The organism is Streptomyces sp. NPDC023157, assembly GCF_055560575.1.
In genome coordinates, this window is the sequence record NZ_JBVHIL010000007.1 from 223,558 (window position 1) to 281,228 (window position 57,671).

Here is a 57,671-nt window from a genome sequence, read left to right on the forward strand (position 1 = left end):
CTCGTTGCGGATGCCGGTGAACCCGCCGTGGATCGTGGCGCCCTCGACGACCTGGATGTCCCGGCCCGCGCGGTACGTGCGGTTGCCCCCGCCCGTACGCGTCGTACGAGGCGGTGAGCCGTCCCCCCGCGACGGCCCACCGCCGGTCTGTGCGTCACCCCTCGGTCCCGTCGGCGGCTCCGGGCGCCTCGGCACGTGGAACCACGCGTCCTCGTCGGTCTCCTTGGCGACCACGGCGGCCCGCCGGTAGTGCGCGGGCTCCACGTAACGGCCGCCCTCGACGACCACGTTGCGGTAGAGCCAGTCGGAGACCACGATCAGCAGGTCGACGTCCGGCGCGTCCGCCATGATCTGCTTGGCGCGGGCGCTGTCGCAGAGCCGGCAGGCGAGGTCCACGGCCCGGCCGACGAGACCGCGCCCGTCGTCGAGGACCAGACCCGCGTTCATGCCGACCCGCATCCGCAACGGCGAACGGCGGCCAGTGTTCCGCTCGCGCAGGCTCTCGTAGAGGGTGTCGATCCAGCGGCCGACCACGAGGGTCGGCGGGACGTCCGGGCGCAGCGCGGCGAGGATGCCGTCGCCGCGGTCCTCCTGGTGGACGGTGCCGGGCTCGATGCCGACGGAGGCGTACGCCTCGCCGAACGCCTCGTACATGGCGGCTCTCGTCAGCCGCTTCTCGTCCATGCCGAGGCGCCCGGAGCCGACGACGTCCCCGAAGACGACGAGCCGGTGGATGGCTCCCGCGCTCGCTCCCGTACTGCTCACTCGGACTCCTCATGAGGTGGTTCCGCGGTGGTGAGTGGTGGTGACGTGTCCAGCCTGGCGGCCGGCGCGCGTGGGCGATGTAGCCGTTTACACAGCCGGGGGTGGTTTGTCGGACGATTCCGCGCGGGGGCGTGCGCGCCCTTGCGCGAGGAGGACGAGCACGGGCATGTCGACGACGACGACCGTGCGGTTCGCGGTGCGGACGACGCCCTGTTCGCGCAGCAGCCGCAGCGCCTTGGCGACGGCTTCCCGGGTGGCGCCGATGGCCGCCGCCAGGTCGTGCTGGGGCAGCGGGAGTTCGAGGACGGTGCCCGTGTCGGCCCGGCGGCCGGCCCGCTCGGCCAGTTCGACGAGGCGGGCGGCGAGCCGCTGGAGGACGGTCTCGGAGGCGAGCGAGCGGCGCTCGACGTCGGCGCTGCGCAGCCGGGTCGCGAGCTGCCGCATGATCAGCGAGGTGGCGTGCGGCCGGGCGGCGAGGAAGCGCCGGAAGCGGTCGCCGGAGATCGCGACGGCCTCGATCCTGCTCAGCGCGGTGACGGTGGCGGAGCGCGGCCCGCGGTCGACGGCGGCGAGGTCGCCGACGACCTCGCCCGCGCCGCGCAGCGCGAGGATGAGCCGGGCGCCGCGCTCGGTGCCGACGGAGACGACCGCCCAGCCGGAGAGCAGGGCGAGGACGTACGCGGAGGTGTCCCGCTCCCGGATCATGATCTCGCCCGGCTCGTAGCCGCGCGGCGCACCCTCGGCGAGCAGGTCACGGCGGTCGGACGCGGGGAGCGCGTGGAGGAAGGAGCGTTCCTGGCCGAAAAGACTCAACGCTCGCTCACACCCCCGCACGGCTTGTGCTCTCGCGTGCTTGTTCCCCACAACAAGAAACAACCAGAGTCACATTGCTGACACTGCGTCACGTCGTGGGGTGAAGAACGCTAGAGGGTGGCCAAGAATCGCGTCAACGCGGGCGGGGGCGATCACGAGGGGCGCAAGGGAGCGCCGTTTTCGGCACCCTTGCGCCCCCTGCCGCCACCGGCCCGCGCGCGAGCCGCGACGGGCCCGTCGTACGGCGGGCGCCGAGGTCACGGGCGTGTGTACGGCGGGGTCACCCCCGCGTGAACGGCCCGACCGGGGCTGGGTGAACGACGCGCTCTCACTCGTACGTGTGAGCGATGAGCGGTCGCGTGTACGGGTGCACTGTCGGCCACGCGTGCGAGGCCGCTCCCGGAGCGCGCGACACCTTGGCCGTACGGCAGAGCGCGGACCGACCCGGCCGCACGGCAGAGCGCGTCACCCCCGCCCCGCCGCACCGCCCCGCCCCGCAGCTCCGCCCCTCCCCGCCCCGTCACAGCCGCGGGTCGACCGGCTCCGATTCCAGGGCGAGGACCGCGAAGACGGCCTCGTGGACCCGCCACAGCGGTTCCCCGTCGGCCAGCCGGTCGAGGGCTTCCAGGCCCAGCGCGTACTCGCGCAGGGCGAGGGAGCGCTTGTGGCCGAGGAAGCGGTCGCGCAGGCGCGCCAGGTTCTCCGGGCGGGTGTACTCGGGGCCGTAGACGATCCGCAGGTACTCCCGGCCGCGCACCTTCACGCCCGGCTGGGCGAGCCGCCCGTCGGCGCCCCGGACCAGGGCCGCGAGCGGTTTGACGACCATGCCCTCGCCGCCGGCGCCGGTCAGCTCCAGCCACCAGTCGACTCCGGCCCGTACGGACGCCTCGTCGTCCGGGTCGACCACGAGCCGCCGGGTGACCTGGAGCAGCCCGGTGGGGTCGTGCTCCACCAGGCGGTCCAGCCAGGCCAGCTGCTCGTCGTGCGGGACCCCGGCCAGCGAGCGCCCGCGGGCCGCGAGCAGCTGGAACGGCGCGAACCGCACGCCCTCCAGGCCCGCGGTCGGCCAGCAGTAGCGCCGGTACGCCTCGGTGAAGGCCGCCGCGTCCGCCGCCCGCTCGCGCTGCTTGCCGAGCAGCCCGTCGAGCCCGGGCACCCCGCGCGCGACCGCCTGTTCGAGCGCCCCCACCGCTTCCGGGAAGACCGCCCGGGAGGCGGCGCCGACCGCCGCGTACTGGGCGCGCAGCAGCCCCGTCGACTTCAGCGACCACGGCATCAGCTCGCCGTCGAGGAGCAGCCAGTCGGTGTCGAGCTCCTCCCAGAGCCCGGCCGCGCCGATCGCCGCCCGCAGCCGCGCCAGGACCGTCTCGGTCGTCTCCTGGGCGTCGAAGAAGGGGCGTCCGGTACGGGTGTGCAGGGCGCCGGTCGGCCCGTCGACGCCGAACCGCTCCCGGGCCGCTTCCGCGTCGCGGCAGACCAGGGCGACGGCCCGCGAGCCCATGTGCTTCTCCTCGCACACGACCTTCCCGACCTTGTCGGCCGCGTACTGCGCGAACGCCTCGGCCGGGTGCTCCAAGTAGTCCCCGTCAGCGGCTCCGCCGCGGGCCTCCACCTTGGAGGTGGCGGTCGGCGCCATCGTCGGCGGCAGGTAGGCGAGCAGCCGCGGGTCGACCGCGAACCGGCTCATCACCTCCAGCGCGGCGGCCGCGTTCTCCTCGCGGACGGCGACGTTCCCCATCTGCCGGGTCTCGACGATCCGGCGCCCGTGGACGTCGGCCAGGTCGAGCGGGCGCCCCTGGTGCCCGCCGGGCGCCCCGGTGGCGAGCGGCTTGGCCGGCTCGTACCAGACCCGCTCGGCCGGTACGTCGACGAGCTCGCGCTCGGGCCAGCGCAGCGCGGTCATCCGCCCGCCGAAGACGGCCCCGGTGTCGAGGCAGATGGTGTTGTTGATCCACGAGGTGTTCGGCACGGGCGTGTGCCCGTAGACGACGGTCGCCCGGCCCCGGTACTCCTCGGCCCACGGGTAGCGCACCGGCAGCCCGAACTCGTCGGTCTCGCCGGTGGTGTCCCCGTACAGGGCGTGCGAGCGGACCCGGCCCGAGGTACGGCCGTGGTACTTCTCCGGCAGACCCGCGTGGCAGACCACGAGCCGGCCCTCGTCGAGGACGTAGTGGCTGACGAGCCCGTCGATGAAGGCCGACACCTGGGCGCGGAACTCCTCCGGCTCGCGCTCCAGCTGCTCGATCGTCTCGGCGAGACCGTGCGTCCGCTGCACCTTCCGGCCGCGCAGCCAGCGCCCCAGCTTGTTCTCGTGGTTGCCCGGCACGCAGAGCGCGTCCCCGGCGGCCACCATGCCCATGACCCGGCGCAGCACGCCCGGGCTGTCCGGGCCGCGGTCGACGAGGTCGCCGACGAAGACGGCGGTGCGGCCCTCGGGGTGGTGCCCGTCCACGTAGCCCAGCTTGCCGAGCAGGGTCTCCAGCTCGGAGCGGCAGCCGTGGACGTCGCCGATGACGTCGAAGGGCCCGGTGAGGTGCCGCAGGTCGTTGAACCGCTTCTCCAGGACGACCTCGGCCTCCTCCACCTCCTCCACTCCGCGCAGCACGTGCACCTTGCGGAAGCCCTCGCGCTCCAGGCCGCGCAGCGAACGGTGCAGCTCGCGGCGGTGCCGCTGGATGACGTGGCGGGGCATCCCGGCCCGGTCGGGGCGCGCCGCGTTCCGCTCGGCGCACACCGCCTCGGGCAGGTCGAGGACGATGGCGATGGGCAGCACGTCGTGCGCGCGGGCCAGCTCGACGAGCCGGCGCCGCGACTCGCGCTGCACGCTGGTGGCGTCGACGACGGTCAGCCGGCCGGCCGCGAGCCGCTTGCCCGCGATGTAGTGGAGGACGTCGAAGGCGTCCTTGCTGGCGCTCTGGTCGTTCTCGTCGTCGGCGACGAGCCCCCGGCAGAAGTCGGAGGAGACGATCTCGGTCGGCTTGAAGTGGCGCCGGGCGAACGTCGACTTGCCGGAACCGGTGGCACCGATCAGGACGACGAGGGACAGGTCGGTGACGGGAAGCGTACGGGTCATGCGCTGACCTCCTTCGAGGTCTCGTCGGTACGGGGGGACTCATCGGTCCGGGTGAACACGGCCATCTGGGTGGGCGGGCCGACCTCGGGGTCGTCGGGGCCGACGGGGGCGAAGGCGACCTCGTAGCCGTACGAGGCGGCGACGTCCGCCGCCCACGTCCGGAACTCCTCGCGGGTCCACTCGAAGCGGTGGTCGCCGTGCCGGACGTGCCCGGCGGGCAGCGTCTCCCACCGCACGTTGTACTCGACGTTCGGCGTCGTCACGAGCACCGTCCGGGGCCGCGCGGAGCCGAACACCGCGTACTCCAGGGCGGGCAGCCTCGGCAGGTCCAGGTGCTCGATGACCTCGCTGAGGACGGCCGCGTCGTAGCCGGTCAGCCGCTTGTCGGTGTACGTGAGCGAGCCCTGGAGCAGGGTCACCCGGCCGGCCTGCCGCTCGCCCATCCGCTCCAGGCGCAGCCTGCGGGCGGCGACGGAGAGCGCGCGGGCCGACACGTCCACACCGACGATGTCGGTGAACCGCACGTCCTTGAGCAGCGCCTGCACCAACTGGCCCTGCCCGCAGCCGAGATCGAGCACCCGGGCCGCGTCGGCGGCACGCAGCGCGCCGAGGATGGCCTCGCGGCGCTGCTCGGCGAGCGGCACGGGCCGCTCTTCGGTGTCGGTGGTCTCGTCGACGGCGTTGTCGACGTCCTCGACCTCGAGTCCGTCCGCCTCGGCGAGCCGCACCAGCTCCAGGCGCTCGGTCGCCTCCCGGGTCAGCCCCCAGCGGCGGGACAGGTAGCGGCTGGTGATGAGCTGCCGCTCCGGGTGTCCGGCGAGCCAGCCGTCACCGGCGCGCAGCAGCTTGTCGACCTCGTCCGGGGCGACCCAGTAGTGCTTGGCGTCGTCGAGCACCGGCAGCAGGACGTAGAGCTGGTTGAGCGCGTCGGCGAGCCGCAGCTCGCCCTCCAGGACGAGCCGCACGTAGCGCGAGTCGCCCCACTCGGGGAACTCGGGGTCCAGCACGACCGGCTCCGCCGTCACCGACGCCCAGCCCAGCGGGCCGAACAGGCGCGTCACGAGACCGCCACCGCCGCGCGCCGGGAGCGCCGGGAGCTCGATCCGCAGCGGCAGCGGGGCGGCGGCCCGTTCGGGCAGGGCCGCGCAGGCGCCGTGCAGGGCGCTCTTGAAGACCTTGGCGAGCGCGACGGCGAGCAGCGAGGAGGCGGCGTAGGGGCGGTCGTTCACGTACTGGGCGAGCGCCGAGTCGGGCGCGCCGCCCCGCCCCTTGCCCTTGCCCCGGCGCACGAGCGCCACGGGGTCGACCTCCAGCAGGAGCGCCGCCGTGCAGCGCTCCGCCGTCGCCTCGGGGTAGAGGACGTGCGCGGTGCCGTGCGCGGTCGAGAACGCCTGCGCCTTCTCGGGATGCTTGTGCAGCAGGAAGCCGAGATCGGTCGCGGGGCGGTCAGGGGTGCCGGTCGTACTGATCGTCAGGAACACCTGTCCGAGTATGACCACGCCCTCCAGCACCGACCAGGCATTTTCCGACGCCCGGCCCCCGCGCTCGGGTCGTCCCTCCTACTCCCCGAGGGTGGTGGCCAGCCCGGCGATCAGGTCGGGGCCGACCCGGCAGCAGCCGCCGATCAGGCGGGCGCCGTCCGCCCGCCAGCGGGACATGGCGTCCGGGGCGAAGGTGGCGCCGCCCCGCCAGTCGCGGGCCCCGGCGTCCCACTCCTCGCCGCTGTTGGGGTAGACGACGACGGGCTTGCCGGTCACCTCGGCGGCGATCGCCACGGCGGGCCCGGCGTCGCGCGGGTCGCAGCAGTTGACGCCGACCGCGACGACCTGGTCGACCCCGGCGAGGAGCCCGAACGCGTCCGCCAGCGGCTGCCCGGCCCGGGTACGGTCCCCGTCGACCGTGTACGTGAGCCAGACCGGCACCCCGCACCCCTCGACCGCCCGCAGCAGCCCCTCCGCCTCGTCCGTGTCCGGCACCGTCTCCAGGGCCAGCACGTCCGGCCCGGCCTCGGCGAGGGCCTCGACCCGCGGCCGGTGGAAGCGGGCGAGTTCGCCGACCGTGAGCCCGTACCGGCCCCGGTACTCGCTGCCGTCCGCGAGCATCGCGCCGTACGGGCCGACGGACGCCGCGACCCACACCTCCCGGTCCACGCCCTCGCCCGCGGCCCGGGCCAGCTCCACGCTCCGCGCGAGGAGCCGCGCCGCCCCGTCCCGGCCGGTCCCGCGCCGGGCGAAGCCCTCGAAGGTGGCCTGGTAGCTGGAGGTGATCAGCACCTGGGCGCCCGCGCGGACGTACGCGGCGTGGGCCGCCTCGATCTGCTCGGGCCCGTCGGCGAGCAGCCGGGCGGACCAGAGCGCGTCGGACAGGTCGCAGCCTTGCGCCTGGAGCTGGTTGGACAGTCCGCCGTCGAGCACGAGCACCTGCTCGGCGAGGGCGGCGGCGAGCGGACGGACGGGTTTCATCGGGTCACCCCAGCTGCGTCTGGACCTGTGCGGAGATCAGCTCCAGGTGGTCCAGATCGTCCAGGTCGAGGACCTGGAGGTAGATCCGGGTGGAGCCCAGTGCACCGTACCTGCCGATCTTGTCGACGACCTCGTCGGGTGAACCCGCCAGACCGTTGGCCTTCAGCTCGGCGACGTCCCGGCCGATGGCGGCGGCCCGCCGGGCGACCTCGGCGTCGTCCCTGCCGACGCAGACCACGAGCGCGTTGGAGTACACGAGCGCGTCCGCCGGCCGCCCGGCCTCCGCCACGGCGTCCCGCACCCGCCCGAACTGCCGCTCCGTCTCCTCCAGCGAGGCGAAGGGGATGTTGAACTCGTCGGCGAACCGCGCCGCGAGACGCGGGGTGCGCCGCGCCCCGTGCCCGCCGACGAGGACCGGGATCCGCGCCTGGGCCGGCTTGGGCAGCGCGGGCGAGTCGGCGAGCCGGTAGTGCTCCCCCTCGTACGAGAAGGTCTTGCCGGGCTCGGTGCCCCAGAGTCCGGTGACGATCTCCAGCTGCTCCTCCAGACGTCCGAACTTCTCCTTCGGGAAGGGGATGCCGTACGCCCGGTGCTCCTCCTCGAACCAGCCGGCGCCCAGGCCGAGTTCGATGCGTCCGCCGGACATCCGGTCGACCTGGGCGACCTGGATGGCGAGGACGCCGGGGAGCCGGAAGGTCGCGGCGGTCATCAGGGTGCCGAGGCGGATCCGGCTCGTCTCCCGGGCGAGCCCGGCGAGGGTGATCCACGCGTCCGTCGGTCCGGGCAGCCCGTCGCCCGAGCCCATGCGGACATAGTGGTCGGAGCGGAAGAACGCGTCGAAGCCGAGCTCCTCGGTGGCCCTGGCGACCTTGAGCAGGGTGTCGTAGTCGGCCCCTTGCTGGGGCTCCGTGAAGATTCGAAGATCCATGCCTCCATCCTGCACCGTGGGGGTGCGTCAACCTCTTCGTCAGCGGACGATCATCACCGGCTCGGTCGGGTGAATATCCGCCCCCTGGGCGGGCGGCGGCCGGCCGGGCCAGTGACCGGGGCCCGTGACCCGTCGTTGGCTCGGGCGGAGCCGGACCGCCCGGCCCGCGCGCCGGCGGCCGCTGCCGGTGCGTCGCACCCCCTTTCGTGGCCCTTCCCGCAGCGGAGGGGCCTGGGCCAGGAGGCCGCCATGCCCCAGGAAGCCGCGCCGGAGCAGCCCGTACCGCAGGCGTCTCCCCCGCCACCGGGGCAGCAGACCGCACCGACCGTGCCCGAGCAGGGCGGCGGCGCCCCGAGGGGCCTGCTCCAGCAGATGGAGGAGCTGATGGCGGCACTGACCGCCGACCTCTCGCAGCTGGACGCCGACATCCAGTCCTCCGCGGACCGCCAGGCGCACAGCGCCGGCCTTCCCGACGACGCGTACCGGCCCCACCGACCGTCCCCGGGCCGCGGCAGCCTCCTCGGCGACGCGGTCTGACCTCGCCGACGCGGTCTGACCTCGCCGACGCGGACCGGCCCCACCGGTCGTCCCCGGGCAGCAGCGACCTCCTCGGCGACGCCTACCGACCCGCCGTCCGTCGGCGACGCCGGCACCCCGCGGCACCCGGACCTCCCGCCGCCCCGGTCGCGGCCCGGACGCCCCTCAGCGCGGGCCCGGTCTCGGGCCGGCCCGCCCTCGTGCCGGGTCGGGCGGGCGGTCGCGCTCGCGCAAGGTGAGACGGCGCAGCAGGCCGCGTACCCGGTCACCCGCCTCGTCGGCCGCGTCGATCGCCTCGATGCACTGCCAGTACAAACCCTCCTCGTCCGTGGCGCACGCCACCCCGACCAGGGCGATGCCCACCTCGCCGAGGAGCGCGCCGAGCGCGGTCAACGCGCCCCGCTCGTCGGCCACTTCGGTGAGCTGCGCCGCTCTCGGAACCCCGCCGCGCAGCGAGGGGTGGTCCGTCGGACCGCGCCCGCAGCCGATCTCGCTCAGTCCCCGCGCCTCGCTCCGCAGCTCCAGCGGTCCGCAGAGCACGAGATGACTTCCTATCGCCTGGGCGAGGACCTGGGCCTGCCAGGCCTCCACCACGATGTCCAGCGCCGTGCGGCTCTCGGCCAGAGCATGCCGACCGGTCGCGATGAGTCGCTCCGCTTCCATCAACGCCGCCCCCGTTCTTATGACTTACTGCCCACTCATTCCATTACCCAGCGTGAGGCCGCCTGAGCCCCAACACCAGGGGAATTCGGAAATCTGTGGACAGGTGGCTCGATGGGGAAAACTCGATCACTCCGAAGAGTGACGATGAGTGTCGTTCTCGCCGGGGACCGGGAAGCGGAGCTCGTTCCGGTCGATCTTCGCCGCGAGCGCGGCGAGCGGATCGATCCCGAGCACGGTGCAGAACTGGAACAGATAGGCGAGGACGTCCGCGACCTCGTCACCGACCCGGTGCGCGGTCTCCGGGTCGTCCATCACCCCCTCGGCCTGCTCGGGCGTCAGCCACTGGAAGATCTCCAGGAGTTCGGAGGCCTCGACGCTCAGCGCCGCCGCGAGGTTCTTCGGGGTGTGGTACGGCTGCCACTTCCGGGCGGCCGCGAAGTCGGCGAGGCGGCGCTGCAGGCCCGCTACATCAGGATCGGTCACGCCCCAGGTCTACCACCGTCACCCCGGGCGCCCACCCGGCGCCCGGCTCGCCGAGCCGGTCCTCCCCCACCGTCCCGACCAGCCGCAGATGCCCGTTGGCGCAGATCGTGGCGGCCAGCGCGAGCAGTTCGCGCAGCTGCCGCGCGTCGAGCCCGCGGTCGAGGCCGTCGGCGAGGACGGTGAGCGTCCGCATCGCCTCGGGGACCTCCGCGAGGGGGTCCACCGCGAGCACGCCGGGGCCGGTGAGCAGGACGAGCGCGAGGGCGAGGTAGCGCAGTTCGCCGTCGCCGAGCCGCCCCAGCGGGGTCGCGAGCCGCGCGCCCCGCTCCAGTACGGCCTGCACCATGCCCTCCGCGGGTTCCCGCAGGCCGAGGGCCGTGACCGGGCCCGTGCAGCCGGCGCCCGCCATCGCGGCGAGCCGGGCGTGGCGGCGCGGGCACTCGTTGGCGGTGCGGTGAAGGACCTCGGCGAGGTTGCGGCAGTCGCGGCGCAGCCGCCCCTCGCCCACCGGGACGGGTGCCCGCATGCCCGCCGGCCGCGGGTCGCACGCGAAGACCGAGCGCAGTCCGACCACCACCTGTTCCGCGGCGGCCAGGACCTCCAGCTGCCCCTTGGTCTTGCCCGCGACGCGCAGCGGCAGAAGAGCGGTGCCGAGCAGGTCGTCGGGGAGCGGCGCCCGGGTGACGGGGGTACTCCCGGCGGTGTGCCACTCGGCCTGCACCGTGCCGCGGCCCGGGTCGCGCAGGGCGGTGGTCAGCAGGGTCCGGCCACCCGAGGTGAGCCGTTCGCCGACGATCCGCAGCCGGGGTTCGGCCTGGACGGCGACGTCCAGGTGGACGGGCCCCGCCGGGCCGTCGACCGTGCACCCGATCCGGAACCCGCGCCGTCCCTGCGCGTCGGGCCGCGCCCGCTCGGGCACCAGGTCGGCCGCGTCGGGCAGCACCTCACCGAGCCCGGCCCCCGCGCCGAGCCGCGCCAGCGCCTCGTACGCGCGCAGCACCGTCGACTTCCCGCTGCCGCTCGGCCCCCGCAGCAGCGTCACGGGTCCGAGCGGAAGGACGGCCGCACGATGCACCCCGAAGGCGGAGAGCCGCAGCTCGGTGACGACGGGGCGGTGGTACGCCGGCTGCGGCGAGCGCCCGCCGCCTCCGCCGGTGGCGGGGGCCGATACCAGGGCGGTGCGGCCCGGTGCGGGGGTGTTCAGGGCGAGGGCGTCCGAGACGAGGCCGTCCAGGGCGAGATCGCCCGGAACGACACCGTCCGGGAGGAAGCCGTCCGGGACAACGCCGTCCGTCATCCCGCCGCCCGAGGCGGCGGCCCGGCGCGCCGCTCCCGCGGCAGGGCGCGTGCGGGCACGCTCCTGGGCAGGGACCTGCCGGTCGGCGGCCCCGCCCTGGGGCGGGACGACACGGGAGGCGGCCGCCCCCCGCGCGGGGACGGGTCCGCTCCCGCCACGATCGGGCCGGCCCGCGTCGTCGACAGGCTGGCCCCCGTCGTGGACGAGGTCGTGCGGGCGGGCTGGCGTGCGGTCGGGGGCGGTGCCGCCGGTGGTGGTCATGATCGGACGGTACGCAGCCGGATGTGTGACGAACCGTTACGGCTGAATGACCTTCCTACGAACGAGGGACCGCGACCCCGCCGCCGTCGACGTCCTCCGCCGTCCCGTCCTCCGCGCCCTCGACCTCGGTGCCGGCCGGCGCGAGCAGGAAGACGTTGCGGTCGACGCGGTGCATGCCGCTGCCGAGGCCGAAGACGACGCCGCTGCTGAAGTCGAGGATGCGCTTGGCGACCTCGGTGTCGGCGCTCGTCAGGTCGAGGAGGACCGGGATCTGGGCGATGAGGTACTCGGCGACCTCGCGGGCGTCGGCGAAGACCTGGACCCGCAGCACGACCATGCGGCGCTGCTCGGCCGCTCCGTACTGCTCGGGCATCGTGCGATGGTCGACCCTGGACGGCCATTCGTCACGGCCGCGCAGGGGCAGGACCTGCGCCAGGCCCTCCCACTGCTCGTCGGTGACGTCGTACCTCTCGTACCTACTCATGCGCACATCCTCCCGTTACTCACCCGTTCGGCCCAACAGCGACACGAGCGGACTCGGCTCGCCTCACCCGGGCAGCCCCCACAAGATCACCCCTGGGCGCGTCGTGTCATCTCGGACGGGCCGGGCACCGGCTTCACGCCACGGTCGCACGTCTTCGCGCCGTTCTCGCAGTCGGCCGCGGCAGTACGTGTCGTTCCGTCACCATCTCGACAGGATCGATTGGTTGCCACGGCCGCGCGTCCCGGGGTATGAGAGCCCCACGAGAAAAAATTCTCCAGAGACTGTTATTTTCCGTGACCGAGCGAATCCGGAGGGGAACCGTGCCGAAGCAGGAGAGAGCGGTGAGGACGCAGGAGCGGTTCCTGGACGCGTCGGCGGAGGAATTCGCCCGGCACGGCTTCGCGGGGGCCAACCTGCAGCGCATATCCGCCCAGGCGGGGATGACCAAGGGCGCGCTGTACGGGCACTTCCCGTCGAAGGACGCCCTCGCCGCCGTCTTCACCGACGCGTTCGACGCCGGATGGCGTGAGCTGTTCCGGACGATCGGCGACGCCGATCCGCCGCTCGCGATCCTGCATCGCGTCACGGTCGGCTTCGTCCACCGGATGCACGCGGACCTGCGCTTCCGCGCCGGGCTGCGGCTCGTGTACGAGGAGGCCTCCGCGCGCGACACGGCGCCGCAGGCCGTCACCGACCTGACGGCCGAACTGACCCGGCTCGTCGCCGCCGCGCAGGAGCGGGCGGAACTGGCCGCGACGCACAGCCCCGAGGTCATCGCCTCGATGTTCCTCTCGCTGATGTTCGGCATGTACTACACGACGCCGACGGACACCTCCTCCGCCAACAGCACCCGTCAGGTCTGTCAGGTCTGGCAGTTGCTGGAGTCCGGGCACACCGCGGCGTAGGTCCGGCGCCGGCGTCGCGTCCGGGGCCCGGCATCGCGTCCGGGGCCGATTCCCGGCCACGGGTCCGTACGCCGGCGGACCGGCCCCTGCGCGGACGAGGCTCCCACGAGGTGGGGCGGCGGGTAGCCGGGGACGGTGCGGAGCTCGATACCCCCGACCACCCCACCGCGGCCCCTTCCCCCGATGTGGGAGCGGCCTCGAAGAACCCAACCCGGCGTGCGCGGCGCGCCCTTCGATTTTCGGCCACCCTCCCGTACGATTCCTTCCCGGCGGTACGAAACGGGGATCAGCGGCCGCGGAAATGGGACGGGCATGGCAGCCAACTCGGGCGACATCTTCAGCGTTTCGGCTCCCGCCGTCACCAAGGAGCTGAAGCAGGAGCGGGCGGTACGGACGCGGGAGCGGGTGCTCGCCTCGGCAGCCGCCGCGTTCGCCGCCAAGGGGTACCCCGCGGTCACCATCCTGGACGTGGCGCAGTCGGCCGGCATGACCAAGGGCGCGGTCTACTTCCACTACGAGAACAAGGACGCCCTCGCCGTCGCGGTGACGGAGCTCTTCAACCGGCGCATCGGCGAGATCGCCCGCGCCGTCGAGGAGCTGGGGCTCCCCCCGGTCAGCGCCGTCGCCGAGCTGCTCATCCGCACGGCCGTGGCGTTCCGCGACGAGACCGCCCTCCAGGCCGGGGCCCGGCTGCAGTTGGAGCACCAGCTCATCGGCGCCCAGATCCCGCTGCCCTACGAGGGCTACACCGACCTCATCACCTCCTGGCTCGCCAAGGAGGTCACGGAGGTCACCGAGAACGCGGAGGTCACCGACAGCGCGGAGATCGCCGAGATCACCGGGCACGCGGCGCCCACCACGCTCGCCACGGTCCTCGTCTCCGCCTTCTTCGGCGCGCAGCACATCTCGTGGGTCCTCAACAACCGCGCCGACCTCCCGGAGCGCACGATCGCGGTGGTACGGGCGATCATCCCGTGCGCCGAGGAGGACATCGAACTCTGCCCGTCGGCACCGCGCGGCTGACTCCGCGCGCACGTCAGGCGGGCGCCGCCCCTGGACCGGGCGGCCAGTCGAGTGCGTCGTGGACCTGCCGTACGGCGTCGTACGGGGTGAGCCGTGCGCCCTGCTCGAAGCCGGTCGTGTACGCCGTCTCGCCCAGGGCCGCGACGGCCGCGCCCGCGATGCGGTCCACGTCGCCGCGTTCGGCGGGCGGCAACGGGGCGCCCACGCCTCGGCGGGCCGCGTCCGCCGCGCCGAGGAGGAGTGCGGCGGATGCCGGGCCGGTCGTGGGGTCTCCCGTGAGGAGGGCCGCGCCCGCGAGGCCTTCCAGGGAGAGGGCCAGGGCGCGGGGTTCGTCGAGGGAGCGGGCCACGGCCCAGCCGCGCAGGTGGTGGGCGGCGGATCCGGTTGCGTCGCCGCGGAGTTCGGCGAGGAAGCCGAACTCGGCGAGGAGCAGGTGGTCGCCCGCCTCGGAGGACAGCTCGGCGTAGCCGTCCCGGAGGCGCAGCAGGTGCGCCTCGGCGGCGTCGAGGTCACCGGAGCGGCGGGCGCCGAGCGCGAGGCCCATCTCGGAGTGGATCTCCCCGTACTTGTAGCCCTGTTCGGCGGCGATGCGGCGGGCCTGTTCGTGCAGGTCCCGGCCGCGTTCCCAGTCGTGGGCCAGCAGGGCGAGCCGGCCGAGCCCGGACAGTCGCGCCGACACCTCGGCTTCGAGACCCAACTCGCGGGCGATGGCGAGGCCTTCGTGCTGGCGGCGGGCGGCTTCCGCGTAGTCGCCCTTGATCTCGGAGAGTGCGGCGAGCGGCGAGACCGTCTGCAACTCTCCCCAGCGGTCGCCCAGTTCCCGGAAGAGCGCGGCGCTGCGCAGACCGTCGCGGCCGAGTCCGGCCAGGTCCCCGCCGACCATGGCGAGTGTCGCGCGCAGACCGAGCGCGGCGGCGGTGCCCCACTCTTCGCCCGTCTCGCCGAAGAGCGTCAGGGCCCGGGTGTTCAGCGCCGCGCTCGCGACCGGGTCGCCCACGCTGAACAGTCCGTACGCGCAGAGCCACAGGGCACGGGCCCTGCGTACGGGGTCGGGCACGCCGTCGGCGGTGGCGACGGTGTCGTCGAGCGCGCACGCCTCCGCGTGATCGCCCGTGAGCAGCGCGAAGGCGCCGTGGAGGAGCGCGAGTTCGGTGGCGCCGCCGCCGGAGCCGGCGGTCGTGGCGAGCGCCGCGGACAGGCTCCGCCGCCCCTCCGCGAGCCGCCCGCGCAGCAGCCACCACCAGGCCAGCGCGCTCGCGAGCCGTACGGCCTCGTCGGCCGCTTCGGAGTGGGGGCCGGCGTCCGGCGAGGGCTGCGCCGCACGCCGTACCGCCTCGTCCAGGGCCGCCCGCAGGTTGCCCGCCTCCGCGTCGAGGCGGATGAGCCAGGTGCGCTGGCCCGCGCCCCGCAAGTGGGGTTCGGCGCGTTCGGCCAGGGCGAGGTAGTGACGCAGATGGCGGTCGCGTACGGCGGCGAGGTCCGCCATCTCGTGCAGCCGTTCGGTCGCGTACGCGGCCACCGATTCCAGGAGCCGGTAGCGCCGCCCCGCGGGCCCGTCGACGACCACCACGAGGGAGCGGTCCACCAGCCGCGTCACGAGGTCGAGGACCTCGTCGCGGGTCACCCCGTCCCCCGCGCACGTCGCCTCCGCCGCGTCCAGGTCGCAGCCGTCGCGGTGCACGGCGAGGCGGCGCAGCACGATGCGCTCGGGCGCGCTCAGCAGCTCCCAGCTCCAGTCGATGACGGCCCGCAGGGTCTGCTGCCGGGCGGGCGCGCCGCGCTGGCGGGAGTTCAGCACCCGGAAACGGTCACCGAGACGGGCCGCCAACTCCTTTACGCCCAGGGCCCGTACGCGGGTCGCGGCCAGTTCGAGGGCGAGCGGGATGCCGTCGAGACGGCGGCAGATCTCGGCGACGGCCGCACGGTCGGCGGGGTCGACCGCGCCCGGGTCGCGCGGGAAGGCGGGGTCGCGGTCGGAGGCCCGCTCGCTGAACAGGCGCACCGCGTCGTCCGTACCCAGCGGCTCCACCGGGAACACCGCCTCGCCCGCGAGGCCCAGCGGCTCCTGGCTGGTGGCGAGGACCCGCAGGCCGGGCGCCGTCCGCAGCAGCAGCTCGGCAAGCTCCACCGCCGCGTCGACCACGTGCTCGCAGTTGTCCAGGACCAGCAGGGTCCGGCGGTCCCGCAGGGCGCTCGCGAGCCGGTGCGCGGGCGAGGGCGCACCCGCCGCACCGGCGCCCGTGCCGGGCAGCGCCGTCGGGGCGTCGTCCCGGATGCCGAGGGTGGCGGCGACGACCTGCGCGAGGTCGGCCGCCGTGCCGTCGCGCACTCCCGCGAACTCCACGAGCCAGACCCCGTCCGGGAGTTCGGTCCGGTCCGAACGCCCCGCCTCCTCCGCCGCCGCTGCCACCGCCAGCCGCGTCTTGCCGACGCCCCCGGCCCCGGTGAGCGTCACCAGGCGGGTGCCGTTCAGGAGTCGGGTGACCTGGGTGACGGCCTCCGCGCGGCCGATGAGGTGGGTGAGGGGTATGGGGAGGTTGGACGGGGAGCCGGACGCGCGCCCGGATCCGGTACCGGCTTCGGCCCCGGCACCGACCCCGGCTCCGGCTCCGGCTCCGGTCCCAGCTCCGCTACCGATCCCGCTTCCGAACCCGTTTCCGGCTCCGGTCCCCGCTCCGGTCCCAGCTCCGATTCCGGCTCCGATTCCGGCTCCGTTTCCGGCCCCGGTCCCGGCTCCAGCTCCGGCTCCGCCCGCGTCCCCCGGTCCGGAAGAGCCGGTGTGTGCCGCCTCGGAGCCGGGCCGTACGGGGTACGAGGCCCCGTGGATGCTCTGTGCGGCGGCCGAGGCTTCGGGTGCGGGCCGCGCGCCCTCACCGAGCCGCGGGTCCTGGCGGAGTACCGCCTGGTGGAGGGCGGTCAGGGCCGGGCCCGGGTCGACGCCGAGTTCCTCGGACAGGCGGGCGCGGAGGTCCGCGTACGTGGCCAGGGCGTCGCTCTGGCGGCCGGCCAGGTAGAGGGCCCGCATCTGGACCGCGCGGAGGCGTTCCCGGAGCGGGTACCGGTCGACGAGGGCGGCGAGTTCACCGGCGAGCAGCACGTGGTCACCCGCCAGGAGACGGGCCTCGGCCTGTTCCTCCAGGACGGAGAGCCGCTGCTCGGCGAGGCGCTGGGCGGCCCCCCGTACGAACTCCTCGTCGGCGAAGTCCGCGTACGCGGGGCCCCGCCACAGGTCGAGGGCGTCGGTCAGGAGCGCGGCCCGCCCGCGCGGGTCCCGTACGGTGCGGGCCTCGGCCACCAGGGCGCGGAAGCGGTCGGCGTCGACCTCGTGGGCCGCCCGGTCGAGCCGGAGCCGGTAGCCGGGGGCCTGGTGGACGACGCGGTCGCGGCCGATGACCCGGCGGAGCTGGGAGACCTTGGCCTGGAGGGCGCCCGTGGGCTTGCCGGGCGGTTCGTCGCCCCACAGGTCCTGGACGAGACGGTCGACGGAGACGGGGTCCCCGTCGTGGGCGAGCAGGTCCGCGAGCAGGGCACGGACCTTGACCTCGGGGACCGTGACCGCCGCGCCCTCGTCGTCCCACACCACGAGCGGTCCCAGTACCCCAAAGCGCATGTCGATCACCGTACCCCTCCCTCCCGCGCCCCCGCGCGCCCGAGTCCGTCAGCCGACCGTCAGCGCATCCGAAGCGTCTCCGAAGCGGCCGGGCGCACAGTCGGGGAAACGACTCGCCAGGCGGCGGAAGGGAGCGGCGGTCATGACCAGGTACGCGGGCAGGAGGGCCGTCGTCGTCGGCCAGGACACCGGCATCGGCCTGGCCATCGCCAAGCGGCTGGTGGAGGGCGGCGCCCGCGTGCTGCTGACCGCCCGCACGGCGGCCGAGAGCGCCCACGCCCGCAGCGAACTGGGCTCCGCCGCCCGTGTCGTCGAGAGCCCCGACGGCTCCTTCGACGCGGCCCCGGCCGACCTGGACGGCCCGGACCTCCTCTTCGCGGACGCCGTCGCCACCGCCCGCCCCCTGCTGCGGCTGCTCAGGGACGGCGGCGCGGTGGTGCTCACCGCGCCCGCGCCGTCCCCGGACGCCGTACGGGCCCTCGCCGGCGAGCTGGCGCCGCGCGGCATCCGGGTCAACGCCGTGGCCCCGGGCTGTATCGAGGCGGCGCCGGCCGTCGCCTCGCCGCTGCCCCCGCTCGGCCGCCTCGGCTCCGCCGAGGAGGTCGCCCGCGCCGCGCTCTTCCTCGCCACGGAGGCGACCTTCACGACGGGCGCCCAGCTCCCCGTGGACGGAGGCCTCGGCCCCTCGTAGGCCGCACGGAATCCGTCAAGTCCCCGACCCCGAAACGGAACGCCGCAACGACGCGACCACGGAGCGCCGCGGGCCGAGGCGGCACACCAGCGCCACCGCCCCCTCCCGCCTCCGGCGTCCGGCGTCCGGCGCCCCCGACACCCGTCCCCTCATCCCCGAACCCTGATCCCCGATCCCCGAACCCACCCCCGCCCCCTCCCTTCACCGGAGCACACCAGATGAGCACCTCACCCGACACCACCGCCGCTCCCGCCTCGCCACCGACGGCGGGGGGCGAGGGCGGCGAGCCGCAGAAGCTGCCGCTGTTCGCCCTGCTCGCCCTGGCGACCGCCGTCTTCATCACCAGCCTCACCGAGACCCTGCCCGCCGGTCTGCTGCCCGCGATGAGCCGGGACCTGAACGTCAGCGAGTCGGCGACCGGCCAGACGGTCACCATCTACGCGCTCGGCACCGCCCTGACCGCGATCCCGCTCACCGCGGCCACCGCCCGCTGGCGGCGCAAGCGGCTGCTGCTCACCGCCATGGCGGGCTTCGCCGTGGCCAACACGGTCACGGCCGTGTCGTCCGTCTACGGCGTGACGATGGTCGCGCGCTTCGTCGCGGGTGTGGCCGCCGGTCTCGCCTGGGCGCTGCTCGCCGGTTACGCGCGGCGCATGTCGCCCGTCCACCTCCAGGGCAAGGCCATCGCCATCGCCATGGCGGGCATCCCGGTCGCGCTCTCGCTCGGTGTCCCCGCCGGCACCTTCATCGGCTCCCAACTCGGCTGGCGTATCGCCTTCTTCGCGATGACCGGCCTCACGGTCCTGCTGCTCCTGTGGATCTCCGCCGCCGTGCCGGACTACCCGGGCCAGGAGGCGGGCGAGCGCCCGAAGATGCTGCGGGCCCTGAAGGTGCCGGGGGTCAGCCCGGTGCTGTTCGTGACGCTGGTCTTCGTCCTCGCGCACACCATCCTGTACGCGTACATCGCCACGTTCCTCGACGACCTGGGTCTGGGCGGCAGTACCGATCTGGTGCTGCTGGTCTTCGGTGGCGCGTCGCTCGCCAGCATCTGGATCGTCGGCGCGCAGATCCACCGCCGGCTGCGCGCGCTGACGGTCGCGAGCACCCTGCTCGTCGCCGTGGCGGCGGCGCTGCTCGCGGTGCTCTCCGACAACACGGCCCTGGTCTATGTCGCGGCGGCCCTGTGGGGTCTGGGCTGGGGCGGCGTGCCGACCCTGCTGCAGACGGCGGTCGCGGACGCGGGCGGCGAACAGGCCGACTCCGCGCAGGCGATGCTCGTCACGCTGTGGAACGTGGCGATGGCGGGCGGCGGCATCATCGGTGGTGTCCTGCTCGACGCCGTCGGCAGCGACTCCTTCCCGTGGACGGTGCTGCTGCTCCTGGCGCCGGTGCTCGTGGTCGTCCTGGCCGCCCGCGCCCACGGCTTCCCCGGCAAGCGCCCCACCGACTGATCACCGTCCGGTCGTCGGCGCCCGCCCCACCGACGGGTCACCGTCACGTCGTCGACGCCCGCCCCGACCGGCTGAGCACGGCCGGCCACGGGGTGCCCCCGAGCAGCCGCCGAAGGCAACCGTCCCCCGGGCCTTCGGCGGCTTCGCCGACGTCCGTCGGCGGATTGTTCACGAGCTGTTGACACCTGTGGCCGAACACCTGTCCCACCCCTTCGACGCCCCTTCGACGCCGCTTCGTCCCCCCTCGCGGCGCCCCGCGCGGCGCTGCCGATGACCAGCGGATGCGGGCCCGGGGGGTGCGGTTCACGCCGATCGCCGGCGCCCGGCCGCGCACCGTCGCGCGGTGCCGGGAGAGGGTCTCCCATACCCCAGATCCGGGGATGTTTCCGCAGGTCAGAGGGCGAATGAGCAAAGTCGCCGACGCTCTCGTGAAATTTTCCTTCGAGACGGTATTTTTGGGCTTCGTACGGAACGCAGGGCACCGACTCGGGTGCGAGCGAAGCAAGTACGAGGGGGCGTAGCGTCACATGTCGTCAAGCATCTCGGGCACGGCACGCGCGACCACGGGGGACGAGGAAACGCGCATGCGGGCCTTCCTCGACGAGATCTTCAGACCCCTCCACAGGGCCGAGCAACGCCGCTGGGCCCGGGCGTACCTACGGGGCCTGATCCACGTCTCGGGCCGGAAGACGCCGAAGAGCATGGCCCGCACGGAACGGCTGCCGCCGGCGGCGGCGCACAGCCTGCACCAGTTCATCAACGCGAGCACGTGGGACTGGGAGCCGGTGCGCCGGAGACTCGCCCTGCGCGTGGCGGCGGGCGCGGCCCCGTACGCCTGGACCGCCACGGAACTCCTCATCCCCAAGCGCGGCGAGCACTCGGTGGGGGTGCATCGGCGGCTGGACGCGGAGACCGGGCGGACCGTCAACTGCCAGCGGGCGGTGGGGCTGTTCCTCGTGACGGACACGCACTGCTACCCGGTCGACTGGAGTCTGGTGCTCGACGGCCCGTGGGGCTGGGACCAGGAGCGCCGGGTGCGGGCGCGGATCCCGGACGAGGAGACCGCGCGCTCGTTCGGCGCCTGCGTGCTCGACTACGCGGCGGGGACCGCCGCGCATCCCCGGCTGCCCCGGCTGCCCTGGGTGCTCGACCTGTCCCTCAGCGAGGACGCGAGCGGGGTCCTGGCCGGGCTCGCCCGGCACCGCGCGGACATCCTGTGCGAGGTGAACCCGGGCCAGGTCGTCATCGGCGGGAGACGCGCCCCGACCGTGACCACCGTCGGCGGGCTGATGGACGAACGCAACGCGCGCCAGCCCTATGTGATGACGCGCCAGGTTCCCGATCCGCGTTTCCGGGGCGCGGGGCGGGCCCCGCTCTACACCTATGCCGGTACGGTACGGCTCCCGCTGCGCACGGTCGGCGCCGACGGTGCCGCGCGCGGCTACCGGCTGCTCGAACTGCCCGACCCCGACGGACTGCGGCCCGCCCGGTACTGGATCACCAGCCTCGCCGACCGGCGCGTGGAGCGGATCCTGGCGCTGATGCGCAGCCGGGCCACGGTCCGCTCGACCGTGACCGCGTTGCAGGAACGGTTCGGCGTACTGGATTTCGAAGGCCGTTCCTACCCCGGCTGGCACCACCACATGACGATGACCTCCGCCGCCTACGCGTACCAGCACCTGCGCCGGCGCGGCGGCGTCCCCGTCCCGCAGCCCCGCAGCCCCACCCCGGTGCTCGCCCGGGCCGCGGGCTGACGAGAAGGGCCCGATCCGATGAGAAACGTACTCGTGGTGGAGCGGGAAGCCTCCTCCGCCGCGTCGCTCGTGCGCGATCTGCGCCGCCAGGGCTTCGCCGCCCGCAGCGTGGACAGCGGGGCACACGCCCTGCGCACCTACCGCGAGGCCGACCTGGTGCTGCTCTCGCTCGAACTCCCCGATGTCGACGGCATCGAGGTCTGCCGGAACCTGCGCGCCGAGAGCGATGTCCCGCTCATCGCGTTCACCCGCCGCGACGACGAATTGGAGCGGGTGCTCGCGCTGAAAGCGGGTGCGGACGACTGTGTCGCGCAGACCTGGGGTTTCCGGGAGATCGCGGCCCGCGTCGAAGCCGTGCTGCGCCGGGCCCGCCGACCCCTTTCCGCACCGCCCGAGGTGATTTCCCTCGGTCCTCTGCACATCGATCCGCGAGCCCGCGAAGTGCGGCTGCGCGACCGTCTCGTCGACGTCACGTCGAAGGAATTCGAGCTGCTTCATGTACTCGCCTCGCATTCCGGGACGGTGATCTCCCGAAAGGAATTGATGGCGAAGGTCTGGGGCAGCGAATGGGCCACCACCAGCCGGACCATCGACACGCACGTGAGCACCCTGCGCGCCAAACTCGGCTGCAGCCGCTGGATCCTCACGGTCCGCGGGGTCGGCTACCGGATGGGGCACCACGCGCCCTCCGCGCGCGGCCCGGAGACGGCGGCGGAGGCCGAGGCGGAGGCGAGCTGAGGCCAGGGGCCGGCCGGTCCGGGCCGGTCCGTCCGGGTCGACCCGAGGCCTGGCCCCCCGCCCCTCGGTCAGCGCGCCGCGGACAGCTCCACCTGCGCGTCCAGCCGGCGCACCAGCGGGTGCGCCTCCCCGGCCGGCGTGCCCGCGGCCCGCAGCGCCCACCACGCGGACGCCAGGTTCGAGGAGAGCAGCGGCCGGCCGGCGGTGTCCGGCCGGGCGGCGAGCTCCGTCAGGGCGGCCAGCGTGCCCATGCCCGTACCGGTGAACAGGAGCGCGGAGCCTTCGGGGAGCGGGTGTTCCCGCAGGTGAGGCCGGATGCGCTCGCCTATCCGGTCGGCGGTGACCTCGTACGGGTCGAAGTGCTCGGCACCGTCGGGGGTCCGCCCCGCCGGGACCAGGACGACCTCGTCGACGGTGAGCCCGGCCCGCTCCCAGAAGGTGCGCGAGACCTCGGTGAGCCACGGCTGGTACGGGGAGACGAGGGTCAGCCGCCGCACGCCGAGCGCCTCGCACGCGACCAGGATCGCCTGCGTGGAGGAGCGTACGGGGAAGCCGGCGCCGCGCGAGAGCTCCTCGCACAGGGCGAGGTCCCCGTCCGGGTCGAGGAGGTAGTGCGAGGCGCTGCACGCCACGACGGCGGCCTCCAGGCGCATGGCGCCGAAGCCCGCGAGCGTGTCGGGCAGCACGCGGTTGTAGGTCTCCAGCATCTCCTTGAGCCCCACGCCGGGGGTCGTGGGGAACCGGGAGGTGTACACGTGCATTCCGGCGCCCAGCAACCGGTTGAACTCCGGTTCCGCCGTCGGGTTCTCCGGCGGTACGACGACGCCGAGTCGGGGCAGCGAGAAAAGGTCCATGCCCGCACAGTAGGGCGCGCCCGGCCCGCCCGGCAGCGTTAGGCGAAGGAAAAGACATGCCGCTCACAACGGCCTTGCACGCCCTTACGCGTCCTCACGTCACCTTGCGTTCCCTTGCACGTCCTTTCGTTCCTGACACTGCTTGACATTCCCCCACAGAGCCCTGACCCGAATCCCCTTGTTTCTTACATGTATTCGCAGGAGTGTGGTGATCACCCCCGACAAGGAGTGAGGAAATGGCAGCAGGAGAAAGGCCGGAGGCGCTCCCCCACCTCCCCCGCGTATCCGACGCGACGCTGCGGGACTCGGCGCACATGGCGGGCGTCGAGTTCGGCCCCGAGGACGCCGCGGCCATCGCCGACCTGCTCGTGAGGACGGGCGTCGAGCTGGTCGAGGTCGGCATGGTGTCCGGCCCCGGCTCGAAGGACGCCGACCTGGTGCTCGCCACCCACGAGGCCGTCACCCCCGAGCGGAGCATGACGCTCGTCGTGGTGCGGGACCGCCAGCAGGTCGCGCGGGCCCTCGACGAGGCCGAGCGGCTCGGCGTGCGCCACATCATGTACTCGATCCCGACCTCCGAGCAGCACGCCAAGCTGAAGCTGGGCTCGCCGAGCGCCAAGTTCCTCCAGACGTTGGCCCGTTCGGCGATCACGCAGGCCAAGGAGCGCGGCTTCCACGTCACCTTCAGCGGCGAGGACGGCGCCCGCACCCCGCGCGAGCGGCTCGTCCCGTACGTCACGGCCGGCTTCGAGGCCGGTGCCGACCGGTTCCGGCTGGCCGAGACCGTCGCGTACCTCTCGCCCTGGCAGATGGAGGAGGTGATCGGCGACCTCACGGAGATCGACGGGTCCGAGATCGAGATCCACTCCCACAACATGCTGGGCATGGCCGTCGCCAACTCCCTCGCCGCCGTCCGGGCGGGCGCCCAGTGGATCTCGGCGACCGTCGGCGGCATCGGCGAGCGCGGCGGCAACGCCCCGCTGGCCGAGCTGCTCACCTCCCTGCGGGTGATCCACGGCGACACCCGCTTCGACCTGACCCACCTCACCGAGCTGTCCCGCATCGCCCTCAAGGGCGCCGGGCTCGGCGAGGCCTTCCAGTCCGGGCCGACCACCTCGCACGCCTTCGCGTACGAACTCCCCGGCCAGCTCACCCATCCCGAGGCATACGAGACGCTGCCCGCCGAACTCGTCGGCAACTCGCGCGAGTTGCTGGTCCGCACCCGGCTCACCCCGGCGCTCGTGAAGTGGGCGCTGGACGGCTCGGGCGTCTTCGTCGACGTGGACGCCTTCACCCCCTGGCTCACCGAACGCCAGGAGGGCGCGGGAGCGCCGCTGCTCGACCGGGACGCGATCCGCAAGGCCGCGATCGACTTCCAGGCCGCCTGAGCGCCGGGGCCCCACACCTCACCCACCGCCTTCCCCGAGCCCCCCCACCCGTTCCACCCCCGCTTCACCTCTGTGCACCCCCGCCTCACCCACCGTTTCAACCCATCTATCCCGAAAGGGAGTTCTCCCATGCCCACCGCCACCCTCACCGGCGTCTGCCCCGAGTGCGAGACCGATCTGACCGTGCCTCCGATCGGCGAGGGCGAGACCCTCTCGTGCCCCGAGTGCATGCTCACCCTGCGCGTGGAGGCCGTCCAGGACGGCACGCTCACGCTGGAGATGGTCGAGGTGCAGCTGCGCGACTGGGGTCAGTGAGATGGCCCGGCGCATCGCGATCGTCGCCGACCGGATCAGCTGGGAGGAACGCAAGCTGATCCAGGCCGGCCCGGACTTCGGCCTGACCGTCGAATGGGTCAACGACGAGTCCCTCACCCTCGGCCACGAGGACGCCCCCTCCCTCAAGGGCTACGACGCCCTGCTGGTCCGCAGCCGCAGCTACACCCGCGGCGGCCTCGTCGCCACGCTCGCCGAGGCCGCCGGGGCGCGGGTGCTCAACTCCGCGCGGGCGATCCACGTCTGCGAGAACAAGGCGGTCCTGCGGGCCGAGCTGCGCAAGGCCGGGGTGCCCGTGCCCGAGTTCCGGCTCGCGCTCTCCCGCAAGGACTTCGAGCGGGCCGTCGCCGAGCTGACGCCGCCGCTGGTCCTCAAGCCGGTCTTCGGCGGCATGGGCAAGCGGGTCACGCTGATCAGGGACTCCGACCTCGCCCAGTCGGTGTACGACTACGTCGAGGACCTCGGCCACGCCTTCGAGCAGGCCTGCCTCGTCGAGCCGTACATCGGCGGCGGCACCTCCGTGCGCTGCCTCGTCGTCGGCCACGAGGTGGTCGGCGCCGCCGAGTTCGAGAGCGCCGGCACCGACTGGCGCAACAACGCGGCGCTCGGCAACAGCAGCCGCGCCGTGGCCCACGACCCGGACGTGCTGAAGATCGTCGACGGTGTGGTGGGCGAACTCGGCCCCGGCATCTACGGGGTCGACCTGTTCCGAACCCCCGACGGCTACGTCGTCAACGAGGTCAACCACGCCCCCGGATTCCGGGCCGTGGCCTCCGCGACCGGCGCGGACATCCCGGCCGCCGTCGGCGCCTACCTCCAGGAGCTGCTCGCATGACGCGCACCACCCGCCCGATCCGCGCGGGCGTCGTCGGCGCCTCCGGACTCGCCGGCGGCGAACTCATCCGGCTGATCACCCAGCACCCCGACCTGGAGCTGGCCTTCCTCGGCGGCTCCTCGAACATCGGCCGCCGCCCGTCCGAGCTCCACCCCGGGCTGCGGCTCGACTTCGGCGGGCTGACCGTCCGCCCCGTCGCCGAGGACACGGTCGACGAGCTCGCCGACTCGGTGGACGTGATCTTCCTCGCCACCCCGGCGCCGGTCTCCGCCGAGCTCTCGGCGCTCCTCGCCGACCGCGTCCCGGCCGTCGTCGACCTCAGCGGCGCCTTCCGGATCCGTACCCCCGCCCTGCACGACCGGTGGTACCCGAAGGTCAGCCGGCGCGCCGACCTCGCCGACCGCTTCGTCTACGGCGTGCCCGAGCTGATCAAGGACCAGCTGCCGGACGCGCCGCTGATCTCGCTGCCCGGCTGCTACGCCACCGCCATCACCCTCGGCCTCGCGCCGCTCACCCTGGGCCTCGGGCTCGACCTGCGGACCGTCGTGGTGGACGGCAAGAGCGGCTCCAGCGGCGGCGGACTCCAGCTGCGCACGGCGGACCTGCACCCCTTCCGCAGCGGCGCCATCGCCCCGTACGCCCCGACCGGGCACCGGCACGCGGGCGAGGTGCGGGACTTCCTGGACCGGAGCAAGCCGGGTTCGATCGGCTCGCTGAGCATGTCCGCGTACGGCGTCTCCCATGTCCGCGGACTGCTCACCAGCAGTTACGTGTTCACGGACACGGCCGTCGACCAGCGCGAGCTCCAGCGGGCGTACCTGCGCTTCTACAAGGAGCACCGCTTCGTGCGCGTCCGCCGGCACAACGAGACGCTGATCCCGGTGCCGGACCCGCAGGCGGTGCTCGGCTCCAACTTCTGCGACGTGACCGTCCTGTACGACGAGGACGACGGCCGGATCGTCGTGCTCTCGGCGCTGGACAACCTGGTCAAGGGGGCCGCGGGCCAGGCCGTGCAGGCGGCGAACCTGCGCTTCGGGCTGCCCGAGGAGACGGGGCTGACCATGCAGCCGGTGATGCCGGCATGAGCGCCTCCAGGACACCCACGGATCCGACCGTCGTCCCCGGCGTCACCCCCACCGTCGTCAAGCTGGGCGGCAGCTGCCTGGACGACCTGTCCGGCGCCTGGTGGGACGACCTCGCCGCGTACGGAGCCCGGCATCCGCTGGTCCTCGTGCACGGCTGGTCCAAGCCGCTCAAGCGGCTCAGCCCGCGCTACAGCGAGCCGTCCGCGGTGCTCCGCGACCGCTACGGCAACCAGAGCCGCTGGACCACCCCCGAAGTCATCGAGGACATCAAGACGGTCAGCGCCACGATGGCCGAGGAGGTCTTCGCCCGGCTCTCCGCGCGCGGCATCACCGGCGAGCGGCTGCTCGGCAGCGACGGCCTGGTCAGCGCGGCCGAGGGCGAGCGCTGGTGGTGGCGGGAGAAGCAGCTCGTCGAGCTGGAGAACCTGGTCGGGCCGATCTCCGGCGTGAACCCGGCCCTCCTCAAGGAGCTCCGCCCGGGCCACGCCCACCTGGTCACCCCGCTGGCCAGGAACGCCGCGGGCCAGGAGGTGAACACCGACGCCGACCGGGCCGCCGCCGCCCTCGCCGCGGCGACCGGCGCGACCGACCTGGTCCTCGTCACGGACGTCGCCCACCTGCTGATCGACGGCGAGCCGGTGTCCCGGATCGACGCGCGGAAGGCGGCCGCCTTCCGCGACAAGGGCGCCACCGGCGGCATGCGGAAGAAGCTGCGGGCCGCCGGCGAGGCCCTGGACGGCGGCGTGGCGCGGGTCGTCATCGGCGCGGCCGACGTCAGCGACCTGCTCGCCGGCCGTACCGGCACCGTCATCACGCGAAGCTGAGGAGCGAAGGCACCATGGCGCAACCCCGGGTACTCGTCGTCAACAACGGGACCCTGTCCCTGAAACAGCTGCGCGCCCGCTTCGAGGAGCTGGGCTCGGACACCGACGTCGTCGACGCGGCGTCCGTGCCCGCCCGGCTCGACGGCCGCCACCAGGCCATCGTGCTCAGCGGCACGAAGGTACGGGCCTACGACACGGACTACTACCGGCCGCTCATCGACCTCGTCATGGGCAGCGACGTCCCCGTCTACGGCATCTGCGGCGGCATGCAGATCATCGCCGTCGCCAACGGCGGCCGGCTCGCCGAGGGGCCGCAGCGGGTCGGCGGCCACCAGGCGGACGTCGACAAGCGGGAGCCGCTGTTCGCCCACGTCGGGGAGAGCGTGACGGTCTTCCACCGGCACACCCTCTACCTCCAGGAGGCCCCCGCGGGCTTCCGCTCCATCGGGCGCTCCGAGCACGCGCCCGTGGAGTTCCTCCGCTCGGACGACGGGCGGATCCTCGGCTCCCAGGCGCACGTGGAGTTCCGTCCCGACGGCCTGGAGATCCTGCGCGGCTTCGCCGGGCTCTACCAGTGACCCCCGCACCGGCGGTCACCTCAACTCATCCCCCTACACAAGGACGTGTCACATGAGCGCTGTGGAGAACCCGCAGGAGCCCGCGTTCACCGTTCACCTCAACGGCAGCCGCGGCGCGATCAAGGGCTGGGTGGTCGTCGACACGCTCGTCGACGGCCTCGCGATGGGCGGCACCCGGATGACGACCGGGGTCACCGAGGAGGAGGTGGCCGGCCTCGCCCGCGACATGACCGACAAGTTCACCCTCGCGGGCCTGCGCATCGGCGGCGCGAAGGCGGGCATCGTCGCCGACGCCGGCAACTCCGAGGGCGCCGACCGCGAGCGGACCTTCCGCACCTTCGGGCGCACCGTGAAGCCGCTGCTGCACGGCGGGATCCACCTCGGCATCGACATGGGCGTCACCCCCGCCGACCGGGCGGTCTTCTTCGACGAGGCCGGCTACGACCCGCGCTTCCGGCTCGGCGCGCCCGACATGCCGATCGACTGGCGCACGTACTACGAGCCGCTGATCGACTGCACCGGGCACGGCGTCGGCGTCGCCGCGCTCACCGCCCTGGAGACCGGCGGCCGCACCGAGGCCGCCCGGGTCGTCGTGCAGGGCTTCGGCGCCGTCGGCCGGGCCGTGGCGCGCTTCCTGGAGGAGCACGGGCACATCGTCGTGGGCGTCGCCGACGTCCAGGGCACGATCAGCGCCGACCGGCTCCCGGTCGACGAACTCGTCTCCATCACCGACGAGTTCGGGCGTATCGACCGCTCGCGCCTTCCGCAGGGCGTCACGGTGTCCACCACCCCGGACGCCTGGCTCGACGTGCCGGCGGACCTGCTGATCCTCGCCGCGCAGAAGTACGCGCTCACCGCCGAGAACGCCCACCGGCTGAAGGCCGGCCTGGTCGTCGAGGGCGCGAACCTCGCCTCCACCGCCGCGGCGAAGGAGAAGGTCGCCGCCTCGGGCGGCACGCTGGTGCCGGGCGTGATCGCCAACATCGGCGGTGCGGCCTCGGCGGCCCTCGCCGTCACCCGGGTCGTCCCCTTCGACCTGGCGGCGGACGCCCGCAAGGCGTGGGTGTTCGACTGGGTCGGCGACCGGGTGCGGCAGAACACCCGGGACCTGCTGGAGATCGCGGGCGGCCGCGCGGGCGACCCGCTGCCGGAGCTCCTGGCCGCGCGCCGCAAGGAGCTGCTGGGATGACGGCCGCCCCGACCGGAGCCCCTTCCCTCGTCGAGCAGGCCCTCGCCGATCAGGCCCTCACAGAGCGGGCCCCCGCCGAGCGGGACCCCGCCGTCGGCGCCGAGTACCGGCGCCGGGGCTGGTGGCGGGACGAGACCTTCCTCGACGACCTGTACCGGCAGGCGCGCGAGCGGCCCCACAAGCCGGCCATCGCCGGCCGCCGGATCGCCGAGTCCCGTACGGACACGCTCGACTTCGCCGAACTGGCCGCGCTGACCGACCGTTTCGCCCTGGCCCTAATCGAACTCGGCGTGCAGCGGGGCGACTTCGTCGCCGTCCAGCTCCCCAACCGCTGGGAGATGGTGCCGCTGATGTTCGCGAGCATGCGGGTCGGCGCCGTCATCTGCCCGATCTCGCCGATCTGTCCCGAGGAGGAGCTGCGCCACCGCTTCGGTCTCACCGGGGCCCGGGTGTGCGTCACGCTCCCCGAGTGGTCGGGCACGCCCCTGGCCGAGATCGCGACCCGACTCAAGGACGAACTCCCCACCCTGGAACACGTGCTGGTCGTGGACGGCCCGGTGCCCTCGGGGGCGCTCTCCTTCCACGAACGGTTCGTCGCCGTCGCCCGGGAGGAGACCCCCGAGGCCGCCGGGACCCTGGCCGGCCGGCCCGCGCTCACGCCCGACGAGCCGTTCGTGGTGCTGTTCACCTCCGGCACCACCGGCGAGTCCAAGGGCGTGCTGCACAGCCAGAACACCGTCCACTCGGCGGTCCGCGGCTACGTCGAGGCCTTCGGACTCGGCGACGACTGGGTGGCCGCCGTGTCGACCCCGCTCGTCCACTACTCCGGCTTCGCGCAGGGCGTCCTCGCCGGCGTCATGCTCGGCGGGACGGTCGCCTTCCAGGACGTACGGAAGAACGAGGCGCTGCTCGACCTGGTCGAGCGCTACCGCGCCACCCTCCTGTACGGGCCCCCGGCGACCCTCGCGGACGTGGTCGCCTCGCAGCGCGCGGAGAAGCGCGACACCAGCACGCTCCGGCACGTGGTCATCGGCTCGGCGCCGGTGCTCGCGGAGCTGGCCGACGAGGTCCACGCGGCCCTCGGGGCCCGTACGTACTCGCTGTGGGGCATGTCGGAGAACGGCCCCGTGACGATGACCCGGCCCACGGACCCCGAGGACTGGGCGGCGCACAGCAACGGGCGCGCCATCGACGCCATGGAGACCCGGGTCGACGCCGAGGGCGCCGACGGCGGCGTGGGCCGGCTGCGGGTGCGCGGGGCCTCGCTCGCGCTCGGCTACTACCGGCGCGAGGAGGCGTTCGCGGCGGAGTTCGGCGCGGACGGCTGGTTCGACACCGGGGACCTCGCGCGGGACGACGGCCGGGGCGGCATCCGCATCATCGGCCGGGCGCGCGACGCGATCGTCCGGGACGGGACGGTGGCGCCGATGACCGAACTGGAAGCGGTGATCGGCTCGCACCCGAAGGCGGTCGAGGCCGCGCTGGTGGGGCTGCCGGGCGACGCGACCGGGGACGGCGCCTCGGCCGGGAGCGGGAGCGCCGGGGGCACGGTGATCTGCGCCGTGGTGGTTCCGGATGCCGCTTCCGCCGACGGTGGCCCGACCCTCGAAGAGGTCCGCGCCCACCTCCTCGCCGCGGGGCAGGATCCGCGATTCCTTCCGGACCGGGTGGAACTCCTTGCCGCGCTGCCGAAGACGCTGACCGGCAAGGTCCGGAAGGTCGAGCTGCGGCAGCGGTACGGGCCACAGCCGGCCGCGACCGGCTGACGCGGGCGCGGCGCGCCCGCGCTCGCGCCGTGACGTGCCGCGCTACCGACTCCCGCCTCCTCCGGCTGCCGTCGGGCCGCCCTCCGGCTCGCCCGCCGACTCCCCTGCCGGCTCCCCCGCCGGCTTCCCTCCTCCCCTTCCCTGGAGCGTGACATGGCACCGCCCCCACCCCCGCCCGCCCCCGTCGCGATGTCCGCGACCCTGGCCGCCGACGAGGCGCTCGCCCGACGGCGGCAGGCCGGGGAGCGGGTCCTGTCGATGGCCAGCGGGGAGATCGGCCTGCCGGTGCTGCCCGCCCTGCGGGAGCGCCTCGCCGCGGCGGCCGACGAGAACGCGTACGGTCCCGTGCCCGGCAGCCAGGCGCTGCGGGAGGCCGCCGCCGGGTACTGGTCGCGGCGCGGGATCGGCGTGGACCCGGGGCGGGTCGTGGCCGGTCCCGGCAGCAAGTCCCTGCTGTTCGCGCTGCTGCTCGCGATCGGCGGGGACGTGGTGGTGCCCGTGCCGAGCTGGGTCAGCTACGCGGCCCAGGCGCGGCTCGCCGGGGCGAGCCCCGTCCCCGTACCGACCCCTCCGGGCGAGGGCGGGGTGCCCGATCCGGAGCGGCTGCGCGAGGCGGTCCTGGCGGCGCGGGCCGCCGGGCGCGATCCCCGGGCCGTGGTGGTGACGGTGCCGGACAACCCGACCGGCACGATCGCCTCGCCCGGCACCGTACGGCGGCTGGCGGCGGTGGCGCGGGAGCTCGACCTGGTGGTGGTGTCGGACGAGATCTACGGCGACCTCGTGTACGACACGGGGGCGCCGGCCGAGTCCCCCGCCCTGCACGCGCCCGAACGGACCGTGGTGACCACCGGGCTCACCAAGAACCTGGCCCTGGGCGGCTGGCGTACGGGCGTCGCCCGGCTCCCGGACGGCGAGCTCGGCGGGGAGCTGCACTCCCGTCTCGTGTCGGTCGCCAGCCAGATCTGGTCCAGCCCGCCGGCCCCGGTGCAGACGGTGGCGGCGTACGCGTTCGGTGAACCGCCGGAGGTGACCGCGCACATCGCGGCGAGCCGTCGGCTGCACGAGACAGTGGTACGCGCGGTCGCCGGGCACTTCACGACGGCGGGCGCCCGGCTCGCCCCGGTCCGGGCGACCTGCTACCTCTACCCGGACTTCGTTCCGCTCCGAGAACAACTCGCCCGCGTCCACGCCGTCCACGACGGCGACGGCATCGCCCGCTTCCTCAGCGAGCGCCACGGGGTGGGGGTGCTCCCGGCGAGCGCGTTCGGGGAACCCGCCGAGGCCCTGCGGATCCGGGTGGCGACCAGCCGGCTGTACGGCGACACCGACGAGCAGCGCCTCGCCGCCCTCGCGGCACCGGACCCGCTGGCACTGCCGTGGATCCGGGACGCGGTGGCGTGGGTGGGCGAGGCGGTGGCGTCCCTGACGACCACGACCACGGCCACGGCCACGCCGTAGCCGCCGCGCCGCGCCCGCCGCGCCCGCCCCCGAGGCAACTCTTCTCTCCCCTCACCTTCCCCCTCATCCTCACCCTCCCCCTCCCTTCCCCCCTTCCCCATGTCTCTCATGAACGTTCAGGAGGCCCTTGCCATGACCCTTCCGACCCCCACCCTCTTCGAGGCCCTGTACCGGGGCGAGCGTCACGTCGGCTTCGGCGCGCCCGGGGAGCCGGACGCCGCCCACACGCTGTACCCGGTGGCCGACGGGCAGCTGGCGGCGGCCTTCATCGCCACCGACGGCTCGGCGGACGCCATCAAGGCCGCCGTCACCGAGGGCGCGACGGGCGTCACCGTGGCCGCCGACGACCCGGAGCTGCGGCTGCTGCCTCCGCTGCTGCCGACGGCCACCGGCAACGCGCTGCTGAGCGGCTTCATGGGCACGCACCGGAAGAAGTGGGGCGGCGAGACCCAGCCGGAGGGCGGGGAGTTCACGCCGCCGAAGTGGTTCTTCAAGGGCTTCGGCGACTGGGTGCGGCTGCCCGGCGAGACGCTGAACGTGCCGGCGAACCCGGTGGCGCTGATCGAGGAGCCCGAGGTCGCCCTGGTCTACGTCAACGACGCCGACGGCACCCCGCACTACGCCGGCTACACCTTCGGCAACGACCTGTGCGACATCGGCCTGCACCGCAAGGACCCGGGCTACAACCCGTACTGCAAGCTGTGCGACACGGCCCTCACGCCCTGGCTGTTCCTGGGCGAGCCCCCGAGCTCGGTGAACGGCCGGGTGACCATCTCGCGGGACGGCGCGACCGCCTGGGAGGGCAGCTTCGACTGCGGCGGCGACGCCCTGTACTTCCGGGTGAAGGACATGGTGGAGCACCTGTTCTCGTTCCCGGCGGTGCGGCGCCCGGGGCTCGTCAACTACGTGCTGCTCGGGGCGGACGAGGCCAGTTTCCACGACGGGTTCCGGATCGCGGACGGGGACCGGATCGCGATCGACGTGAAGAGCCACGGTGTCGCGTTCGAGAACGCGGTCAAGTACGTGTCCCCTGCCCGTCTTTCGTGAGGGCACGGCGGGGCCGACGCCTCGCTCCGTGAACAGCTCATGAAACAGCGCCGGTCGGCCTGGGCACTCGTACAGGTGTCCAGGCAGGCTCGTCACAGCAGACCGGCCCCCATCCCCAGAACCGAGAAGGAGGAGGCACGGTGAAACAGGTGCACCTCGCGGTACAGCTGCCGGCCATCCACAACGTGACCGTCTGGTCGGACCCGCGTTCCGAGAGCCAGATCTCCATCGACTCCTTCATCCGGCTGGCGCAGGCGGCCGAACGCGGCAAGTTCGACTTCTTCTTCCTCGCCGAGGGGCTGCGGCTGCGCGAGCACAAGGGGGAGGTCTACGACCTCGACGTGGTGGGCCGCCCGGAGAACCTGACGGTGCTCGCCGCCCTCGCGGGCGTCACCGACCGGCTCGGTCTGGCCGGCACCGTGAACGCCACCTTCAACGAGCCCTACGAGGTGGCGCGCAGGCTCGCGAGCCTGGACCTGCTGAGCGGCGGCCGGGCGGCCTGGAACGTGGTCACCAGCTACGACGCCTTCACCGGCGAGAACTTCCGCCGCGGCGGCTTCCTCGACGAGGCCGACCGCTACACCCGGGCCGCCGAGTTCCTGCGTACGGCACGGGAGTTGTGGGACAGCTGGGCGGAGGGCGACGTCGTCGCCGACGCCGCCGCCGGACAGTTCGTGCGGGCGGGCGCGGGCCGATTCGCCCACCACGGGCGGCACTTCGACATCGAGGGCCGGTTCACCACCCCGCGCGGCCCGCAGGGGCACCCGGTGGTCATCCAGGCCGGGGAGTCGGACGCGGGCCGGGAGTTCGCCGCGTCGGACGCGGACGTGATCTTCAGCAAGTACAGCCGGCTGGAGGAGGCGCGCGCCTTCTACGTGGACGTGAAGTCGCGGCTGGCGAAGTACGGCCGTACACATGACCAGTTGAAGATCCTGCCCACCGCGACGGCGATCGTCGCCGACACGGACGAGGAGGCGGTCGCGTACGCCGACGAGATCACCCGGGCCCAGGTGAGCCCGCAGACGGCGATCGCGCACCTGGAGGGGGTGTGGGGCCGGGACCTGTCCGGTTACGACCCGGACGGGCCGCTGCCCGATGTGGACCCGGAGCCCGAGTCCCTTGTCCTGAAGGGGCATTCGGTGTTCCGGAAGGGGCGGGAGGAGACGGCTCGGCGATGGCGGAAGCTGGCCGAGGAGCGCTCGCTGAGCATCCGCGAGCTGATGATCGAGGTGCACGGCGGCCAGACCTTCGTGGGCAGCCCGCGCACGGTCGCCGACGCGATCGACCACTTCGTGCAGAGCGACGGCGCCGACGGTTTCGTCCTCGTACCGCATCTGACGCCCGGCGGCCTGGACGACGTGGTGGACCGGGTGGTCCCGCTGCTCCAGGAGAAGGGCGTCTTCCGCGAGGAGTACACGGGCACGACGCTCCGCGACCACCTGGGCCTCGGCGCTCCCACGTCCCCCGTGTCCCTCACGGCCGCCACCTCCCCCACCTCCCCCGCGTCTCCCAAGGAGGCATCGTGACCCTGCATCTGGCTGTCGCCCTGGACGGCGCGGGCTGGCACCCGGCGGCCTGGCGGGCTCCGGACGCCCGCCCGGCGGAGCTGTTCTCGCCCGGCTACTGGGCGGATCTGGTGACCGAGGCCGAGCGCGGACTGCTCGACTTCGTCACGCTGGAGGACGCCCTGGGCCAGCAGTCGGCGGCGTTCCACCGCCCCGACGACCGGACCGACCAGGTCAGGGGCGGTCTGGACGCGGTCCTGGTGGCGGCCCGGGTGGCCCCGCTGACCCGCCACATCGGTCTCGTACCGACGACGAACGTCACCCACACCGAGCCGTTCCATGTCGCGATCGGCATCGCGACCCTCGACCACGCCGCCCGCGGCCGGGCCGGCTGGCGCCCGCAGATCGCCTCCCGGGCCGCCGACGCCCGGCACTTCGGCCGGCGCACCACCCCGCAGCTGACCGACGAGGACGTGCGGAGCGAGGAGGGCATCGCCGCCCGCCTGCGCCCGCTGTTCGCGGAGGCCGCCGACGTGGTGGAGGTGGCGCGGCGCCTGTGGGACAGCTGGGAGGACGACGCGGAGATACGGGACACGGCGACGGGCCGTTTCGTGGACCGCGCGAAGCTGCACGCCGTCGACTTCGAGGGCCCGCTCTTCAGCGTCCGGGGCCCGTCGATCACCCCGCGCTCGCCGCAGGGCCAGCCGCTCGTCGCGAGCCTGGCGCACGCGTCGACGCCGTACGAGTTCGCGGCCCGCGCCTCGGACCTGGTGTTCGTCACCCCCGACGACCCGTCGGACGCCCGCCGCATCCTGGCCGAGGTCGACGACGCGGTCCGCACCGCCGGCCGTGACCTGGCCGCCCGCCCGTTGCGGCGCTTCGCCGACCTGGTGGTCGTGCTGGACGACACCGACGCCGCCGCCAAGGCCCGCAAGGACGAGCTCGACACCCTGGCCGGCGCCGAACTCGCCTCCGACGCGCACATCTTCACCGGCACCCCGGCCGCCCTCGCCGACCTCCTGCTCGACTGGCAGCCCCTCGGCTTCGACGGCTTCCGCCTCCGCCCCGCGACCCTCCCCCACGACCTGGAGCAGATCACCCGCGCCCTCGTCCCCGAACTCCAGCAGCGCGGCGCCTTCCGCACCGCCTACACGGCGAGCACCTTGCGCGGCCACCTGGGCCTCGAGCGGCCGGCCAGCCGGTACGCGAGGGGGTGACGGGGCGCGGAAGCGGATCGCGACGACGCCTCACGGTCTCCCCCGCCGGGTGGTACAAAAGGCTGAGTAACGGAGCGTCGCGAGCGGCCGTCGACCGGCCTGAGCGGGGGGCGGGTACTCCATGGACAGCACTCTGCGTCTCACCCATGCCGTACATCAGGAGCTCGCGAGGGAGGCCCTCGGCCTCTGGCTGCCGTCGGCGACCCTCCTCTTCGAGCCGATGCCCGGCGGGCGTTCGGGCGCCGAGCTGGTCAGCGTGGACATCAGCGGCGACACGGGGGACATTCCGGCGGGCACGTACGTGCTGCGCGTCGGCCCGGAGGAGGAAGACCTCACCCAGGCCAACGAACTGGCGGCCCATCAGCTGATCCGGAGCGCCGACCCGGCGTTCGCCGAACGGCACGTGCCGCGGCTGCTGCACATCGCGCAGCGGCACCAGGACGACGTCCGCGTGGTGGTGTCGCTGCACCAGCTCGCCGGCGACAGCCTCAGCTGGTACGTGCCGCCCCGCAGCGGTTCGACGGGGCTGCTGCGCTGCGCGCACACGCTCGCCCGCGACCTCATGGACGCCTGGGCCGACCCGAGTTCCATCACCCGGATGCGGCCGCGCGACCTGCTGCTGGACATCGCGGGCGAGACCCGGCTCGCCGCGTGCGAGGCCACGGTCCCCGCCCTGTTCAGCGGCGAGATGCACCAGGAGGACGGGCACGCCTTCCTCAACCCGCTCACCGTCCTGGGCGAGGCCGAGGAAGGCGGGCTGCCCGTGATGGGCGGCATCTGCCACGGCGACCTCAACACCGGCAACGTCCTCGTGCCCCGGGACGAGGTCGAGGCGGACGACGACGCCTTCTGGATCGTCGACGTGGACCAGGCGCGCCGCTCGGTGGCCGGCTACGACCTCGCCTACCTGGAGGTCAGCGTCCTGGTGAACATCCTGCCGTCGATCCGGCGCCCCGTGCTCGCGCGGTGCCTGGAGGCGGCGGAGGACAGCTCGGTCAAGTCCGTGCCCGACGACTGCCAGTGGCTCGTGGAGTTCCTTCAGCGGTCCCGTGCCGGGATCCTGGACTGGGTGGTGCGGCAGCCGGGCCGGGTGGACCACCTGCGCCGCCAGTTCATGCTGGTGCGCATGGCCGCCGCCCTGATGTGGGCGCGCCGCTTCCCGACCGACGACGAACGCACCCGGCTCTGCCTCACCTACGCGGGCTGGTACGCCCTGCGGTACCGCCGCACCTTCACGCGGGCGGCCCGGCCGCCCGCCGCGCCCGCGCCCCAGGCGGCGCCGGAGGAGGAGCTGCGCGTCCGCGAGGAACTGTGGGAGTCCTTCTGGGGCACCGTCTCCGGTTTCTCCCCGCAGGCCGCCCGCTGGGTCCTGGTCGCGGAACAGCTCCCGCGCGCCGCGTCCGTCTCGGCGCTCGGGCGCATCCCCTGGTCGCTGGTGGTCGACCTCGACCCGGCCTCGGACGGCGACGGCCTGCACCACCGGGCCGGCCCGGTCCTCAGCACACAGCGCGCGGTGCACCTGTTCACCGAGGACCGCCCGGTGATCGACTACGCGCGGGGCACGGCCTGGCTGCTGAGCGCGGGGTCCGTACTCCGCAGGGAACCCTCCCTGGAGGGCCGCCAGTGGGTGATCCGCCGCCTGGACACGGTCCGCCGGCTCACCTCCTCGTTCCACCAGTTCGTCGGGGACACACCGGTGTACGTCCTGGTCCTCGAAGGCGGCACCGAGTCCGCGCCGGGAGCGGGCCGGGACCGGCTGCTGAAGGTCATCGAGACCATGGACGAGATGCTCGAAGGGCAGGCGACCTTCGTCCACGTGGGCCTGGCCGACCTGCGCCCCGACGTCCCCCTCGTCCGGGTCCCGCTGCCCGTGGACGACCTGCTGGAGCGCCTCACGGCGACGCTCGGCACGAGCGGCGAGTACCTCGACTACACGGTGCCCGCTCTCGACAACGGCACGGCGGCGATCTCGCCGGAGACCATGCAGAAGCTGCGCGAGCACCTGGTGGTCCTGCACGACGGGATCGAGGCGTCCGCGCCGCCCGGCGACCGGAGCGACAACGACGCGTTCTGGCGCGGCGGCCTCATCGGCTGGGACGACCTGGACGCCGGCCGGGACGTGGTCCGCGCCGTCAACGACGGCATGGTGGCGGCCCTGCGCGACAGCCTGAAGCAGCACCGCACCCGTACCGTGGTCGTCGAGCACCGGCCGGGCGCCGGCGGGACCACCGCGGCCCTGCGTGCCGCCTGGGACCTGCACCAGGAATACCCGGTGGCGGTGCTCCCGCAGGGTGTCCCGGTCGGCCCGGCGCGCGTCCCCCTCGTCGCCGACCGGCTTCATCTGCTGTACACCATCACGCAGTTGCCGGTGCTGCTCGTCGCCGAGGCGGGCGACCTGAGCGAGGCCTACCGGGAGGGGCTGTACCGCGAGTCGGCCCGCCGCAACACCCCGCTGACCGTGCTGTACGTCAGGCGGGGCATCACCCAGGCGAACCGGGGCGGCGCCCTCCAGGTCTCGGAGCCCCTCGACGACCAGGAGACCGCCGACTTCCTCGGCCGCTACGCGTCGCTGACGCAGGACCAGCACCGGATCGACGAGCTGCGCCTGCTCGGCACGCCGACCTACGAGCGCTACCGGACTCCGTTCTTCTACGGACTGATCACCTTCGAGCGGGAGTTCACCAAGCTCTCCGCCTACGTCCGCACCCACCTGGACCATGTACGGGGCCGGGCCCGCGAGGTGATGCAGTACCTCGCGCTGGCCACGATCTACTCCAACACGGGGCTCCAGCGCGAGCTGGTGCAGAAACTCATGCGGGTCTCCACACCGTCGGCGGAACTGCACCTGTCCGACGTACTGGGCCCCGAGGCGGCCCGGCTGGTGGCCGTCCGCAACGGGCGGGTGCGCCTCCAGCACCAGCTCCTGGCCGAGCAGGTGCTGGCCGAACTCCTCAACGACGACCGGTGGAAGCAGCACCTCAAGGACCTGTCGATCGACTTCATCCAGGCGCTGGCCGGCACCACCGACGTCTCCTCCGACCCGGTGCGGGTGCTGCTGCGCCAGATGTTCGTCGACCGGCAGGGCGGCACCGCCGACGGGGTCGAGGACCGGCGCAACTTCGCCCCGCTGATCGAGCAGCTGGACCTCAACTCGGCCCACCAGGTGCTGAAGACCCTCACCGAACACGTCCCGGACGAACCGCACTTCTGGAACCACCTGGGCCGGCACCAGATGTACCGCCTCGACCGGGAGCTCGACAAGGCGGAGGAGTACGTGACGCGCGCGGTGGAGCTGGCGGAGTGGGACTTCCTGCACCACCACACCCTCGGGCTCGCGCGCCGCAGCCGGATGCGCCAGGCCCTGCGGGACGCCAAGCGGCGCGGGGTGCAGTCCGTGATGGCGGTCGCCGACCGCTGGTTCGCCCAGACCGTCGACTGCTTCGCCACCGCGCGGAACCTGAACCCGGAGAACATCTACGGCTACGTCACGCACGTGCAGGCCGTCGTCGACGTCGCCAAGGCCATCAAGGACGCGGCGCGCGTCTCATCGATCGCCGAGCTCAGCTCCGACGCCAGCGAGTGGGTCGCCGAGAACCTTGCCGAGGCCAACTTCCTGCTGAACGAGGCCGCCCAGCTGTACGGCACGCTCGACCAGCGCGACGACTACCTGACCCGCTGCCAGGCCGACATCAAACGCCTGTACGGCGACCTCGACTCGGTCGTCGAGCTGTGGGAGCTGGCCGTCGCCGGCGCCCGCAGCACCCCCATGATGCAGCGGGCCCTCGCCCAGGCGTACTACGTGCGCGGCGGCCGCAGCTGGCGCGAGCTCGACCACGCCGAACTCGCCCGCATCGTGGAACTGGCCCGCCAGAACCTGTCCAGGACCGGCTGCAAGGAGGAGGACTACCGGCTCTGGTTCGAGGCGTACAAACTGCTTCCCGACTTCGACATCGACGAGGCCCTGTCCCAACTCCAGCTCTGGGCCGACCGCTTCCCCTCGTGGCGCGCGCACTACTACCGGTACTGCCTCTTCTTCCAGCTGTGGTTCACCGGGCGCAGCAACGACGTCGAGGCCTTCCGCGTGGAGCAGCAGCAGGCCGAGCGCTACGTGGTGGGCCGCTCCAACCGCTCGTACCTGTGGCTCTCCACCGGCCCCGACTGGTATCCGCTCATCGCCGACAGCGACCTCGGCGAGTGGAACCGCCGGGAGAACTTCTGGAGCAACACCACGCACCTCCAGCGGGTCAACGGGGTCATCGACTTCATCCGGGGCCCCCAGGCGGGCCGGATCCAGCTCGAAGGCGCGGTCTCGGCCTTCTTCGTGCCGTCCCGGGGAAAGTTCCTCCCGGACGCCGACGAGACCACCCCCGTCAACTTCTTCCTCGGCCTGAGCCCCGAGGGGCCGCGCGCCTGGGACGTACAGCGGGGCCACCTCGACCACGCGCTGCGAGCCCGGCAGACCGTGCCGGCCGGTCCCGCGCGGGCACTGGCGGCCCGGCAGCCCGTGCGGCTGGCGCCGGCCGAGGTCGCGGAACACGCCGTCACCCTCACCCGACAGCGCAAGCTGGACTTCTGCGTCTCGCTCCTGGAGGCGTGGCAGACCGTCGGTGACACACCCCGGCTGTCCCGGCTCGCCGAGCGGGTCGCCGCCCGGTTCCGGTACGACGGCGCGGACGTCGCCGAACTCCTCGCGGAATCGGACCTGTTGTACGTCGAGACGGACGGCGCCGATCCCCTCGTACGCCTGCGGAACGGCACGAACGGGTCCGCCGGGGCGGCCGGGGCGGGCCACCAGGAGCGGCGGGCGCCGTCCTCCGGTGAGGCGCCCGAGCTGGGCCGCATCACCTTCGTCAACAAGGCGGAGGGCCACGGCATCGTCGACATGGTCGACCACGGGTGGGCCCGCTTCTCGACCGACGACGTGCGCACTCCGCTGGCCGGCGGCCCGGTGCGCGGTCAGATCGTCCGGGCGCTCATGGTGGAGATGGACCGCAACGGCGGGCGCAACGCCCGCGGCCTGGAACTGTTCCCCGAGACGGCGACCCTGGTGGACGGCGAGGTCGTGGAGGTGGAGCAGCTCGCCGAGCGGGTCGCGAACGATCTGCGGTACGAGGTCGAGGAGCGCCTGTCCCAGGGCGTCCCCGCGATCCCGGCGCGTGAGCTGGAGGAGTGGCTGGAGGAGCGCTTCACGGGCGGCAAGCCGCTGGCGGACCGCCTCGGGCTCGCGTCGCTCGGGCGGCTGTGGCCGAAACTGGAGTGGCTCAAGCAGACCGGCACCCAGGGCAACAGGATGCTCGCCCTCACCACGGGAACGGTCTTCGGCCGCGTACCGGAGCCCCGCAAGGAGACACCGGCGGCACCACGGCAGCCCGACCGGACCGACGCGTTCGGCGAGGCCTTGGCAGAGGTGGTCGCCGAACTGAAACAGGCCAACGGCGGCGGCGCGCCCACCTTCTACAAGGTGAAGCGCGCCCTGGTGAAGCGCTTCAGAAAGGACTACGACCAACTGGTCGACGGCTCTTTGAAGCGCCGGATCGAACGCCACCCGGCCTGGACCCTGCACGAGGTCCTCCCCGGGATCCACGTGATCCAGCCCTCCGCCGAGCCCGCCCCGAAGCCGGCGGCGCACCCCGCCTCGCCCGCCGCCCCGTCCTCCTTCGGCGCGGCGTTCGCCGAGGCGGTGGACGAACTCACCCGGCAGGGCAGGACGCCCACGCTCCAGCTCATCGGGGCCATGGTCCGGGCCGCCCTAGGAGACACGTACACGTCCGAGGTCGGCGCGTCGCTGAAGAAGCGCGTCGAACGCGAACCGGGCTGGCGGCTGGAGGAGACGGGCCCGGGGGTACATGTCCCGCACCGGACGCCTGGGGCGCCTGGGACGGCCGCGACACCGGAGGCGGGCCCGGCAGCCCCGCCGCAGCCCTCGGCCCCGGTGGTGGACACGGCGGCGAACGCGGCGGTGGGCATGGACATGGACATCGCGACGGACCTGCGCACGCTGATCGCCAGGCTGGTCCCCGAGGGCGACGAGATCGCCCTCACCGATCTGGGCCACGAACTGCGGGAGCACTGGGGCTCCGAGACGTACACGAGGGCGACCCGCAAACGATCCCTCCGCCGGCTGGTCGAGACGTACGGGTGGGAGACCCGGGAGACGACTCCGGGGGTCTGGCTCCTCCGCAACCCGAGCAAGGAGATCTGACCGATGCCCGAACCCGACAGCGCCGCGATAGCCGCACTCCTCGACGCCACCGCGGACCACGACGGGCCCCCGGTCCCGCTCTCCGAGCTGTGCCGGCGCGCGGGCCTGGACGGTCCGGCCGCCGAGGCGGCGGCGTCGACGGCGCGGGCGCTGCTGGGCGCGTTCGGTGTGCTGCGCGCGACGGAGGCCGGCGTGGTGGCGGTCAGCCCCCAGGCCCGCTTCTTCCTCCGCTCCCTCGCCTCGTACGTACGGGAAGGCCGGTCGCTCCTGGACAACTGGGAGCGCCCGGGCACGGCCGAGCCGCCGTACACCGGCCGCCAGGTACTGTCCGGCCCGCAGTTCCTCTACCTGGCGGAGCAGCGGCGCCTGTCCCTGGACCCCGACGCCGCCCCGCTGCGCCGTACGGAGGTCGCCCAGGTCGTGGTGAAGACCCGCCTGAGGGGCCGCGGCGGCCGGGCCCACTACCTGCTGCTGTACGACGCCCGCGCCCGCCAGTACCAGCTGCCGGGCGGGCATGTGCGCTCCTCGGACACCGACATCCGCGCGGCGGCCGTCCGCGAGCTGGAGGAGGAACTCCCCGGTTACACGCACACCCCGGGCCGGGACCGGCTGAAGGAACTGGGCACGGTCCCCGTCACCCAACTGTCCCGGACGGTGGGCGCGGTGACGGAGTACCGGATCACCTTCTTCCAACTGGAGACCGAGGCGACGGCGATCCCCGTCGGCCCCGGCGGCCGCTGGGTCCCCGAGAACACCCTCCTCGACCCCGGGGCCCTCCTCGACGGCGCGACCCTCAACGTCGTCGCCCTGGCCCGCCTGGACGAGTCCCTCCCCGGCAGCCTCAGCGGCCTGCCGTGGAGCCTGCCGACGATCCAGCACAGGTCGTTCCGCGACGTCCTCCGGGACAGGCCCTGGGAGGTCGCGGGCCTGGTCATCGGCATCGTCGGGCTCGGCCTGTCCCTGATTCCGCTCCTGATGTAGCCACGACCGCGTCGCACTAGCCCCCCGCCTCCGCACCGAGGGCCCCGGCGACCGGTGCGTGAACGCCGGAAACGGCCCGGTACGCTGCGTTCCGACCACCCGCAGCACCCTGATCCCAGCCCGCGCCCACACTCCCCGGTCGGGCGCCGGGAGCCGGAATCCGGCAGAGAGACCCCCTCACCATGCGCATCAGGCACCCGCACGCCGCCCGTACGGCAGTGCGCTCCCTCGTCCTCCCCGCAGCCGTCACGGCCCTGCTGACGGTCGCCGCGCCGCCGGCCGCCGCCCACACGAACCTGGACGGCTCGAACCCGGCGAACGGCGCCGTCCTCGCCACGGCCCCTGCCACGATCACGCTCACGTTCAGCGACCCGCTGGCCCCGAAGGGCGCCCAGCTCACCGCCACCGCCCCGGACGGCACAGCCCTGGGCGACGGAGCTCCGACCGTGGTGGACCGCAAGATCACACTGAAGCTCAAGCCCAAGAACGCCGCCGGCCGCTACACCGTGGCCTACCGAGTCGTATCGGCCGACGGACACGCCGTGACAGGTGCGTCAACCTTCACGATCCACCCACCCACACCCCGGAAGCCCTCCGCGTCCCCCACCCTCTCCCGCTCGGCGGTGGCCTCCGGAGAACGCGCGGCAACCAGTCTCAAAGCCGTCGGGATCGGCTTCGGCATCGGCATGATCGGCCTGATCACAGCCATGATCGTCACGGTCCGGCGCCGAGGGACCAGCACGGACGACACCGGCCGATGACCTCGGGGCCCCTGGTGCCGTACAGCCGCTCGTCGCGTTCAGTCGGACCGGGCGATGGAGGGGCGGGTGGGGGCGGTGTTGGTGACGGTGACGCCGAAGTGGTGCGCGTCGTGCCACAGGCAGACGTCGGCGCAGGCGCCGGGGGCGTGTTTGCGCACCTTGGTGAGGGCTTCGCTGACCTGGTGGGTGACGACATCGTGCATCTCGCGGGCGAGTTGGGCGCGTTCGCGGGCGAGGACGGTCTGGGCGTAGAGGGCGCTTCGTGTTCCCGTGCCTCCTTGACCTCGACGAGCCGGCGGGCCACGTCGTGTCTGGCCTGCACGAGTTGCCCGAGCAGGACGGGTGTGAAGGCCGTGGCCAGCGTGTAGACGAATTGGACGAGCGTCCAGGCCCGGTTGCCGTCGAACGCGTCGGACAGCGGCCAGACGAGGGTGCCCGCGGCGGCGTTCAGCAGCGCGCAGCCGACGAGCAGCGGGCGGTTTCGGGTGGACGCGACCAGTGTGTACAGGGCGGCGATCGGCGCGACCGCCACGTCCATGAACAGGGTCATGGGCAGCGTCAGCAGGAAGACGGCCATCGGGAAGCGCCTGCGCAGGAACAGTCCGGCGGAGCCCACGGCGGCGCAGGCCCACATCACAGGGGTGCCCTCGCCCAGGAGGTTGATCCAGGCGTCGAGCGCGGACAGCACCACGAGCCCCGTGTCGACGGCCCAGGGCGGCACCCGCGCCGACGACCGCGACGACGCCGAGCAGGACGGCGTCCAGGAAGGCCATCACCGCGACCGCCGCGATCAGCGTGACCGTCCCGGTCGCGGCGTTGACCACCGCCTGGGTGCTGACGGCCCGCAGCAGCGTGGTGTCGGAGGTCACCCGTGACATCAGATCGCCCGGCTGTATCCGATGCGGGCGGACATACCCGTACAGCGCCTTGAGCGTCTCGCGGACGCGCACGGACTCGGCACCCGTCGTCTCCGGGGCGGATGCGGTGTTCACAGGATTCCTTTCCCACGTGCTCTGCCGCGCGCCTCGTCAGCGGCGTGCGGCATCGGCCCGCGCGGGCGCCGACGGCGTCGGGCTTCTTCTCGTGCGCGCGGGTCATGCCACCAGACCGGAATCTCGGGCGCTCCGTCGGCCATCCGGCGATCGTCGGGTGCACCCCCGCCGAGTGGCTGGAGCTGCCCGCACGCAGTGGGACCGGACCGACGAAGCCGGTGAAGGAGGTGGCGGGGACGACTGGACGGAGGCCGGGGACTTGCGCAGGGGAAGCCGGACGTAGGCACGGAGGAGAGAGAGCAGAAAGCCGCCCTCCGGCCGAGATGTGTCACCGGGGAGGAGGGCGGCTTCTCTTGCCGACGGCAAGCCGGCTCATGCACGGACGTACGTCCGCTCCGGCGTCGGGGTCAGGACGGGTCGCCGTACTGGAGGCCGCGTCCGTTGGTGCCGATGTACACGCGGCCGTAGGCGTCGGGGTCGCCGGTGATGACGCCGACTCCGCCGATGCTGCCCCACTGGTGGGCGTCGTCGTTGACGCGGAGCCAGGTGGCGCCCTTGTCGGTGGAGCGGAAGACCCCGGTGACGTCCTTGACGGTGCCGATCAGGTACAGGGCCTGGTAGTCGGCGCCGGGTGCGGCCTTGCCGAAGCCGAGGGCGGAGGCGGACCTCACCGTGGTGAGCGTGGTGAAGGTGCGGCCGCCGTCGATGGAGTGCAGCAGCCCCTGGCCGCCCCCGGCGATCCACAGGTCTCCGGCGACGCCGGGGACGGCCGTGAGCCGGCCGGAGGGCAGGTTGCCGGCGCGGGCGGTGAAGGTCGCGCCGCCGTCCGTGCTGGCATGGAGCGTGCCGCCGGCCAGTGAGTAGAAGGTCCTGGCCGAGGAGCGGTCGGCGACGACCACGGCGTCGGCGCCCAGGCCACCGGCCTTCGACCAGCTCGCCCCCTTGTCGGCCGAGCGGTACGGGACCTGGCCGGCCTGGGTCCAGACGATGGTGGAGCCGTCCGCCGAGAGCGCGACACGGCCGTCCTGGGCGCCGGCCACCGGTTCCGTCGTGAAGCCGTTCCAGCTGATGCCGCCGTCGACGGAGTAGGCGCCGTCCTGCGCGCCGCCATGGCCGACGCGGACCATCAGCGAGGGGTCGGACTGGGCGAAGTCGATGTCGGTGCTGTTGGTCATCATCGGGTTCGTCAGCCGCCCGGCAGGCACCTTGGTCAGGTCGCCGTGGCGGAAACCGCCCTGGTCGCCCATGGCGGTGATGACGGCGGCCCCGCCGGGCGGGGCGATCGCGTCCATCAGTGCGGTCTCCTCAAGGCCCCGCGCTCCGACGGTCCAGTGGCTGGTGCCGCCGCTGTCGGTGGCGTCGGCGTCCTTGCTGCGCCAGATCCCGTTGCCGGTGCCGTACAGCACGTGCCCGGAGGCGAAGGGGTCGATGGCCAGGGCCGTCATCCAGTGCCCGACGCCGTGACCGACATAGGGGGCGGCGGAGGCATCCCGTACCGAGGTCGCGGCCTGCGCCTTCCACGTCGTACCGCCGTCGGTGGTGCGGTAGATCTCGTCCTCGGGCCACCAGCGGTCGAGCGTGGTGACCATCACCGTGGACGGCTTGCGCGGGTCGACGGCCAGGCCGGAGAACCCGTAGCCGCCCTGGGACGGGGAGACGTTCTTCCACGCCCCGCCGGCCGGTGTGTACTTCCACACCGAGCCTGCCGTCACGCCGTTGGGTCCGAGGGCGTCGGTGTACGTCAGGTACAGCGAACCGTCACCGGAGAGCACGCCGTGCTGCGGCAGCTGGCCGGCGGGCTGCCCGGAGACGGTCTGCCAGGTGCTGCCGCCGTCGGTGGAGCGGTACAGGGAGGTGGACTTGTCGGCGACGCCGACGTAGATCGTCCTGCTGCCGGCCGGACCGTACGTCACGAAGGAGATGCCCGCGCCGCTGCTCGCCCCGTCCTTGACGGGGAACGAGGAGACCTGCCGCCACGTCGCGCCGTGGTCGGTGCTGCGCCACAGGCCGTTCTTGCGGGTGCCGAGCAGCAGGGTGCGGTTGTCCGAGGGGTCGGTCACGAGCCGTTCGCCGGCCCCGCGGCCGTCCTCGTTGCCGCCCAGTTTGAAGGGGAGGTCGGTGCGCTGGAAGGTGCGGCCCCGGTCGGTGGAGCGCAGGATCGCGCCGTTGCCGGCCCAGTCGTTGGTGTAGGTGCCGGTCGCGAGGTAGAGGCGGTCGGGGTCGACGGGGTCGGTGGCCAGCGCGTCGATGCCCAGCAGGTTCCAGTCCTTCTCGCCGAGCCCGTCGGTCAGCGGGATCCACTGTTCGGCCGCGGTGTCCCAGCGGTAGGCGCCGCCCATGTCGGTACGCGCGTACAGCAGGCCTTTCTCCCGCGGGTTGAACACCAGACCGGTGACGTAACCGCCGCCCACCACCTGAGCGTTGTTCCACACGTACGGTCCGGTCCCGGTGGCCGGGGTCTCGGCCGTCCTCACCAGCTTCCACTGCTGGTTGGTGCTGCCGTGGCCGCGATACTGGATGACTGTCGCGCCGTCGGCCGTGGAGCCTCCGGAGACATCCAGGACCTGACCGCTGCTGCGGGAGGTGAAGGTGACGGCATCGGAACCGCTCACCTCGTCGATCCGCCATTCCTGGGCGGCGGAGGAGCTGTCGGTCTGCTGCTCGGCGGCAGCCGCCTGCGCGGTCGAGTCACCGGATATGCCCAGCATTTTGCCGCTGTTGCGGTTCACCAGCTCGTAGTAGCCGTCACCGGTGGGTCGCAGCCGCCACTGCTGGTTGGCGGTGTTCTGGTCGGTCCACTGCTGGATGCGGGTGCCGTCGGCGGTGGAGAAGGCGTTGACGTCCAGCGCCTTGCCGCTGCGTACGGAGACCAGTCGGTAGTAGGCGTTGCCGTCGACCGCCGCGGCCTGGGAGTGATCCTGCACGAACAGGAGATACGGCACGAGGACGGCGGGCACACCGAGCAGCAGTCCGGTCGCGGTGTAGCGACGGCGGTGACGCCCGCGGCGCCCGCCGTTCGTGGGGTTCTTCATGGGGGGTGTTCTCCTTGCGTAACCGTGGATCGGGCGGGTCAGCGCTGCAGGGTGAGGACACCCGGCCGGTACGGCAGTCGGTCGTAGGGGCCGCCCGCGGTGGGGGACTTGCCCTGGTAGAGGAACTGCAGGTCGCAGGGGTCGATGGTCATGGTCTGGTCGGGGTTGTCGCGGACCAGATCACCGTGGCTGATGTCGTTGGTCCAGGTGGCACCGCTGTTGGCCTTGCCCGCGAAGGGGCTGCTCTCGCTGCCGGCCTGCGGGGTCCACGAACCGCTCAGGCTGGGGGCCGTGAACGAGCGGAAGTAGCGCTGCTCGTTCGCACCCCGAGCCTCGACGATCATGAGGTACTGGTTCTGGTCCTGGACCTTGTAGACCTGCGGCGCCTCGAAGAGGTTCTTCGCCGTGTCGCTCATGACCGTCGTGTACGACGAGCCGAAGTTGCCCGGGAAGTTCCCGATCGGCATGCTCGCCCGGTAGATCTTGCCGTTGTCACCGGCGAAGAACAGGTACATGTTCCTCTCGTCGGCGATCAGGGTCTGGTCGATCGGGCCGGTGCCGGAGTCGGGGAGGCTTCCGGTGAACAGCGGCTGCGGCGCGGACCAGCCGTTGGGGTTGGTGGGGTCGCTCGACGTGCGGTAGCCGAAGGGCGACGCACCCCACTGGTACGCAAGGACCCAGATCTTCTTGGGCGCGAAGTAGAACAGCGTGGGCGCCACCGCGTTCTGGCTCATCCTGGTCTGGGCGGCCGACGCCATGTCCGACCAGTTCGTGAAGGGGCTGAACGCCATCGAGCCGTACGAGGTTCCCGACGCGCTGGACGCGTAGACCAGGTGCTTGCCGCCCAGCACCACGTGGGTGAAGTCCTTCACCGCGTCCCACCCGTTCGACGGCTGTGCGAGGGCACCCGTCGAACTCCACTTGTACGTCGACGGCAGGGCACACGTACCGCCGCCCGCTCCGAACGGGGCGGTCCACTTCTGGTTGTCGACGGAGGCGCAGGTGTACAGCTGGATCTTGGTGCCGTTCGTGGTGGCGGCGCCGACGGCGTCGAGGCACAGCCCGGACGGGACGCCGGTGATCGTCCCGTCGGCGTTGACGGTCCACTGCTGGTTGGCGCCGCCGTTGCAGTCCCAGACGACCACCGAGGTGCCGTTGGTGGTGCCCTTGCTCTTGGCGTCCAGGCACTTGTTGTCGTGGACCTTCAGCTGCTTGGCGGCGGTGTGGGTCCAGCGCTGGTTGGCCTGTCCGCTGCAGTCCCACAGTTGCGCCCGGGTGCCGTTGGCGGTGGCGGAGTCGGGGATGTCGATACAGCGGCCGGAGGCCATGCCCTTGATCTCCCCGGTTCCGTCGGTCGGCGGCTTGGCCGGGGTGGTACCGGATCCGGACTTGAGAGCGTTCATGACGGAGGTGTACGCGGGCTTGGGCTTGCCGTTGTTGTCGAACAGCAAGGGGCTTTCGCCGCTGCGCCAGGAGTCGCTGTCACGGACGCCCCACACCGTGATGCCGGTGCATCGGGTCACGGCCAGGCAGGTGCTGACCGCGTTCGCGTAGTGGGTGGGTGATGCCTGGGCGATGTCGAGCTCGGTGATCTGGACGTCGACGCCCAGGGCGGCGAAGCCGGCCAAGGTGGTCCTGAAGCTTGCCGGCGGGCCACCCGTCCCGAAGTGACTCTGGAACCCGACACAATCGATGGGCACGCCGCGGGACTTGAAGTCCTTGATCATGCGGTAGACGCCCTGGGTCTTGGCGTCCGACCAGTTCTCGATGTTGTAGTCGTTGTAGCAGAGCTTGGCCGAGGAGTCGGCCGCACGGGCAGTGCGGAACGCTTCCTCGATGAAGCCGTTGCCCAGCACCTTCTGGAAGACCGAGCTGCGGAGCTGGCCGCTGCCGCCGTCGGCGAATGCCTCGTTGACCACGTCCCAGGCGTAGATCTTGCCCTTGTAGTGGGTCATCTCGGTGGTGATGTGGTGGTTCATCACGCTGCGCAGCGTTCTCGCGTCGCGGATGGAGCCGACCCAGGAGGGGAGCTGCGAGTGCCAGACCGTGGTGTGGCCGCGCAGGCGCTGGCCGCGCGCCAGGGCACGATCGACGATCCGGTCCGCGGGGCCGAAGCTGAAACGGCCGCGGGACGGTTCGATGGCGTCCCACTTCATCTCGTTCTCCGGGGTGATCATGTTGAACTCCCGGTCGGCGATCGCGGTGTACGCGGGGTCGCCGAGCCTGCCGGCGGCCACAGCCGTGCCGAAGTACCTGCCCGAGGGGGCCGCCTGGGTTCCCAGGGCAGCGGCTCCGGCGGAGCTGGGGAGGAGCGTCACGACACCGGCCACCAGCGCCGTTGCCGACAGTCCTATCGCCCATGTCCGGCGTCGCCGGCGGAGCCGGTGCAGGCCCTTCATGATTCTCCTCGGGGGTCCTGCGTACCGGTCGCCCTGGGTTCGTGGGTGTGTTGCGTCATGGGAGGGGCTCTCTTCAGGGGATACGTGAGTGGGGGACGTCGGGACCCTGCCGCGCCGACACGTCGTGACGGGCGGCGGGAAGGACACCCCTGAAGTGGAGGCTTCCGAGCGCGCAGGCTCGTAACAGAAAAGTCGCACCGCCCGCAGGATTGCCCGGTGATGCATCTCTCGGGCAGAAAGCGTTATGCCGGATGCCGTGGCCCGGTCGTCCCCGCGACGCGCCGCACTGATCCGCGGTGAACGCCGGTCACGGCGCGGGGCGGGAACCGTGCGGGATCGCGCTGGAGGAGCACCAGTTGTGACTGCGCGACTCGGCCGGGATCGCCCGAGGAGCGGTGCTCAGGCCCCGGGGCTGCGCACGATGAAGGAAGCCTGGCCGGCGAAGGCCCGCGTGCCGTCGGAGCCGTCGAGCCAGATGCCGCCGTCGCGGTGGCGGAGGACCGATCCCGGATAGTTGTGCGCGTGCAGGGTCACGGACCCGGCGACCGCCCCGGGACGGGGACAGAAGGTCGCGTCCTCACGGAACAGCGCGCTGCCGTCGCCGGTGCTCAGCCGCAGCCGCAGGTAGGAGTGGCGAAGATACCGGCCGTCTGTGGCACGGAAGGTGACGCACCGTGCGTCGGCCAGGCCCCCCATGACCGTGAAGGTCACTCGCTGCCGTGTCTGCGTGCTGCTGGACGCGGCGACGCCGCCGAGCGTCGCGAAGTCGCCCGCATACGTGACGAACAGGCCAGGTCGGTCCGCGGACTCCAGCGACTGTGCGCCCAGGGGAACGGTGCCTGCGACGGCGGCCGGGCTCACCGGGGACGGACTCGCCGAGGACGGACTCGCCGAGGACGGTCCGGCCGACGTAGTGGTGCGCGAGGGGAGCGGCGTGGGAGTGGGGACCGTGGGAGCGGCGATGACGCCGGGCTCCCGAGGCGCCGGTTCGGGCCAGGCCGCGTAGGTGGCGGTCCCCGCGACGAGTACCGCACCGGTGGCGAGGCTCACCAGCGGATGAGCGGTCACCGCGTGGAGTTTGCCGATCAGCGCACCGTGCAGGCCGCCTCCTCCCGTCGCCGTGCTGACGGCGACAGGGGCCGCGGCCAGCCCGGCGGCGCTCGCCGCTGTGCCGGACAGCAGACCCTTGGCGGCCAGCGCGGCGATCAGTGCGGCCGGGACGGCCAGCGTCGCGAGACCGAGTGGCAGGAGCTCGGCCGGAACCCGCTCTGCCGACATCCCCATGCAGACCGGGCAGTCACGGGTGTGCCGCGCGATCCGCTTGCGCCACACCGATGCCTGGAGACCGTCCCAGCCGACGACGATCTCGTCCAACTGCCGGCATCGCGGGTCGGCCTCCAGCGCGGCGACGATCGTCCGGCACAGTTCCAGCTGCTCGCGCATGCGTTGCAGGCGCACCCCGACGTGGGCGACCGTGAGCCCCGTCGCGGCGGCGATGTCGTCACGGCTGAGCAGGCCGGCGCATTCCTGCCACCACAGCGACAGCAGCATCCGATGGTCCGGGTCGAGCCACCGGCCGGCTTCGACGACCCGACGGCGCTCGTCCGACACGTGCAGCCGCAGGATCGTCGCGTCCACGGGCTCGGCGCCGGCGTCCGGTATCTGGTGTGCCTCGTCGATGACCGTGGTCCGGTCGGCGAAGACGTGTTGCCGGTGCCAGTGGGTACGGAGCTGGCGGAGTGTGATCGACACCAGCCAGGACCGGAAGCTCTCCGGGGCACGCAGGGCAGGCAGGTCGCGCACCACGCGAAGCAGGGTTTCCTGGACGACGTCGTCGGCGTCGGCATGTCCGCTCAGCGCTCGCCCGACGATGTTGTAGACCAGCGGCAGGTACGCGGCGATCAACTCCTCGCGCGCCCGATCGTCACCGGCCTGCGCCGCGACAACCAGCTCCGCGTGGTCCGCGTCCATGAGCCCCATTCCCACCTTCTTCAGGGGAGCGATCCGCCGCATACGGCGGTGGCGCACCTGTCGCCGCGATCGGCGGCCCCGGAAACCGGCCGAAGCTTCTTCACGTCAGAACGAGCGTCAAGTGAGCGTCATCTCAGCGTCAAGGTATCACCCGTAACGCCCGCACCACCCATCAAGCGCACGCGCAAAACCGCAGGTCAGGCGTCCTTCTTCGCCGGCCCCAGGATCGCCACGCACCCCACGTGGCGCGTCCCGGAAGCATGGGCGGCAGAAACGTGGGGAGGGAAACCGCGGGTCAACGGTCCGTCATGCGCGCATCGCCCTGATCGTCGGCGGCCTGCGCCGGGCATCAGGCACTTCTCGGGCCGGCAGAAACGCGGCGCCTCCGGTCGACCCCAGCCGGTTTTCGGCCGCCAAGGGCTTGGCAGCGCGGGTCCGACTGCCTACCGTACGAGCAGAACATGAGTCGGACTCACATTTGAGGAACTACGTGATCACTCATCACCCCGAAGCCCGCCTCTGGCTCCTGAGCACCCCCGGCACCTCGTACGCCTTCCGGTTGGACGCCGACGACGTCCCCCGGCACGTGCACTGGGGCCGGCCGCTGAGCCTGGAACAGGCCGCCTCGGTCGCGGCCGACCTGCCCGCCGAGGACCCCGGCGGCGACGATCCCGGCGGTGAGGAGTACGGGGTGGAGGGCGGTCTGCGGTTCGGCGCGCCGTCACTGACCGTCCGGTTCGACGACGGCGTCCGCGGCTTCGAGTGGCGGTTCGTCTCGCACACGGTCGAGGACGACCTGCTCACGCTCTCCTTCACCGACCGTGTCCGCTCCCTCGACCTCGACCTCAACTACCGGGTCCGGGACGGTCATGACCAGATCGAGCGCTGGGCCGTCCTCACCGCGGGGGAGCCCGTGGACGTCCTCCGGTTCGATTCCGCCGCCTGGACACTGCCCGCCCGCCACGACTACCGGGTGAGCCATGTGATGGGCGAATGGGCCCGGGAGTTCCAGCTCCAGCGCGACCGGGTGCCCGTCGGGGAGACCGTGTTCACCAGCCGCCTCGGTATCACGGGACCGCACGCAGGACCCTGGCTGATGCTCGACGCGCACGACGCCACCGAGGAGCACGGCGAGGTCTGGAGCGCGGCCCTGGCCTGGAGCGGCAGCCGCCGCATCACCCTGCGCCGCGACCCCTACGGCCACGCCTCCTGGACCGGCGGATTCGGGCACGAGGGGCTGGTCTGGAAGCTGGGCGCCGGAGAGCGTCTGGAGACCCCCGTCTTCACCGGTCTGTACGCCCCTGACGGCTTCGGCGGCACCAGCCGCCGCTGGCACGCCTACATCGAGCGTCAGGTGCTCCCCGCCCGCCCCGCCGAACGCCCTCTCATCTTCAACTCCTGGGAGGCGACCGAGTTCGACATCAGCGAGCAGCAGCAGCGGGAGCTCGCCGAACTGGCCGCCGGTCTCGGCGTCGAGGTCTTCGTCGTGGACGACGCCTGGTTCGGCGCCCGCACCAGCGACCGGGCCGGGCTCGGCGACTGGTGGCCGAGCCCCGACCGCTTCCCGCACGGTCTGGGCCCGCTCGCGGATCACGTCCGTTCACTCGGCATGGGGTTCGGCCTGTGGGTGGAGCCCGAGGCGGTCAACCCCGACAGCGACCTCTTCCGTACGCACCCCGACTGGATACTCCACCAGGAAGGCCGGGCCCGTACGCAGCGGCGCAACCAGCACGTGCTGAACTTCGCCCGTCGCGACGTCCGGGAGTGGGCGGTGGAATGGCTGGTCAGGACCGTCACCGAGCTGGACGTGGCCTTCCTCAAATGGGACATGAACCGGCCCTTCAGCGAGGCCGGGCAGCCCGGGGCCGCCGACCCCGACCGGGTCTGGATCGAGCACACCCTCGGGGTCTACGAGGTGATGGACCGGTTGCGCGCCGCCCGCCCCGGCCTGTACCTGGAGTCGTGCGCGGGCGGCGGAGGCCGGGCCGACCTCGGTGTGCTGGCCCGCGCAGACCAGGTCTGGACGTCGGACAACACCGACGCTGTCGACCGTATCGCCATCCAGCACGGCCATGGTCAGCTGCTGCCCGCCCGCACCATGGGCGCCTGGGTCACCGACAGCCCGCACGCCTTCACCGCCCGTGCGACGCCCATCCGGTACCGCTTCCATGTCTCGATGGCCGGGGCGATGGGCATCGGCGGCGACCTCAGGAAGTGGAGCGAGGAGGATCGCGGCTGGGCCCGGATGCTGGTCGAGCAGTACAAGCGCATCCGGCCCGTGGTGCACGGTGGCGTCCAGTACCGGCTTGAGGGCGACGCGGTGCAGTACGTCACCGAGGACGAAGTCGTCGTCTTCCAGTTCCAGCCGTCCGCGTCCGCGCGGTCGGCCGCCCGTACCCGGCTGAAGGGTCTCGACCCCGAGGCCCACTACCGGGACGAGGCCACCGGTGCCGTCCACGCGGGCGCCGTCCTGCTCGGCCACGGCCTGCCGCCGTTGCTTGCCTTCGACTGGACGAGCGAGCTCGTCCATCTCAGGAGAGTGCCCCGATGAGCCTCGCCCCCGAGCGGTCCGAGCAACCCGAGCAGCCGGAGCAGCCCGGTTCCCCCGCCGAGCCCGTCCGTCCGGTCGGCCGCGGCTGGATCACCCTGTACGTCCTGGGCAACGTCGGCTTGTTCATCCCGATGCTGGTGCCGACCACGCTCCTGATGCCCGAGCAGATCGCCGAGATCGATCCGGCGGGAAAGGTCGGCAGTTACGCCTGGGTCAGCGTGATGGGCGCGATCTCGGGAATCGTCCTCGCGCCGCTGGCCGGCGCCCTCAGCGACCGCACCACGAGCCGGTTCGGCCGGCGCCGGCCGTGGATGGCCGTCGGCGCCCTGATCTACATGGCGGTGCTGGTCTTCCTCGGCCTCCAGACGACGGTCGGCGGCGTCGCGATCGGCTCCTTCGCACTGTCCGCCGCCTGCATGATCATCGGTGCCGGACTCTCCCCGGTGGTGCCCGACCAGGTCCCGGCCGGTCAGCGCGGTATGGTCCTCGGCTGGGCCACGGCCCCGCAGGCCGGCGGCCTGATCGTGGGCGGACTGCTGGTCGGCCTGGTCGCGAGCTTCTCCGGGCAGTACCTGCTGCTTTCCGCGTTTCCGCTGCTGATCCTGCTGTTCGCGGCAACCCTGAAGGACCCGCCGCTTCCCGTACGGCAACGCGAGCCGTTCTCGCTGCGCACCTTCCTGGACGGCTATCGGATCAGCCCGCGCGAGCACCCCGACTTCATCTGGGCGATGAGCTCCCGGTTCGCCATGGGCCTCGGCTATGGCCTCGGCACGCTCTACCTGCCGTACTTCCTGGATGACGTAGTGCACTACGAGGAGTTGTTCCCAGGCCGGTCGACCGACGACGGCCTGCTCATCGTGATCGGCGTCAACTCGGTGGCCACGGTCTCGACGGTCGTGCTCGGAGGCTGGCTCTCCGACAGGCTGGGCAGGCGACGGATGCCGGTCTTCCTCGGCGGCCTCACGATGGCCGTCGCCGCGATCCCTCTCGCGCTGTCGCCCACGTGGACCATGACGCTGGTCGCGGCCGTCATCCTGGGCCTGGGCTACGGCGTGTACCTGTCCGTCGACACCGCCCTGATCACTGAGGTGCTGCCCGCCTCGGCGGACCGCAGCAAGGACATGGCGCTGGCCAACCTGATGACCTCCCTGCCGTACGTCCTGGTTCCCCCCATCGCCTCGGTCGTGCTCGGCAGTCTGGGCGGCTACCGCTCGCTGTTCTTCTGTTCCGCAGGCCTGTCCGTGGTGGGCGCGGCCCTGGTCTGGAAGGTCAGGAGTGTCCGCTGAGCCGGGAGCACCCGCTGGGCTCCGTCGGCGGGTGTCATCGGAGCCGGTCGTCGAGATAGCTGTTGAGCACGCGTTTGCACTCGGCGATCAGCCGGGCGTCACCGTTCGGATCGGCGGCGAACGCGAGCTTCAGCACGCTGTCCGCGCATTCGAGCGCCACCCGCACAGCGATGTCGAGGTCGGCGTCGTCCTGCCCCCCGGTCAGGGAGGCGGTGAGTGAGCGCAGCCTGCCGGCGACCGCGGTGTTGTTGTCCAGGGTCGGCTCCAGGACGTGGTCCTGTCCCACCGCGCCGAAGTCGACCACGCCGAACCCGGCGATCGTCCGGCGCATGACGACGAACTCGTCGACGGTCACCTCCACGATGCCCGGGATGCCTTCGGGCTCCTCCCGCTCAAGGCGGCCCGCGACCCGCGCCATGAAGGACTCCAGGTTGCGGACGGCGAGCTCACCGATCAGCCCCTCCTTGTCGGAGAAGAACTGGTAGAAGGTGCCGATGGGCACGTCGGCCCTGCGAGCCACCTCCTTGGTGGTCAGCGCGGCATAACCGACCTCGTCCAGAAGTTCGGCGCAGGCGTCAAGCAGCCGTTCGAAGCGTTCGGCGCTGCGCTTCTGGACCGGCAGCCTGCGCAGCGTCCCTGCATTGCGGTCTTGATTCACGCTTCCATCATCCCACCCCAACAGCTAACGTGAGCCCAGCTCATGTTTCAGGAGGTTAGTCGTGACGCTGAACCATCTCCCCGCCGACTTCATCTGGGGCGCCTCGACGGCGTCGTACCAGATCGAGGGCGCCACCAAGGAGGAAGGTCGCGGGCCGTCGATCTGGGACACCTTCACCGCCCGACCCGGTACGGTCCGCGACGGGCACACCGGTGACGTGGCCTGCGACCACTACCACCGGTACGAGGAGGACCTCGCGCTGATGGCCGAGGCCGGCCTCACCGGCTACCGCTTCTCCATCGCCTGGCCCAGGATCCGGCCGACCGGCACGGGCGGGGTCAACCGCCAGGGCCTGGACTTCTACGACCGGCTGGTCGACGGCCTGCTCGCACGCGGCATCGAACCCGTCCCGACCCTCTACCACTGGGACCTCCCCCAGGGCCTCGAGGACGAAGGCGGCTGGCTGAACCGCGACACCGCGTACCGCTTCGCCGATTACACCGCGGTCATGGCCGACCGGCTCGGCGACCGAGTCCAGAAATGGATCACGCTCAACGAGCCGTTCATCCACACGGTCTGGGGCTATGGCCTCGGGACCCACGCGCCGGGCCGCGCCCTCTTCCTGGACTGCCTCCCCGTCGCCCACCACCAACTACTGGCCCATGGGCTGGCGTTGGGAGAACTGCGGGCGCGCGGTCTCCAGGTGATGATCGCCAACAACTGCACCCCGGTCTGGCCCGCATCGGACGCTGCCGCCGACATCGCCGCTGCGGGCGCCTACGATGCCCTGCACAACCGCCTGTTCAACGATCCGATCTTCA

General features: G+C 72.8%; 42 protein-coding genes and 1 pseudogene (2 of these 43 only partly in view). 26 read left to right on the top strand and 17 right to left on the bottom strand.

Going from position 1 to position 57,671, the window contains the following annotated elements; all coding sequences use genetic code 11:
• The 6 genes from ACZ3ZE_RS25660 to ACZ3ZE_RS25685 form a co-directional block, all read right to left on the bottom strand.
• On the bottom strand, positions 1–765 hold the 5' portion of the coding sequence (locus ACZ3ZE_RS25660) for a nucleotidyl cyclase domain-containing protein (protein ID WP_467260837.1). It extends 30 nt beyond the left edge of the window; only the first 765 of its 795 coding nucleotides appear in the window; it begins with the start codon at positions 763–765; its stop codon lies beyond the left edge, outside the window.
• Positions 766–852: 87 nt separating this feature from the next.
• A complete protein-coding gene (locus ACZ3ZE_RS25665) occupies positions 853–1,578 on the bottom strand; it encodes a Crp/Fnr family transcriptional regulator (protein WP_361178772.1) in 726 nt (241 codons plus the stop codon).
• A gap of 520 nt (positions 1,579–2,098) precedes the next feature.
• Positions 2,099–4,651: a polynucleotide kinase-phosphatase gene (locus tag ACZ3ZE_RS25670; protein ID WP_442304575.1), complete on the bottom strand. Its 2,553-nt coding sequence runs from the start codon at positions 4,649–4,651 to the stop codon at positions 2,099–2,101.
• The gene (locus ACZ3ZE_RS25675; RefSeq protein WP_467260838.1) at positions 4,648–6,132 is read right to left on the bottom strand and encodes a 3' terminal RNA ribose 2'-O-methyltransferase Hen1; all 1,485 of its coding nucleotides are present in this window, start codon (positions 6,130–6,132) and stop codon (positions 4,648–4,650) included. The genes ACZ3ZE_RS25670 and ACZ3ZE_RS25675 overlap by 4 nt, the downstream gene beginning before the upstream one ends.
• Positions 6,133–6,210: 78 nt before the next feature.
• The gene (gene mmuM / locus ACZ3ZE_RS25680) at positions 6,211–7,113 is read right to left on the bottom strand and encodes a homocysteine S-methyltransferase (protein WP_361178765.1); all 903 of its coding nucleotides are present in this window, start codon (positions 7,111–7,113) and stop codon (positions 6,211–6,213) included.
• A gap of 4 nt (positions 7,114–7,117) precedes the next feature.
• Positions 7,118–8,041 carry an LLM class F420-dependent oxidoreductase gene (locus ACZ3ZE_RS25685; RefSeq protein ID WP_361178763.1) on the bottom strand — a complete coding sequence of 308 codons (924 nt, stop codon included), beginning with the start codon at positions 8,039–8,041 and terminating at the stop codon, positions 7,118–7,120.
• A 249-nt stretch (positions 8,042–8,290) separates the two neighbouring features.
• Between ACZ3ZE_RS25685 and ACZ3ZE_RS25690 the strand changes: the two genes are divergently transcribed.
• Positions 8,291–8,578 carry a hypothetical protein gene (locus ACZ3ZE_RS25690; protein ID WP_442304576.1) on the top strand — a complete coding sequence of 96 codons (288 nt, stop codon included), beginning with the start codon at positions 8,291–8,293 and terminating at the stop codon, positions 8,576–8,578.
• Between the two features lie 165 nt (positions 8,579–8,743).
• Here ACZ3ZE_RS25690 and ACZ3ZE_RS25695 read toward each other — a convergent pair whose 3' ends face one another.
• The 4 genes from ACZ3ZE_RS25695 to ACZ3ZE_RS25710 all read right to left on the bottom strand — a co-directional run bounded on the left by ACZ3ZE_RS25695 (position 8,744) and on the right by ACZ3ZE_RS25710 (position 11,766).
• Positions 8,744–9,241: a DUF6099 family protein gene (locus ACZ3ZE_RS25695; protein ID WP_361178761.1), complete on the bottom strand. Its 498-nt coding sequence runs from the start codon at positions 9,239–9,241 to the stop codon at positions 8,744–8,746.
• A gap of 126 nt (positions 9,242–9,367) precedes the next feature.
• Complete coding sequence (locus ACZ3ZE_RS25700; protein ID WP_361178759.1) at positions 9,368–9,724, bottom strand: nucleotide pyrophosphohydrolase; 357 nt, start codon at positions 9,722–9,724, stop codon at positions 9,368–9,370.
• Entirely contained in the window at positions 9,711–11,021 is a 1,311-nt protein-coding gene (locus ACZ3ZE_RS25705) for an AAA family ATPase (RefSeq protein ID WP_467260968.1), read from the bottom strand. The genes ACZ3ZE_RS25700 and ACZ3ZE_RS25705 overlap by 14 nt, the downstream gene beginning before the upstream one ends.
• A 316-nt stretch (positions 11,022–11,337) precedes the next feature.
• Complete coding sequence (locus ACZ3ZE_RS25710; RefSeq protein ID WP_329425086.1) at positions 11,338–11,766, bottom strand: cell division protein SepF; 429 nt, start codon at positions 11,764–11,766, stop codon at positions 11,338–11,340.
• A gap of 341 nt (positions 11,767–12,107) precedes the next feature.
• Here ACZ3ZE_RS25710 and ACZ3ZE_RS25715 point away from each other — a divergent pair, with 341 nt between their 5' ends.
• Complete coding sequence (locus ACZ3ZE_RS25715; protein WP_467260839.1) at positions 12,108–12,671, top strand: TetR family transcriptional regulator; 564 nt, start codon at positions 12,108–12,110, stop codon at positions 12,669–12,671.
• A gap of 312 nt (positions 12,672–12,983) precedes the next feature.
• Complete coding sequence (locus ACZ3ZE_RS25720) at positions 12,984–13,694, top strand: ScbR family autoregulator-binding transcription factor (protein ID WP_467260841.1); 711 nt, start codon at positions 12,984–12,986, stop codon at positions 13,692–13,694.
• A gap of 13 nt (positions 13,695–13,707) precedes the next feature.
• On the opposite strand, the gene ACZ3ZE_RS25725 is transcribed toward ACZ3ZE_RS25720, so the two are convergent.
• Positions 13,708–17,304 (bottom strand): AfsR/SARP family transcriptional regulator, encoded by a 3,597-nt coding sequence (locus ACZ3ZE_RS25725; RefSeq protein ID WP_467260842.1) that lies wholly within the window; start codon positions 17,302–17,304, stop codon positions 13,708–13,710.
• Between the two features lie 142 nt (positions 17,305–17,446).
• Here ACZ3ZE_RS25725 and ACZ3ZE_RS25730 point away from each other — a divergent pair, with 142 nt between their 5' ends.
• The 4 genes from ACZ3ZE_RS25730 to ACZ3ZE_RS25745 all read left to right on the top strand — a co-directional run bounded on the left by ACZ3ZE_RS25730 (position 17,447) and on the right by ACZ3ZE_RS25745 (position 21,938).
• A complete protein-coding gene (locus tag ACZ3ZE_RS25730) occupies positions 17,447–17,995 on the top strand; it encodes an SDR family NAD(P)-dependent oxidoreductase (protein ID WP_361624716.1) in 549 nt (182 codons plus the stop codon).
• Positions 17,996–18,213: 218 nt separating this feature from the next.
• On the top strand, positions 18,214–19,446 hold the full coding sequence (locus ACZ3ZE_RS25735) for an MFS transporter (RefSeq protein ID WP_361178745.1): 1,233 nt from the start codon (positions 18,214–18,216) through the stop codon (positions 19,444–19,446).
• A gap of 527 nt (positions 19,447–19,973) precedes the next feature.
• Positions 19,974–21,200: an IS701 family transposase gene (locus tag ACZ3ZE_RS25740; protein ID WP_442304579.1), complete on the top strand. Its 1,227-nt coding sequence runs from the start codon at positions 19,974–19,976 to the stop codon at positions 21,198–21,200.
• Between the two features lie 18 nt (positions 21,201–21,218).
• Complete coding sequence (locus ACZ3ZE_RS25745; RefSeq protein WP_361178740.1) at positions 21,219–21,938, top strand: response regulator transcription factor; 720 nt, start codon at positions 21,219–21,221, stop codon at positions 21,936–21,938.
• Positions 21,939–22,006: 68 nt separating this feature from the next.
• Here ACZ3ZE_RS25745 and ACZ3ZE_RS25750 read toward each other — a convergent pair whose 3' ends face one another.
• Positions 22,007–22,792, bottom strand: coding sequence for a maleate cis-trans isomerase family protein (locus tag ACZ3ZE_RS25750; protein ID WP_361178738.1), 786 nt, complete (start codon positions 22,790–22,792; stop codon positions 22,007–22,009).
• A gap of 236 nt (positions 22,793–23,028) precedes the next feature.
• Between ACZ3ZE_RS25750 and ACZ3ZE_RS25755 the strand changes: the two genes are divergently transcribed.
• The 15 genes from ACZ3ZE_RS25755 (at position 23,029) to ACZ3ZE_RS25825 (ending at position 43,961) form a co-directional block, all read left to right on the top strand.
• Positions 23,029–24,180 (top strand): isopropylmalate synthase, encoded by a 1,152-nt coding sequence (locus ACZ3ZE_RS25755; RefSeq protein WP_361178736.1) that lies wholly within the window; start codon positions 23,029–23,031, stop codon positions 24,178–24,180.
• Between the two features lie 129 nt (positions 24,181–24,309).
• Positions 24,310–24,495, top strand: coding sequence for a lysine biosynthesis protein LysW (locus ACZ3ZE_RS25760; RefSeq protein ID WP_046912295.1), 186 nt, complete (start codon positions 24,310–24,312; stop codon positions 24,493–24,495).
• Position 24,496: 1 nt separating this feature from the next.
• Positions 24,497–25,348 carry an ATP-grasp domain-containing protein gene (locus ACZ3ZE_RS25765; protein ID WP_361178733.1) on the top strand — a complete coding sequence of 284 codons (852 nt, stop codon included), beginning with the start codon at positions 24,497–24,499 and terminating at the stop codon, positions 25,346–25,348.
• Positions 25,345–26,433, top strand: a complete 1,089-nt coding sequence (gene argC, locus ACZ3ZE_RS25770) for an N-acetyl-gamma-glutamyl-phosphate reductase (protein ID WP_361178731.1) — start codon at positions 25,345–25,347, stop codon at positions 26,431–26,433. Before ACZ3ZE_RS25765 ends, argC begins: the two co-directional genes overlap by 4 nt.
• On the top strand, positions 26,430–27,257 hold the full coding sequence (locus ACZ3ZE_RS25775) for an amino acid kinase family protein (RefSeq protein WP_361178729.1): 828 nt from the start codon (positions 26,430–26,432) through the stop codon (positions 27,255–27,257). Before argC ends, ACZ3ZE_RS25775 begins: the two co-directional genes overlap by 4 nt.
• Positions 27,258–27,271: 14 nt before the next feature.
• Positions 27,272–27,835 carry a type 1 glutamine amidotransferase gene (locus ACZ3ZE_RS25780; protein ID WP_361178727.1) on the top strand — a complete coding sequence of 188 codons (564 nt, stop codon included), beginning with the start codon at positions 27,272–27,274 and terminating at the stop codon, positions 27,833–27,835.
• Between the two features lie 52 nt (positions 27,836–27,887).
• Positions 27,888–29,024: a Glu/Leu/Phe/Val dehydrogenase dimerization domain-containing protein gene (locus ACZ3ZE_RS25785; RefSeq protein ID WP_361178725.1), complete on the top strand. Its 1,137-nt coding sequence runs from the start codon at positions 27,888–27,890 to the stop codon at positions 29,022–29,024.
• The gene (locus ACZ3ZE_RS25790; RefSeq protein WP_361178722.1) at positions 29,021–30,790 is read left to right on the top strand and encodes an AMP-binding protein; all 1,770 of its coding nucleotides are present in this window, start codon (positions 29,021–29,023) and stop codon (positions 30,788–30,790) included. The genes ACZ3ZE_RS25785 and ACZ3ZE_RS25790 overlap by 4 nt, the downstream gene beginning before the upstream one ends.
• Before the next feature lie 153 nt (positions 30,791–30,943).
• Positions 30,944–32,248, top strand: a complete 1,305-nt coding sequence (locus ACZ3ZE_RS25795; protein ID WP_467260844.1) for a pyridoxal phosphate-dependent aminotransferase — start codon at positions 30,944–30,946, stop codon at positions 32,246–32,248.
• A gap of 132 nt (positions 32,249–32,380) precedes the next feature.
• Positions 32,381–33,295, top strand: coding sequence for a fumarylacetoacetate (FAA) hydrolase (locus ACZ3ZE_RS25800; protein ID WP_442304583.1), 915 nt, complete (start codon positions 32,381–32,383; stop codon positions 33,293–33,295).
• A 140-nt stretch (positions 33,296–33,435) separates the two neighbouring features.
• Complete coding sequence (locus ACZ3ZE_RS25805) at positions 33,436–34,821, top strand: NtaA/DmoA family FMN-dependent monooxygenase (protein WP_467260845.1); 1,386 nt, start codon at positions 33,436–33,438, stop codon at positions 34,819–34,821.
• Positions 34,815–36,017, top strand: a complete 1,203-nt coding sequence (locus tag ACZ3ZE_RS25810; RefSeq protein WP_361624766.1) for an LLM class flavin-dependent oxidoreductase — start codon at positions 34,815–34,817, stop codon at positions 36,015–36,017. Before ACZ3ZE_RS25805 ends, ACZ3ZE_RS25810 begins: the two co-directional genes overlap by 7 nt.
• A gap of 121 nt (positions 36,018–36,138) precedes the next feature.
• A complete protein-coding gene (locus ACZ3ZE_RS25815; protein WP_467260847.1) occupies positions 36,139–42,219 on the top strand; it encodes a hypothetical protein in 6,081 nt (2,026 codons plus the stop codon).
• Positions 42,220–42,222: 3 nt separating this feature from the next.
• Positions 42,223–43,200 (top strand): NUDIX hydrolase, encoded by a 978-nt coding sequence (locus tag ACZ3ZE_RS25820; protein WP_361624730.1) that lies wholly within the window; start codon positions 42,223–42,225, stop codon positions 43,198–43,200.
• A 182-nt stretch (positions 43,201–43,382) separates the two neighbouring features.
• Positions 43,383–43,961 (top strand): copper resistance CopC family protein, encoded by a 579-nt coding sequence (locus tag ACZ3ZE_RS25825; protein ID WP_467260849.1) that lies wholly within the window; start codon positions 43,383–43,385, stop codon positions 43,959–43,961.
• Positions 43,962–44,011: 50 nt separating this feature from the next.
• Here the strand turns inward: ACZ3ZE_RS25825 and ACZ3ZE_RS25830 are convergent.
• Positions 44,012–44,625: pseudogene (locus tag ACZ3ZE_RS25830) on the bottom strand (ATP-binding protein); the annotation flags it as partial.
• Between ACZ3ZE_RS25830 and ACZ3ZE_RS25835 the strand changes: the two are divergent.
• Positions 44,510–44,836 (top strand): hypothetical protein, encoded by a 327-nt coding sequence (locus tag ACZ3ZE_RS25835; protein ID WP_467260975.1) that lies wholly within the window; start codon positions 44,510–44,512, stop codon positions 44,834–44,836. The pseudogene ACZ3ZE_RS25830 and the gene ACZ3ZE_RS25835 overlap by 116 nt on opposite strands.
• A 524-nt stretch (positions 44,837–45,360) precedes the next feature.
• Here ACZ3ZE_RS25835 and ACZ3ZE_RS25840 read toward each other — a convergent pair.
• The 3 genes from ACZ3ZE_RS25840 to ACZ3ZE_RS25850 form a co-directional block, all read right to left on the bottom strand.
• Positions 45,361–47,985, bottom strand: a complete 2,625-nt coding sequence (locus tag ACZ3ZE_RS25840) for an RICIN domain-containing protein (RefSeq protein WP_467260851.1) — start codon at positions 47,983–47,985, stop codon at positions 45,361–45,363.
• A gap of 38 nt (positions 47,986–48,023) precedes the next feature.
• The gene (locus ACZ3ZE_RS25845) at positions 48,024–50,384 is read right to left on the bottom strand and encodes a non-reducing end alpha-L-arabinofuranosidase family hydrolase (RefSeq protein WP_467260853.1); all 2,361 of its coding nucleotides are present in this window, start codon (positions 50,382–50,384) and stop codon (positions 48,024–48,026) included.
• Between the two features lie 399 nt (positions 50,385–50,783).
• Positions 50,784–52,355, bottom strand: a complete 1,572-nt coding sequence (locus tag ACZ3ZE_RS25850; RefSeq protein WP_467260854.1) for a sigma-70 family RNA polymerase sigma factor — start codon at positions 52,353–52,355, stop codon at positions 50,784–50,786.
• Between the two features lie 490 nt (positions 52,356–52,845).
• Between ACZ3ZE_RS25850 and ACZ3ZE_RS25855 the strand changes: the two genes are divergently transcribed.
• Together ACZ3ZE_RS25855 and ACZ3ZE_RS25860 are read left to right on the top strand one after the other, a co-directional pair.
• The gene (locus ACZ3ZE_RS25855; protein WP_467260856.1) at positions 52,846–54,906 is read left to right on the top strand and encodes an alpha-galactosidase; all 2,061 of its coding nucleotides are present in this window, start codon (positions 52,846–52,848) and stop codon (positions 54,904–54,906) included.
• The gene (locus tag ACZ3ZE_RS25860; protein ID WP_467260858.1) at positions 54,903–56,192 is read left to right on the top strand and encodes an MFS transporter; all 1,290 of its coding nucleotides are present in this window, start codon (positions 54,903–54,905) and stop codon (positions 56,190–56,192) included. The genes ACZ3ZE_RS25855 and ACZ3ZE_RS25860 overlap by 4 nt, the downstream gene beginning before the upstream one ends.
• 34 nt (positions 56,193–56,226) lie before the next feature.
• Here ACZ3ZE_RS25860 and ACZ3ZE_RS25865 read toward each other — a convergent pair whose 3' ends face one another.
• Positions 56,227–56,850, bottom strand: coding sequence for a TetR/AcrR family transcriptional regulator (locus ACZ3ZE_RS25865; RefSeq protein WP_361624748.1), 624 nt, complete (start codon positions 56,848–56,850; stop codon positions 56,227–56,229).
• Positions 56,851–56,911: 61 nt separating this feature from the next.
• On the opposite strand from ACZ3ZE_RS25865, the gene ACZ3ZE_RS25870 reads away from it, so the two are divergent.
• Positions 56,912–57,671: the 5' portion of a GH1 family beta-glucosidase gene (locus ACZ3ZE_RS25870; RefSeq protein ID WP_361178688.1), read on the top strand. Its footprint extends 575 nt past the window's final position; 760 of the gene's 1,335 nt are visible here — the first part of the coding sequence; the start codon lies at positions 56,912–56,914; its stop codon lies off the right edge, out of view.

Coding starts and splice junctions, on each gene's coding strand:
- ACZ3ZE_RS25815 (WP_467260847.1), top strand. CDS start 36,139: ATGGACAGCACTCTGCGTCTCACCCATGCCGTACATCAGGAGCTCGCG.
- ACZ3ZE_RS25745 (WP_361178740.1), top strand. CDS start 21,219: ATGAGAAACGTACTCGTGGTGGAGCGGGAAGCCTCCTCCGCCGCGTCG.
- mmuM (WP_361178765.1), bottom strand. CDS start 7,113: ATGAAACCCGTCCGTCCGCTCGCCGCCGCCCTCGCCGAGCAGGTGCTC.
- ACZ3ZE_RS25705 (WP_467260968.1), bottom strand. CDS start 11,021: ATGACGGACGGCGTTGTCCCGGACGGCTTCCTCCCGGACGGTGTCGTT.
- ACZ3ZE_RS25795 (WP_467260844.1), top strand. CDS start 30,944: ATGGCACCGCCCCCACCCCCGCCCGCCCCCGTCGCGATGTCCGCGACC.
- ACZ3ZE_RS25765 (WP_361178733.1), top strand. CDS start 24,497: ATGGCCCGGCGCATCGCGATCGTCGCCGACCGGATCAGCTGGGAGGAA.
- ACZ3ZE_RS25820 (WP_361624730.1), top strand. CDS start 42,223: ATGCCCGAACCCGACAGCGCCGCGATAGCCGCACTCCTCGACGCCACC.
- ACZ3ZE_RS25785 (WP_361178725.1), top strand. CDS start 27,888: ATGAGCGCTGTGGAGAACCCGCAGGAGCCCGCGTTCACCGTTCACCTC.
- ACZ3ZE_RS25735 (WP_361178745.1), top strand. CDS start 18,214: ATGAGCACCTCACCCGACACCACCGCCGCTCCCGCCTCGCCACCGACG.
- ACZ3ZE_RS25790 (WP_361178722.1), top strand. CDS start 29,021: ATGACGGCCGCCCCGACCGGAGCCCCTTCCCTCGTCGAGCAGGCCCTC.
- argC (WP_361178731.1), top strand. CDS start 25,345: ATGACGCGCACCACCCGCCCGATCCGCGCGGGCGTCGTCGGCGCCTCC.
- ACZ3ZE_RS25860 (WP_467260858.1), top strand. CDS start 54,903: ATGAGCCTCGCCCCCGAGCGGTCCGAGCAACCCGAGCAGCCGGAGCAG.
- ACZ3ZE_RS25670 (WP_442304575.1), bottom strand. CDS start 4,651: ATGACCCGTACGCTTCCCGTCACCGACCTGTCCCTCGTCGTCCTGATC.
- ACZ3ZE_RS25780 (WP_361178727.1), top strand. CDS start 27,272: ATGGCGCAACCCCGGGTACTCGTCGTCAACAACGGGACCCTGTCCCTG.
- ACZ3ZE_RS25730 (WP_361624716.1), top strand. CDS start 17,447: ATGACCAGGTACGCGGGCAGGAGGGCCGTCGTCGTCGGCCAGGACACC.
- ACZ3ZE_RS25750 (WP_361178738.1), bottom strand. CDS start 22,792: ATGGACCTTTTCTCGCTGCCCCGACTCGGCGTCGTCGTACCGCCGGAG.
- ACZ3ZE_RS25725 (WP_467260842.1), bottom strand. CDS start 17,304: ATGCGCTTTGGGGTACTGGGACCGCTCGTGGTGTGGGACGACGAGGGC.
- ACZ3ZE_RS25850 (WP_467260854.1), bottom strand. CDS start 52,355: ATGGACGCGGACCACGCGGAGCTGGTTGTCGCGGCGCAGGCCGGTGAC.
- ACZ3ZE_RS25840 (WP_467260851.1), bottom strand. CDS start 47,985: ATGAAGAACCCCACGAACGGCGGGCGCCGCGGGCGTCACCGCCGTCGC.
- ACZ3ZE_RS25685 (WP_361178763.1), bottom strand. CDS start 8,041: ATGGATCTTCGAATCTTCACGGAGCCCCAGCAAGGGGCCGACTACGAC.
- ACZ3ZE_RS25835 (WP_467260975.1), top strand. CDS start 44,510: ATGGGCAGCGTCAGCAGGAAGACGGCCATCGGGAAGCGCCTGCGCAGG.
- ACZ3ZE_RS25695 (WP_361178761.1), bottom strand. CDS start 9,241: ATGGAAGCGGAGCGACTCATCGCGACCGGTCGGCATGCTCTGGCCGAG.
- ACZ3ZE_RS25690 (WP_442304576.1), top strand. CDS start 8,291: ATGCCCCAGGAAGCCGCGCCGGAGCAGCCCGTACCGCAGGCGTCTCCC.
- ACZ3ZE_RS25755 (WP_361178736.1), top strand. CDS start 23,029: ATGGCAGCAGGAGAAAGGCCGGAGGCGCTCCCCCACCTCCCCCGCGTA.
- ACZ3ZE_RS25740 (WP_442304579.1), top strand. CDS start 19,974: ATGTCGTCAAGCATCTCGGGCACGGCACGCGCGACCACGGGGGACGAG.
- ACZ3ZE_RS25775 (WP_361178729.1), top strand. CDS start 26,430: ATGAGCGCCTCCAGGACACCCACGGATCCGACCGTCGTCCCCGGCGTC.
- ACZ3ZE_RS25720 (WP_467260841.1), top strand. CDS start 12,984: ATGGCAGCCAACTCGGGCGACATCTTCAGCGTTTCGGCTCCCGCCGTC.
- ACZ3ZE_RS25845 (WP_467260853.1), bottom strand. CDS start 50,384: ATGAAGGGCCTGCACCGGCTCCGCCGGCGACGCCGGACATGGGCGATA.
- ACZ3ZE_RS25760 (WP_046912295.1), top strand. CDS start 24,310: ATGCCCACCGCCACCCTCACCGGCGTCTGCCCCGAGTGCGAGACCGAT.
- ACZ3ZE_RS25710 (WP_329425086.1), bottom strand. CDS start 11,766: ATGAGTAGGTACGAGAGGTACGACGTCACCGACGAGCAGTGGGAGGGC.
- ACZ3ZE_RS25825 (WP_467260849.1), top strand. CDS start 43,383: ATGCGCATCAGGCACCCGCACGCCGCCCGTACGGCAGTGCGCTCCCTC.
- ACZ3ZE_RS25800 (WP_442304583.1), top strand. CDS start 32,381: ATGACCCTTCCGACCCCCACCCTCTTCGAGGCCCTGTACCGGGGCGAG.